Source organism: Ruminococcus sp. SR1/5, assembly GCF_000209835.1.
GTDB classification, from domain to species: domain Bacteria; phylum Bacillota; class Clostridia; order Lachnospirales; family Lachnospiraceae; genus Blautia_A; species Blautia_A fusiformis.
This window is the reverse complement of sequence record NC_021014.1, coordinates 2104367-2162037: the sequence shown is the minus strand read 5'-3', so window position 1 is coordinate 2162037 and position 57671 is coordinate 2104367. Positions and strand designations below refer to the sequence as shown.

General features: G+C 46.1%; 47 protein-coding genes and 2 pseudogenes (1 of these 49 cut by a window edge). 43 read left to right on the top strand and 6 right to left on the bottom strand.

Annotation, left to right across the window (positions count from 1 at the left end):
- The 6 genes and pseudogenes from CK1_RS10840 to CK1_RS10815 all read left to right on the top strand — a co-directional run.
- Positions 1-911: the 3' portion of a sensor histidine kinase gene (locus tag CK1_RS10840; protein ID WP_015526282.1), read on the top strand. Its footprint begins 745 nt before the window's first position; 911 of the gene's 1656 nt are visible here — the last part of the coding sequence; the start codon falls outside the window, past its left edge; it ends in the stop codon at positions 909-911.
- Positions 912-1170: 259 nt separating this feature from the next.
- Positions 1171-2499: a hemolysin family protein gene (locus CK1_RS10835; protein ID WP_173761006.1), complete on the top strand. Its 1329-nt coding sequence runs from the start codon at positions 1171-1173 to the stop codon at positions 2497-2499.
- A gap of 155 nt (positions 2500-2654) precedes the next feature.
- Positions 2655-3215: a TetR/AcrR family transcriptional regulator C-terminal domain-containing protein gene (locus tag CK1_RS10830; RefSeq protein ID WP_015526280.1), complete on the top strand. Its 561-nt coding sequence runs from the start codon at positions 2655-2657 to the stop codon at positions 3213-3215.
- Between the two features lie 200 nt (positions 3216-3415).
- The gene (locus tag CK1_RS10825) at positions 3416-3970 is read left to right on the top strand and encodes an HdeD family acid-resistance protein (protein ID WP_015526279.1); all 555 of its coding nucleotides are present in this window, start codon (positions 3416-3418) and stop codon (positions 3968-3970) included.
- 56 nt (positions 3971-4026) lie between these two features.
- A complete protein-coding gene (locus CK1_RS10820) occupies positions 4027-5412 on the top strand; it encodes a radical SAM/SPASM domain-containing protein (protein WP_015526278.1) in 1386 nt (461 codons plus the stop codon).
- A gap of 194 nt (positions 5413-5606) precedes the next feature.
- Positions 5607-7056, top strand: a pseudogene (locus tag CK1_RS10815) (uracil-xanthine permease family protein).
- 380 nt (positions 7057-7436) lie between these two features.
- On the opposite strand, the gene CK1_RS10810 reads toward CK1_RS10815, so the two are convergent.
- Both CK1_RS10810 and CK1_RS10805 read right to left on the bottom strand, forming a co-directional pair.
- Positions 7437-7625: a hypothetical protein gene (locus tag CK1_RS10810; protein WP_015526276.1), complete on the bottom strand. Its 189-nt coding sequence runs from the start codon at positions 7623-7625 to the stop codon at positions 7437-7439.
- A 509-nt stretch (positions 7626-8134) separates the two neighbouring features.
- Positions 8135-8998, bottom strand: a complete 864-nt coding sequence (locus CK1_RS10805; protein ID WP_173722447.1) for a class I SAM-dependent methyltransferase — start codon at positions 8996-8998, stop codon at positions 8135-8137.
- Positions 8999-9391: 393 nt separating this feature from the next.
- Between CK1_RS10805 and CK1_RS10800 the strand changes: the two genes are divergently transcribed.
- The 5 genes from CK1_RS10800 to CK1_RS10780 all read left to right on the top strand — a co-directional run bounded on the left by CK1_RS10800 (position 9392) and on the right by CK1_RS10780 (position 15458).
- Positions 9392-10675, top strand: coding sequence for an aspartate aminotransferase type Ic (locus CK1_RS10800; RefSeq protein ID WP_015526273.1), 1284 nt, complete (start codon positions 9392-9394; stop codon positions 10673-10675).
- A gap of 72 nt (positions 10676-10747) precedes the next feature.
- Positions 10748-12148, top strand: a complete 1401-nt coding sequence (locus CK1_RS10795; RefSeq protein ID WP_015526272.1) for a L,D-transpeptidase family protein — start codon at positions 10748-10750, stop codon at positions 12146-12148.
- Entirely contained in the window at positions 12141-13256 is a 1116-nt protein-coding gene (locus CK1_RS10790; protein ID WP_015526271.1) for a D-alanine--D-alanine ligase family protein, read from the top strand. Before CK1_RS10795 ends, CK1_RS10790 begins: the two co-directional genes overlap by 8 nt.
- 64 nt (positions 13257-13320) lie before the next feature.
- The gene (locus tag CK1_RS10785; protein WP_015526270.1) at positions 13321-14709 is read left to right on the top strand and encodes a UDP-N-acetylmuramoyl-tripeptide--D-alanyl-D-alanine ligase; all 1389 of its coding nucleotides are present in this window, start codon (positions 13321-13323) and stop codon (positions 14707-14709) included.
- Positions 14710-14858: 149 nt separating this feature from the next.
- Positions 14859-15458: a hypothetical protein gene (locus tag CK1_RS10780; protein WP_015526269.1), complete on the top strand. Its 600-nt coding sequence runs from the start codon at positions 14859-14861 to the stop codon at positions 15456-15458.
- Positions 15459-15628: 170 nt separating this feature from the next.
- Here the strand turns inward: CK1_RS10780 and CK1_RS10775 are convergent, their stop codons facing one another.
- Positions 15629-15829, bottom strand: a complete 201-nt coding sequence (locus CK1_RS10775; RefSeq protein WP_015526268.1) for a hypothetical protein — start codon at positions 15827-15829, stop codon at positions 15629-15631.
- 32 nt (positions 15830-15861) lie between these two features.
- Positions 15862-16128, bottom strand: coding sequence for a hypothetical protein (locus CK1_RS10770; RefSeq protein WP_015526267.1), 267 nt, complete (start codon positions 16126-16128; stop codon positions 15862-15864).
- A gap of 227 nt (positions 16129-16355) precedes the next feature.
- On the opposite strand from CK1_RS10770, the gene CK1_RS10765 reads away from it, so the two are divergent.
- From CK1_RS10765 to CK1_RS10700, 14 genes are all read left to right on the top strand, one after another.
- Positions 16356-18614 carry a hydratase gene (locus tag CK1_RS10765; RefSeq protein WP_015526266.1) on the top strand — a complete coding sequence of 753 codons (2259 nt, stop codon included), beginning with the start codon at positions 16356-16358 and terminating at the stop codon, positions 18612-18614.
- 2281 nt (positions 18615-20895) lie between these two features.
- A complete protein-coding gene (locus CK1_RS10760) occupies positions 20896-21633 on the top strand; it encodes an RluA family pseudouridine synthase (RefSeq protein WP_015526263.1) in 738 nt (245 codons plus the stop codon).
- 111 nt (positions 21634-21744) lie between these two features.
- Positions 21745-22842 carry a substrate-binding domain-containing protein gene (locus CK1_RS10755; RefSeq protein ID WP_015526262.1) on the top strand — a complete coding sequence of 366 codons (1098 nt, stop codon included), beginning with the start codon at positions 21745-21747 and terminating at the stop codon, positions 22840-22842.
- A gap of 313 nt (positions 22843-23155) precedes the next feature.
- Positions 23156-23464, top strand: a complete 309-nt coding sequence (locus CK1_RS10750; RefSeq protein WP_015526261.1) for a V-type ATPase subunit subunit G family protein — start codon at positions 23156-23158, stop codon at positions 23462-23464.
- A 16-nt stretch (positions 23465-23480) separates the two neighbouring features.
- The gene (locus CK1_RS10745) at positions 23481-25487 is read left to right on the top strand and encodes a V-type ATP synthase subunit I (RefSeq protein ID WP_015526260.1); all 2007 of its coding nucleotides are present in this window, start codon (positions 23481-23483) and stop codon (positions 25485-25487) included.
- Between the two features lie 4 nt (positions 25488-25491).
- Positions 25492-25962, top strand: coding sequence for a V-type ATP synthase subunit K (locus CK1_RS10740; protein WP_015526259.1), 471 nt, complete (start codon positions 25492-25494; stop codon positions 25960-25962).
- 19 nt (positions 25963-25981) lie between these two features.
- A complete protein-coding gene (locus CK1_RS10735; RefSeq protein ID WP_015526258.1) occupies positions 25982-26575 on the top strand; it encodes a V-type ATP synthase subunit E in 594 nt (197 codons plus the stop codon).
- A 27-nt stretch (positions 26576-26602) separates the two neighbouring features.
- Positions 26603-27577: a V-type ATPase subunit gene (locus CK1_RS10730; RefSeq protein WP_330385182.1), complete on the top strand. Its 975-nt coding sequence runs from the start codon at positions 26603-26605 to the stop codon at positions 27575-27577.
- Positions 27570-27890, top strand: coding sequence for a V-type ATP synthase subunit F (locus CK1_RS10725; protein ID WP_015526256.1), 321 nt, complete (start codon positions 27570-27572; stop codon positions 27888-27890). The genes CK1_RS10730 and CK1_RS10725 overlap by 8 nt, the downstream gene beginning before the upstream one ends.
- 24 nt (positions 27891-27914) lie before the next feature.
- The gene (locus CK1_RS10720; RefSeq protein WP_015526255.1) at positions 27915-29684 is read left to right on the top strand and encodes a V-type ATP synthase subunit A; all 1770 of its coding nucleotides are present in this window, start codon (positions 27915-27917) and stop codon (positions 29682-29684) included.
- Position 29685: 1 nt separating this feature from the next.
- On the top strand, positions 29686-31059 hold the full coding sequence (locus CK1_RS10715; protein WP_015526254.1) for a V-type ATP synthase subunit B: 1374 nt from the start codon (positions 29686-29688) through the stop codon (positions 31057-31059).
- Positions 31060-31073: 14 nt separating this feature from the next.
- Positions 31074-31748, top strand: coding sequence for a V-type ATP synthase subunit D (locus CK1_RS10710; RefSeq protein ID WP_022427340.1), 675 nt, complete (start codon positions 31074-31076; stop codon positions 31746-31748).
- A 354-nt stretch (positions 31749-32102) separates the two neighbouring features.
- The gene (locus CK1_RS10705; RefSeq protein WP_015526252.1) at positions 32103-32657 is read left to right on the top strand and encodes a phosphatase PAP2 family protein; all 555 of its coding nucleotides are present in this window, start codon (positions 32103-32105) and stop codon (positions 32655-32657) included.
- 156 nt (positions 32658-32813) lie between these two features.
- Positions 32814-34004: a pyridoxal phosphate-dependent aminotransferase gene (locus tag CK1_RS10700; RefSeq protein ID WP_015526251.1), complete on the top strand. Its 1191-nt coding sequence runs from the start codon at positions 32814-32816 to the stop codon at positions 34002-34004.
- A gap of 155 nt (positions 34005-34159) precedes the next feature.
- Here CK1_RS10700 and adhE read toward each other — a convergent pair whose 3' ends face one another.
- Entirely contained in the window at positions 34160-36796 is a 2637-nt protein-coding gene (gene adhE, locus CK1_RS10695) for a bifunctional acetaldehyde-CoA/alcohol dehydrogenase (protein WP_015526250.1), read from the bottom strand.
- Between the two features lie 796 nt (positions 36797-37592).
- Positions 37593-39425 carry a translational GTPase TypA gene (gene typA, locus CK1_RS10690; protein WP_044962244.1) on the bottom strand — a complete coding sequence of 611 codons (1833 nt, stop codon included), beginning with the start codon at positions 39423-39425 and terminating at the stop codon, positions 37593-37595.
- Between the two features lie 201 nt (positions 39426-39626).
- Here typA and CK1_RS10685 point away from each other — a divergent pair, with 201 nt between their 5' ends.
- The 18 genes and pseudogenes from CK1_RS10685 (at position 39627) to CK1_RS10600 (ending at position 56771) form a co-directional block, all read left to right on the top strand.
- Positions 39627-40253, top strand: coding sequence for a single-stranded DNA-binding protein (locus CK1_RS10685; protein WP_015526248.1), 627 nt, complete (start codon positions 39627-39629; stop codon positions 40251-40253).
- A 131-nt stretch (positions 40254-40384) separates the two neighbouring features.
- Positions 40385-40891 (top strand): cob(I)yrinic acid a,c-diamide adenosyltransferase, encoded by a 507-nt coding sequence (locus CK1_RS10680; protein ID WP_015526247.1) that lies wholly within the window; start codon positions 40385-40387, stop codon positions 40889-40891.
- Positions 40892-40926: 35 nt separating this feature from the next.
- Positions 40927-41823, top strand: a complete 897-nt coding sequence (gene dapA / locus CK1_RS10675) for a 4-hydroxy-tetrahydrodipicolinate synthase (RefSeq protein WP_015526246.1) — start codon at positions 40927-40929, stop codon at positions 41821-41823.
- A gap of 35 nt (positions 41824-41858) precedes the next feature.
- Complete coding sequence (gene dapB, locus CK1_RS10670; protein WP_015526245.1) at positions 41859-42614, top strand: 4-hydroxy-tetrahydrodipicolinate reductase; 756 nt, start codon at positions 41859-41861, stop codon at positions 42612-42614.
- Between the two features lie 179 nt (positions 42615-42793).
- Entirely contained in the window at positions 42794-43252 is a 459-nt protein-coding gene (locus CK1_RS10665; protein ID WP_015526244.1) for a hypothetical protein, read from the top strand.
- Positions 43253-43332: 80 nt separating this feature from the next.
- Positions 43333-44103 (top strand): phosphoribosylformimino-5-aminoimidazole carboxamide ribotide isomerase, encoded by a 771-nt coding sequence (gene hisA, locus CK1_RS10660; protein ID WP_015526243.1) that lies wholly within the window; start codon positions 43333-43335, stop codon positions 44101-44103.
- Between the two features lie 247 nt (positions 44104-44350).
- Positions 44351-44878 (top strand): ribosome hibernation-promoting factor, HPF/YfiA family, encoded by a 528-nt coding sequence (gene hpf / locus CK1_RS10655; RefSeq protein ID WP_015526242.1) that lies wholly within the window; start codon positions 44351-44353, stop codon positions 44876-44878.
- Between the two features lie 142 nt (positions 44879-45020).
- Positions 45021-45590 (top strand): hypothetical protein, encoded by a 570-nt coding sequence (locus CK1_RS10650; RefSeq protein ID WP_015526241.1) that lies wholly within the window; start codon positions 45021-45023, stop codon positions 45588-45590.
- Positions 45591-45697: 107 nt separating this feature from the next.
- Positions 45698-45913 (top strand): hypothetical protein, encoded by a 216-nt coding sequence (locus CK1_RS10645; RefSeq protein ID WP_173758938.1) that lies wholly within the window; start codon positions 45698-45700, stop codon positions 45911-45913.
- 70 nt (positions 45914-45983) lie between these two features.
- The gene (locus CK1_RS10640) at positions 45984-46661 is read left to right on the top strand and encodes a hypothetical protein (RefSeq protein ID WP_015526240.1); all 678 of its coding nucleotides are present in this window, start codon (positions 45984-45986) and stop codon (positions 46659-46661) included.
- Positions 46631-47722: a fibronectin type III domain-containing protein gene (locus tag CK1_RS10635; protein ID WP_306288873.1), complete on the top strand. Its 1092-nt coding sequence runs from the start codon at positions 46631-46633 to the stop codon at positions 47720-47722. The genes CK1_RS10640 and CK1_RS10635 overlap by 31 nt, the downstream gene beginning before the upstream one ends.
- A 232-nt stretch (positions 47723-47954) precedes the next feature.
- Positions 47955-50534 carry a preprotein translocase subunit SecA gene (gene secA / locus CK1_RS10630; protein WP_015526239.1) on the top strand — a complete coding sequence of 860 codons (2580 nt, stop codon included), beginning with the start codon at positions 47955-47957 and terminating at the stop codon, positions 50532-50534.
- A 254-nt stretch (positions 50535-50788) separates the two neighbouring features.
- On the top strand, positions 50789-51574 hold the full coding sequence (locus CK1_RS10625) for a carbon-nitrogen hydrolase family protein (protein WP_015526238.1): 786 nt from the start codon (positions 50789-50791) through the stop codon (positions 51572-51574).
- Positions 51575-51694: 120 nt separating this feature from the next.
- Positions 51695-52814, top strand: a protein-coding gene (gene prfB, locus CK1_RS10620) for a peptide chain release factor 2 (protein WP_110104007.1) whose coding sequence is annotated in 2 segments (ribosomal slippage) — positions 51695-51769 and positions 51771-52814 — 1119 coding nt in all. Because the reading frame shifts where the segments join, the coding sequence is not laid out codon by codon here.
- 221 nt (positions 52815-53035) lie between these two features.
- Positions 53036-53437: an ACT domain-containing protein gene (locus CK1_RS10615; RefSeq protein WP_306288872.1), complete on the top strand. Its 402-nt coding sequence runs from the start codon at positions 53036-53038 to the stop codon at positions 53435-53437.
- Between the two features lie 4 nt (positions 53438-53441).
- Positions 53442-54652 (top strand): annotated as a pseudogene (locus CK1_RS10610) (homoserine dehydrogenase).
- 21 nt (positions 54653-54673) lie between these two features.
- Entirely contained in the window at positions 54674-55882 is a 1209-nt protein-coding gene (locus CK1_RS10605) for an aspartate kinase (RefSeq protein WP_015526234.1), read from the top strand.
- 100 nt (positions 55883-55982) lie between these two features.
- Positions 55983-56771, top strand: coding sequence for a DUF975 family protein (locus CK1_RS10600; RefSeq protein ID WP_015526233.1), 789 nt, complete (start codon positions 55983-55985; stop codon positions 56769-56771).
- The last annotated feature ends 900 nt before the right edge of the window (positions 56772-57671 follow it).

Sequence of the window (57671 nt, the reverse complement as noted above, 5' to 3'; positions counted from 1 at the left end):
AGGAGATCAAAACAGGAGAAAGTGTATATCTTCTGAACCGCTCGGAGGAGTTTCGAGGTGTCGTTGGGCAGGTCCTTGAAGGAAAGCATGAGAACAAGATCCTTCGTCTGGATGGCAGTGAGATTCAGGTGATCGCCAATCCTGTCACAAGAGAAAATAAGACAGAGGGTGCTGTGATCCTTCTGGTGGATGTGACCGAAAAAGTAGAAAGGGAACAGCTGCGAAGAGAATTTTCCGCCAATGTTTCCCATGAACTGAAAACGCCGCTGACTTCCATTTCCGGATTTGCTGAGATCATGCAGGACGGATTTGTGAAGGATGAGGATGTGAAGGTTTTTGCAGGACGCATCTATAAGGAAGCGCAGAGACTGATCCGTCTGGTTGGGGATGTGATCCGGATCTCCCGTCTGGATGAGGGCGGATTGCCGTATCAGTGGGAAAAACTGGATCTTTACAGTCTGACTCATGATATTTTTTCTACCTTACATGAAGCTGCCGAAAAGCAGGAAGTGCATATGTATATGGAAGGCGGAAGTACAGTGCTGGATACAGTGCCGACGATCATGGAAGAGGTTCTCTATAATGTCTGCGATAATGCTGTCAAATATAACCGCCGGGGTGGAGAGGTCTTTGTGAGACTGAAGGATGGCGAGGATGCAGTTCGCGTGAATGTGCGGGATACAGGGATCGGTATTCCGAAGGAAGATCAGGAACGCATTTTTGAACGCTTTTATCGGGTGGACAAAAGCCATTCCAAGGAAATCGGCGGAACCGGTCTTGGCCTTTCTATTGTGAAGCACGGGGTAAAAACTCTGAACGGCAGGCTGTGGCTTAACAGTGAACCGGGACAGGGAACCGAGATCCTTATGGAATTTCCGAAACATCATATGGAAAAGGAAGCAGCAGAGTGAACATAGGTCGTGCAGCGATGATGTTCATAGGCATGCAGCAGAGTGGAAGATGAAAGGCCGTTCTGTTGTATGTATCTGCTGCTTTTTATATCATAGTATATTGCTGGTTGGAGGTTGATGGTTTGACAGACCGGAAGGGTTATGCTATCTTATGTAATAATAATCAGAATAAGCAACAGGAAAGCGGATGATAACGGTCCGCTTTCTGTATTATAATTGGTTCGGAATAATTCCGGACGATACTGAGGGGAATAAAAATATGATACAGGCAATTGTTTTACTGGTGTTCCTGATCCTTCTGAATTCTGTTTTCGCAGGTGCGGAAATGGCGATTCTGTCCATGAATGAAGCAAAGATGAGGGCGCTGGCGGAAGAGGGAGATCACCGGGCGCAGATTTTGATAAAGTTTACAGAACAGCCGGCACATTTTATGACAGCGATCCGTGTAACGGTAACTACGGCAGGATTTCTGCAGAGCGCTTTTGCGGCAGAATATTTTGCACAGCCGATGACAGAGGCACTGATAAGGTCAGGGATAGATGTACCACAGAATGTTCTGAAGATCGTATGCATGATCATTGTGACCATACTGCTTTCCTATGTAAGTCTTCTGTTCGGAGAACTGGTGCCAAGACGTCTGGGAATGAAAAATCCGGATGAGCTGTCTCTGCGTCTGGCAGGACTTCTTAAGATCGCGATGATCGCAGTCTGGCCGGCTACTGCACTTCTGACAGTAACTGCCAATGGTGTGCTGTATCTGATGGGAATCAAACCGGAAGAAAAAGAGGAGCAGGCCACAGAGGAAGAGATCCGTATGCTGCTTACAGAGGGAAATGAACAGGGCAGCATCCAGCAGGAAGAAAGCGAGATGATCCAGAATGTTTTTGACCTGGATGATACTGCGGCAGATGAGATCTGTACACACAGAAGAGATGTGGTTGTCCTCTATATGGAAGACTCCGATGAGGAATGGGAACGGATCATCAGAGAGAACCGTCACACCTTTTATCCGGTATGCGGGGAAGATCAGGATGATATTATCCATATTCTGGACACCAGAGATTATTTCCGCCTGGATGACAGATCCAGAGAAGCTGTTCTGCAGCATGCCTGTTATTCACCGTTTTTTGTACCGGAATCCATGCGTGCCAACCTGATCTTCCGGGAAATGAGGGAAAAACGGGATTATTTTGCAGTAGTGCTGGATGAATACGGCTGCTTTGTGGGAATTGTCACTCTGCATGATCTTGTGGAGACGCTGGTGGGAGATATTGACGACAGGACAGATCTGCCGAAGCCGGATGATATTGAGAAGACAGGAGAACATATCTGGAAAATACAGGGAGGAGCGATCCTGGATGATGTGGCAGAGGTCATAAATGTGGAGCTTCCTGTAGAAAAATATGATACTTTCAGCGGCTTTGTCTGCGGAGTTCTGGAACGTGTACCGGAGGACGGAGAACAGTTCCGATGCAGCTGGAAAAACCTGGATATTGTGGTAAATCAGGTCAGAAACCATACCGTTGTGGAGGGAATCGTTCATGTTCAGCCAGAGAAAAAAGTGCAGGAACAGAAAGAAGAGATCTGACAAAACCTTGTTCAGCCAGGTCATGGGACAGTTATCGGGAGAAAGATCTCCGGGGATTTATGGACATTTTCGAACATGTTGTTGCTTGAAAGTATGTTATTTTTATGACATAATAAGGAAATAACCCGAGGAAAGCTTGTGATGGGGGAGAAAAAATGCCAGGTTTTACAAGACAGATCATACTGCATACACTGACGGAACTTATGAACGAAAAACCATTGTCCAAGATCACGGTAAAGGACATCGTGGAACGCTGTGGAGTAAACAGGAATACATTTTACTACCATTTCAGGGATATTCCGGATGCAGTGGAAGCAATGGTAAAGGAAGAGCTGAATGACATTCTGAAGGATCAGAAAGTACCGGAATCAGTCAGCGACTGTATGGAAATCCTTGTCAATGCAGTTCAGAAGAACAAAAAAGCCATGATACATCTGTACCGCTCGATCCAGAGGGATGTATTTGCCGATTATCTGGATCATGCCGCAGAGCGTGTGGTGGAGGAGCTGATCAACAGGGCGGTCGGAGACTTCGAAATGGATCAGGAAGATAGGCATCTTATAAGCCGGTATTATAAATGCGTATTTGTGGGAGTGATCCTGGACTGGCTGCGGCATGATATGGATTATGATATCCTGTCAGATATGCATAAGCTGGAGTATATTTACGAGAAGAGCCTTGAGAGTCAGTACAAAAATCTGAAAGAAAAGCTATGATTTCAACTAAATGAAGATTAAAAATATCCATTTAGTGTAAAACAGGAATGTCCTCGAATATTATTAAGGTATAGAAACGGTTAATTTTGAGCTGGTGTCTGAAATTTAGGCACTGGCTCTTTTTTGTCTGTTTTTTTAAACGACACAGGGATGTATAATTCAGTACAATAAATGAGAAAAAATTATCAAGGAGGGAACGTATGGATGACCTGAAACAGCTGAAGCTTGTAAAAAACATCTACATCGTCATGTCATTACTGTTCTGTGTGCTGGGTATTTTTCTGATGGCAAGGCCCAAAAGCTCTGTAAAAATGCTGTGCGTGCTCATGGGAATCATGCTGATTCTGTACGGAGCTATTAAGATCAGCGGATATTTCACGAGAGATGCTTTCTGTCTGGCATTTCAGTTTGATCTGGCTTTCGGGATCCTGCTGATGGCAGTGGGAGTGATCCTGATAGCCAGAAAAAATTTCGCAGTGGATCTTATTTTTTCCGTGTTCGGAATCCTGATCCTGGCAGATGCCCTGTTTAAGATCCAGATGTCTGTAGATGCGAAGAGATTCGGTCTGGCGTTGTGGTGGCAGATCCTGCTGATCGCACTGGTCACCGGAGTGATCGGAGTTCTGGTTTTTATCAGACCATTTGAAGCAGCAGCTATGATGATGGTGTTGGTAGGATTTTCCATTTTACTGGAAGGGATCCTCAATCTATGGGTCGGGATCCTGACGATCAAGATCATCAAGAGTCGGCTTTAAACATAAACATAAAAATAACCAATCACTTTAGATAATAACATAGGAGGAAATAGAGTATGGGAATCGTAGACAAAGCAAAACAGGCAGCGATCGCAGCTACCGTAACAAAAGCACTGGATTATCTTGAGAAGGATCCGGAGACAAACATACCGAAGATCATGGAAATGGTTGATAAAGTAACACCGGATGGCTGGTATGCAGGACAGAGAAATGCGATCCGTCACTCCATCGAGGCAAAGGACAACTGGTATCAGCTGATCCTTCGTATGTATCAGCTGGATGCCGGCGTACGCCAGACATTTTTCCGCAACTTTATTGTAAATGCCAGTCTTAAGGGAAGCGCAACGCAGGAAAAGGTATCAGAAGAGAATGACTGCAATGTACCGTGGGCAATTCTTCTTGATCCTACCAGCGCATGTAACCTTCATTGCACAGGATGCTGGGCAGCAGAGTATGGCCACAAGCTGAACCTGGATCTTGAGACCATCGATTCTATCGTAAAACAGGGTAAAGAACTGGGAACCTATATGTACATCTACACAGGCGGTGAGCCACTGGTCCGCAAAAAGGATCTCATTAAGATCTGTGAGATGAATCCGGACTGCGAGTTCCTTTCCTTCACAAACGGAACTCTTATTGACGAAGAATTTTGTCAGGAAATGCTCCGTGTGAAAAACTTCGTTCCGGCTATCAGCCTTGAGGGAACAGAGGCAACTACAGACGGACGTCGTGGTGATGGTGTATATCAGAAGGTTATGCACGCCATGGAGCTTCTGAAGAGCCACGGCCTTCCGTTCGGTGTTTCCACATGCTACACATCCGCAAACGTAGATGCAGTAAGCAGTGAGGAGTATTTTGATCATCTGATCGAGTGCGGAGCTTATTTTGCATGGTTCTTCCACTATATGCCGGTTGGAAATGATGCAGCAGCAGATCTCCTCCCCACACCGGAGCAGAGAATCAAAATGTATGACAGCGTCCGCAGATTCCGTGCCACAAAATCTCTCTTCACTATGGACTTCCAGAACGATGCAGAGTATGTAGGCGGATGTATCGCAGGTGGCCGTCGTTACCTCCATATCAATGCAAACGGGGATGTGGATCCTTGTGTATTCATTCATTTCTCCAATGCGAACATTAAAGAATGTACACTCCTTGAGGCGCTGAAGAGCCCGATCTTTATGGAGTATCACAAGGGTCAGCCGTTCAACAAAAACATGCTTCGTCCATGCCCGATGCTTGAAAATCCTGAGCTTCTCCGCAAGATGGTTGAACGTGCAGGAGCGAAATCTACAGATCTTCAGTCTCCGGAAACAGCGGAGCATCTCTGTGCAAAGTGTGATCACTATGCAGAGGTATGGAAAAAACAGGCCGATGAGCTCTGGAGTGAGAGCCAGGCAAAAAAGCTGCAAAAAATCAACAACTTGTTAATTAACACTTGATATAGATGTTGGGATACTGTATAATGAACCCGTTTTTCAGGAGTCTGAAATAACAGTTCAGATAAGAGTGTCGAAACAGAAGAGACACGATACGTGTACTGACAGATAACAGGGCGGTTATATTCAGCAGTGGGTATAACTGCCTTCTTTTTATGTTATCGTCAGGACATAGGGAAAGAAAGGATGGATTCATTATGGAAAAACAGGAGAAAAACACAGCCAGCCCTTATGAGCTGGACGGACGCCCACCTCTTAAGGTGGCAATTCCCCTTGGACTGCAGCACGTGCTTGCCATGTTTGTGGGTAATCTTACCCCGCTTCTGATCATCACAGCTGCCTGCGGGATCGAAGCAGGAGGGGATCTTCAGGTTGCATTACTTCAGAATGCAATGCTGATCGCAGGAATTGTTACACTTGTACAGGTCTTTACGATCGGACCGGTCGGTGGCAAGCTTCCTATCGTTATGGGAACAAGTTCAGGCTTCATCGGCGTATGTCAGAGCGTTGCCGGAGTCATGGGAAATGGTATCGTTGCCTATGGTTCAATCATGGCAGCCTGCTTTATCGGCGGTCTTTTTGAGACTGTTCTGGGAAGCTTTCTGAAGCCCTTGAGAAAATTTTTTCCCATCTGTTGTAACAGGTACGGTTGTACTTTCAATCGGTCTTTCACTGATCGGTGTGGGAATCAGCTCTTTCGGTGGCGGAAGCTCCGCAAAGGATTACGGTTCTCTTGAAAACCTTTTCGTAGGCTTTGTAGTTCTGATCGTGATCATTGTACTGAAGCATGGAACAAAAGGCTTCACAAGCTTTTCTTCAATCCTCATCGGTATTATCGTGGGATACATTCTGGTAAGTATCATGGCTATGGTACTTCCTACAACATTTACATATGTAGATGACACAGGTGCTACTGTGGAGGCTACAAAGGCCTGGGTTCTCAACTGGGACAAGGTTGCTCAGGCAAAATGGTTTGCGGTACCGGCACTGATGCCTGTAAAATGGGTGTTTGACGCACGTGCGATCGTGCCGATCCTGATCATGTTTATTGTAACTGCAGTTGAAACAGTTGGTGATATTTCCGGAATCACAGAGGGTGGTCTTGGAAGAGAGGCTACAGACAAAGAGCTTTCCGGTGGTGTTATGTGTGACGGACTTGGATCTTCCTTCGCAGCACTGTTCGGTGTGCTTCCGAACACATCCTTCAGCCAGAACGTTGGTCTGGTTGCAATGAATAAGGTTGTAAACCGTTTCTGTATCGCTACAGGAGGAATCTTCCTGATCGCATGCGGACTGTTCCCGAAGCTTGCTGCACTGATCTCCATCATGCCGCAGAGTGTTCTTGGCGGCGCTGCTGTTATGATGTTCTCATCTATTGTTGTCAGCGGTATCCAGTTAATCACCAAGTGGCCGATCGGACCGAGAAATGTTACGATCGTTTCCGTAGCACTTGGTCTTGGTTATGGACTTGGCTCCAATACAGCGATCCTGGTGCATCTGCCACAGGCGATCAGCCTGATCTTCGGCGGTTCCGGTATTGTTCCGGCAGCGGTATTTGCGATTATTCTTAATATTGTTCTTCCGAAGGATGAGAAGAGTGAGATTGAGAGAGCTGAGGAGATGCTTGAAAAAGTTAAGAATAAATAAAAAAGTGTAAGAATAAAAAGATTTTTTTCTTTTTTGAGACTGTTGGACTTTATTGGTCTGACGGTCTCTTTTTTTATATGTTTTTATTTTTTTATTTTTTATTTTTAGGATAAAGGTTCGGCCTTTTGGAAGGCGGTAATTTGCGAGAAGGGGAAGCACTCGGAGTTGCGAAGGCCGTCTCCCCTTCTCGCGCTCTTCCCCTCCTGGCCACGCCGCTGTTCGGCGTTGTGGTGGGCGTGAATGTTCTGACAGGGTGCGGAATTCGGGGGTGTCGAGGAGGGGAGGCTGTGTCGATCTGTTGGGTGGTGGATAATAATAAAAAGGATCTGTAAAAGGCGAGATTTTACAAATAGTTCTGCCTTTTTCAGATCCTTTTTTGGTTAGTAATTGTAGGCTCCCTCATAAGCATTGCATCGTTCCTTCCGATGTCCCTGCTCTACACAGGAGCTGCACCGGTCACAAAATTCCTGTTCATAGCAGGTAGAACAGACACATCCCTTACAGGCATCCCGGTCATAAGCCGGCGTGCAGGTAAAAGGAAGAGTATCCTTCGTAGTTTCCGTACTCATAAAGATCACGCTCCTTTTTTCTATATTATAGACCTATCAAAAAAGCGTTTCAATACAAATAATCAGAAAATACAAAAAGATACCTGATAAAAAGTTACTGTTCACTCCGTTTTCAGTAATACGCTTTGTGATGCACAGAATTTATACTGATCGTATAAATTCGCGCGGTATGTCTCGGGCTTTCTGTGACCTTCGCTCATAAAAAACACCTCGCGGAATATTACCATTGAATAGTAAGGATAAAAATCGGCACAACGCTTCACATCCAACACAGTAGAATCCATCATCCCGCCAATACAGAATCACATTTCACAACGCAGAACAGCGGCGTGGCCAGGAGGGGAAGAGCGCGAGAAGGGGAGACGGCCTTCGCTAACTCCGAGTGCTTCCCCTTCTCGCAACCCTGCCCACGCTAAAGTGTCCCCCTGAAAGGAAAAATCTTCATTTACAGCAGTTTGCAACAGCAGAAAAAAAGTGCCAGCTAATAAGGATGCCACAACATCCTTATCCTACCGGGAGGAGCTCCACCGTCCGGAAGCTCCGCAAGGAAGAACCAGACCACTTTCTGTTACAGGAAGTCCGATCTCCTGTGACTCCACATTACCCTTCCAGGGTTTTAGCTCCGTGGCAAGCATATAAGTCAGAACAGCCGGAGCAAGACCTGTAGTATAGGAATTTACCAGGAAAAACAGCGGATCATCGCTGAGGATCTTCGTACAAAGCTTGATCAGCGGATGGATTGCATCCTCGATCTTCCAGATCTCGCCCTTAGGTCCGCGGCCGTAAGAAGGTGGGTCCATAATGATCGCATCATAATGATTTCCTCTGCGGATCTCACGCTCTACGAACTTCACGCAGTCATCCACAAGCCAGCGGATCGGCGCACCGGAAAGTCCGGAAGCAGCAGCATTCTCTTTTGCCCAGTTCACCATACCCTTGGAAGCGTCCACGTGAGTAACGGAAGCACCGGCTGCAGCTGCAGCCAGAGTAGCGCCGCCGGTATAGGCAAAAAGATTTAAGACCTTGATCGGGCGTCCTGCATTGCGGATCTTTTCACCGAACCAGTCCCAGTTCACAGCCTGCTCCGGGAAAAGTCCTGTATGCTTGAAGCTGAAAGGCTTCAGATTAAAAGTAAGGTTCTTGTAATGAAGCTCCCACTGATGAGGCAGATCAAAGAACTCCCACTCACCGCCGCCACGGCTGCTTCTGTGATAATGTCCGTTCATATGCTTCCAGCCACGGTTTTTGCGGGGAGTATCCCAGATTACCTGCGGGTCCGGACGAACCAGAAGATAATCCCCCCAGCGCTCCAGCTTTTCTCCTTTTGATGTATCAATAACTTCATATTCTTTCCATCCATCTGCAATCCACATGATGATCAATACCTCTTTCATAATAGTAAATTTATAAGATATATATAGCATTTTTATATAGCATTTCCGGAGATTACTGTACCAGATCCGGCTGACCGGGACATGAATCCATAAAAACGCCATAATAATGTTTTTTCCAGTATAGAGGAAAAATGGATGCTGTGCAAGAGAAGTGCAGGATTTTTCACGAAAGATTTGACAACAGCGCTTTTACATACTAAAATGTACGCAGAGATTTTCTGCCGGGGCAGAGGCTTCCCGCTTCCGTGAAACTGTGGCTGTTTTTTGCGGAAGAGATTTTGCAGAGAATTCCTGACAGACAGAAATCGTTAACAGAAGAAACACAGCAACCGCAGATATGAAACTGTGCACAAAAAGAGGAGAAGCAAACTTATGAAAAAATATTGTGAGATGAGCAGGGAAGAGCTACTCGATTTAAAGAAAGAACTCGACCGTGAGTTCGACGAGATCAAAGCCGAAGGTCTGGCACTGGATATGTCCCGTGGTAAACCTGCACCGGATCAGCTTGATCTTTCCATGAAAATGATGGAAGTACTTGCAGGGGATGCAGATCTGAAATGTGAGACCGGTGTGGACTGCCGTAACTATGGAGTCATCGACGGAATCCCGGAAGCCAAGAGACTTCTCGGTGAGATGTCAGAGGTAGAGCCAGAGAACATCATCATCTATGGGAACTCCAGTCTGAACGTAATGTTCGATACCATTGCACGTTCCTATTCCCACGGAGTAATGGGAAATACACCATGGTGCAAGCTTGACAAGGTGAAATTCCTTTGTCCTGTACCAGGATACGACCGTCATTTCCGTATCACAGAATTTTTCGGCATTGAGATGATCAACATTCCGATGACTCCGGAAGGCCCGGATATGGACATGGTTGAGAAATATGTCAATGAAGATCCGGCAGTAAAAGGAATCTGGTGTGTTCCGAAATATTCCAATCCGCAGGGCTACACCTATTCCGAAGAAACAGTTAAGCGTTTTGCGCATCTGAAGCCGGCTGCACCGGACTTCCGTATTTACTGGGATAACGCTTACAGCATCCATCATCTCTATGATGACAATCAGGATTTCCTTCTTGAGATTCTTGATGAGTGTGCGAAAGCAGGAAATCCGGACATTGTTTATAAATTTACTTCTACCTCCAAGGTAAGCTTCCCTGGTTCCGGTATCGCAGCAGTTGCTGCATCCAAGGCGAACCTGGATGACTTCCGCAAATACATGACTGTACAGACCATCGGACACGACAAACTGAACCAGCTTCGTCACGTTCGTTTCTTCAAAGATATCAACGGACTGCATGAGCATATGAAGAAACACGCAGACATCCTTCGTCCGAAATTCGAGCTTGTTCTCGCAACACTGGATAAAGAGCTTAACGGACTTGGAATCGGTGAGTGGACCAAACCTCACGGCGGATATTTCATTTCCTTTGATTCTATGGAAGGCTGTGCGAAAGCCATCGTTGCCAAAGCAAAAGAAGCAGGCGTTGTTATGACTGGAGCGGGCGCAACCTATCCATATGGAAAGGACCCGAAAGACAGCAATATCCGTATTGCACCAAGCTACCCGAGCGTTGAGGAGCTTGGCAAGGCAGCAGAGGTATTTGTTCTCTGTGTGAAGCTTGTAAGTGTGGAAAAACTTCTGGAGAAATAAATCGATCACATCAGACTGCCCGGTATTTCAGCATGCGTAATACCGGGCAGTCATAACTATTGGAGAGAGCTCATGGATGAGGAAAAAGAAAAAATGAAAACAGGCAAAAAGTTGGTCATTGCACTGATCATGATCCTGCTGATCCTTACAGCAGGGGCTTATGGATATGGTGTACACTATTTTACAGATCATTTTTTGCCGGGATCTCAGGTGAATGGTTTTAACTGCTCCTATAAAACTGCAGATGAAACAGAAAAGCTTCTTGCAAAGGAAGTGCAGGCATATGTTCTTACCGTTGATACAAGAAACAACGGAAAAGAGAGCATTACCGCAAAAGAAGCCGGACTGGTCTACAAGCCGGGTGGCGGAGCCAAAAAGCTGATCAAGAAACAGGCCCGGTACAAATGGTTCCTTGCTTTTAATCAGAAGAAAAAATATACACTGGCAACGGATACTGCTTATGAAGATCAGAACAAGCTGACAGAGGCTGTGAAGAATCTGAAATGCATGCAGAAGGACAATATGGAAAAGCCTGCAGACGCATGCATTAAGGATAATGGCGAAACCTACGAGATCCAGCCGGAAAAAGAAGGAACGACCCTGGATACAAAAAAGGTTCAGAAGGTGATCCGTGCAGCTGTTTCCGCAGGAGACAAAACAGTTAGTCTGGAAAAGAAAAACTGCTACAAAAAACCATCGATATATAAAGACGATGAAGCTCTGAAAAAAGATTGTGACCAGATGAACAAGCTTACCAGCTGCGTGATCACCTATGATTTTTCGGACCGGTCGGAACAGCTTGACCGAAATACCATCAAAGACTGGCTGGTCAGGGACGCAAACGGAGATTATATAGTAAATAAAGATCAGGTTGCAGCTTATGTGAACAGCCTGGGATATAAATATGATACCTTTGGTTGCACGAGGACATTTACCACCTACGATGGCCGCCAGAAAACCATTAAAGGCGGTGATTACGGATGGGCTATCGATCAGACCGCAGAGACTGAATGGCTTTATAATGCCATTCTTGCAGGAACTACAGAAGTGAGACAGCCGGCGTATGCTTACAGCGGACTTTGCAGAGATACCAATGATATCGGAAATACATATGTAGAGATTGACCTGACCAACCAGAGAATGGTATTCTATAAAGACGGACAGCTTCTGGTAGATACACCGGTAGTTACCGGCTGTGTCCGAAAGGGCCATTCCACACCGACCGGATGCTTTGCACTGGATGCCATGCGTTCACCGGCAGTTTTGAAGGGACCTGGATATGCATCACCGGTTACATACTGGATGCCGTTTTCCGGAGGAGTCGGAATCCATGACGCAAGCTGGCGTTCACAGTATGGCGGGCAGATCTATATCACAAATGGTTCTCATGGCTGTGTAAACACCCCGAAGGATAAGGCGGCAATCATTTATAATAATATTAGTGTAGGAGTACCAATCGTAGTTTATGAATAAGAGATTAAAAGAAATATTAAAACAATACGAAAAAAGAAAACACAAGATCATCAAGGGAGATGAAAGTATGAATATCGTTGTATTGGCAGGCGGAACCAGTACAGAAAGAGAGATCTCCATCGTAACAGGAACCGGTGTCTGCAAGGCACTTCGTAAAAAAGGCCATAATGCCATTCTTGTAGATATTTTCTGCGGACTGGAGCCGGTGGACTGGGATGAGCCCTTTGGAGATAAAGATTATGAGGTAGATTCTGCGGCAGAGTATATGAGAAGCTTCGATGATGATATCGAAGAGATCAAACGAACAAGAAGAAGCTTTTTCGGACCGAATGTACTGGAATTGTGTCAGGCAGCAGACATTGTATTTATGGGACTTCACGGTTCCAACGGAGAGGATGGAAAGGTTCAGGCAACCTTCGATCTTCTGGGGATCCGTTACACAGGAACCGGATATTTAAGCAGTGCCCTTGCTATGGATAAGGGTCTCACCAAGAAGATCTTTCTCATGGATCAGGTACCGACACCGAAGGGCGTCTCCATGCTGAAAGAAAACTGTACAAGAAACATCCATGATCTTGGTATGGAATTTCCTGTTGTTGTAAAAACATGCTGCGGTGGTTCCAGCGTAGGTGTTTATATTGTAAACAACCAGAAAGAATATGAGGATGCCATTGATGGTGCTTATTCTTATGAAGATGAGGTAGTTGTTGAAGAGTATATCAGGGGCCGTGAGTTTTCCGTTGCAGTTGTAGACGGAAAGGCTTATCCGATCATCGAGATCGCACCGAAGCAGGGCTTTTATGATTACAAGAACAAATATCAGGCAGGCTCCACAGTAGAAACCTGTCCGGCTGAGATCTCACCGGAACTGACCGAGAAAATGCAGCATTATGCGGAAGCTGGCGCAAAGGCTCTCTGCATTGAGGGCTATGCACGTTTTGACTTCATGATGAAAGAAAACGGTGATATGTACTGCCTGGAGGCAAACACACTTCCGGGAATGACACCCACCAGTCTGATCCCTCAGGAAGCAAAGGTCCTGGGAATTGACTATCCGGACCTCTGTGAGGAACTGATCCGCATTTCTTTTAAGAAATACAGCAAATAAAATATCTGACCGTAACTCCTCCTGTTGACAGGAGGAGTTTCTGGCAAAAGAAAGGATTTTATTCATGAAAAATCTTACATTGGAAAATATCACAAAAGTCTGCAATGGTATTTACCACGGCCCGCAGGAAAAACTTCAGGAGGAAGTGACTGCGATCACAACGGACAGCCGTAAGGTGGAAAAAGGAGGTCTTTTTGTACCGGTAGTAGGAGAGCGTGTGGATGCTCACCGTTTTATCCCGCAGGTAATGGAAGCAGGTGCACTCGCGACCTTATCCGAGAGAACTCTTGAAGGGGCGGATCATCCGTATATCCAGGTAGGCTCCTCCCTTCAGGCAGTAAAAGACATTGCGGAGTTTTATCTGGAGCAGCTTGATATTCCGGTTGTGGGAATCACAGGAAGCGTTGGAAAGACCAGCACAAAAGAGGTGATCGCCTCTGTGCTGAAGGAAAAATACCGTACACTGAAAACCCAGGGGAATTTCAACAATGAGCTGGGACTTCCACTGACAGTATTCCGCCTTCGTGATGAAGATGAGATCGCAGTTCTGGAAATGGGAATCAGTGATTTCGGTGAGATGACCCGTCTTGCAAAGATCGCAAAACCGGACACCTGCGTGATCACAAACATCGGAACCTGCCATCTGGAAAACCTTGGGGACAGAGACGGCGTCCTGAAGGCAAAAACAGAGATTTTTCAGTATGTGAAGAGAAATATCGTACTTAACGGTGATGATGATAAGCTCTCCACAGTAAAGGAATACAACAGCATGCAGCCGGTATTTTTCGGAAACGGAGAAAATGCTTCTGTTACCTGTGAAAATGTGGAAAGCCGTGGCCTGAAGGGAATGAGCTGTGACATCTGTCTGAAGGGAAAAATGGCAGAGAACGGAGAGTTCCAGACATTTCATGTAGATATTCCAATGCCGGGACGTCATATGGTATCCAATGCACTGGCAGCAGCAGCTGTGGGCAGACTTTACGGACTGAATGCAGAGCAGATCAAAAATGGCATCGAAAGCCTGGAACCGGTCAGCGGAAGATTCAATATGATCGAGACCGATAAATTCATGATCGTAGATGACTGCTACAACGCAAATCCCATGTCCATGAAGGCGTCCCTGGATGTTCTTCAGGACGGACTTGGAAGAAAGGTTGCCATCCTTGGCGATATGGGTGAGCTTGGAACGGATGAAGCTGCACTTCATGAAGGTGTAGGCGTTCATGCAGGTCAGTGCAGGATCGATGCATGCATCTGCGTAGGACCACTTGCAGCCCATATCGCGGAAAAAGCATCTCAGACCAATCCGGACTTGACAGTCATCCGGGAAAAAGATCTGGAAAGCCTTCTTAAGAACCTGAACACATATGTGAAACCTGGAGATACCATCCTCGTAAAGGCTTCTCACTTCATGAAATTTGAAAATGTAGTCAAAGCACTGCAGGAAATGTAAAAAGACCGAAAACAGGGGCAGCATTTGACGAACGAAAATTCTTTCCAGTTAAGTTATATAGAAGTATAATATTCCTAAGGCGATGAGCAGTGCGGCTAAAGAACAAAAGCACGCTCAGGCACTGTGCGGCAGTGAAAAAGGGAGGGCTTATGCTGGAGATGATCATGAAGCTGAACATCCCGCTTTACGTCATGACATCCATGGGATGTATCGGCGGTCTGGGGATGCTGGCAACAAACCTTACCTACCGAAGAATGATCCGAAATACGCAGCGATTACAGAATCTCAAAGAAAAATGGCTGAACCTGTGGAAATCAAGGGACAGGCTCTGGCATCGGATGAACCGATTTGTGTGGTATCCGTCACTGTTTTGTACATTTCTTTTTGGAATGTCTGTTTTTCTCAACAGCAGACTGGGATACAGGGAAGGATTGTCTATGCTTTATCTTTATATAGGGGCGGCAGTGCCGGTAGTACTGCTTCTTCTTCGTCAGGCATTGGACTTTTCTTATAAGGAAGAGCTTGTGATGGCTTCTCTTGCAGATTATGTGGAACAGGTCCGTACCTGGGTGGAGGAAGTACCGGTCGCAGAAAAGCCGGATCCTGTTCTGCAGGAAGAAATCGTAGATAAGATCACCAGAAGTATCCGTCAGACGGCTGCTACCGGAAGTCACTTCAGCAAGATGCTTTCTCCGGAGGAGGAAGAGATCATGCGGGAGATCATACGGGAGTTTATGAATGCAGAGTAAAAACATATCCCGGTATATTTGAGAAAATACAGAAATGTACACAAAGATATTCCGGAATAAGGGAACCGGATGCAAAAAAACTCTCCGGCAGATACGATTCTCTGTATCCGCCGGAGAGCTTTTTTATGTATGCAGTTGTGTAAGATAAGGAATTTATCAGCTATACCTTATCACCCCATGGAGATCGGGCCGCCACGGAGCTTGCCGGCTGTGGTGATCCTCTTGATCGCAACCATGTAAGCTGCCATACGGAGCGTTACGTTTTTCTCCTGGCTGAGAGCATAAACTTCATTAAAAGCAGTAAGCGTGATCTTCTGAAATATACCTCCCAGATTGGGGATTTCTGAAAAAAGAGAACGCAGGATAAGCATTCGTGGCTTTCCTGCGTCCTTTTATATGTTACTCAGTCTTCCTCGATCACCTGGATCTCCAGGTAGTCGAATTCAATATGTTCAATGAAATTATCCTGATAAAAGCGGGCCTTATCATGCTTTTTGAAATCCCGCACTGTGGCATCCAGCCAGATAGGATTTCCCAGATCCATCTGATAACAGATTTCCTCAAGTCCGTGAAAGATCTTGTGGGTTCTGGTATCATCGCTGTCATCACAGACAACGGTGTCCTGAAGCATGCGATTGTCTTTCCATATTTTTCCCCATAAACGAAACATAAACAGTACCTCCGTATTGAAACTGCCACAGCCGGCAGAATATGAATATCCGTCCGATATGGTCTTCAGTATAGCGGATTTTGCAGGGAAAGTAAAGCACAGGGCAATAACGCTTGTACGCAAAACAATGCACCAGGTGTGTTCACTTTTATTGACTAATGTGTAAAAATCCTCTATAATAAACGAAATTATGAAAAAAAGAATCATTACAGATTGGAGGAAACGAAATGAAACTTTACGATACCGGCGTTTATTTTCAGAACGGACAGGAAATCATTCCCGAGAACCAGGCTGATCTGCCTGTAGCGAAAGAAGAGGCTGCTAAGAATACCATCGCATATTCTATTCTCAAGGCTCATAATAAATCCGATAACATGGAGAAACTTCAGATCAAATTCGATAAACTGACTTCCCATGATATCACATTTGTGGGAATCATCCAGACTGCAAGAGCTTCAGGACTTGAGAAGTTCCCGGTACCATATGTACTGACCAACTGCCATAACTCCCTCTGTGCAGTAGGCGGAACCATCAATGAAGATGACCACATGTTTGGTCTCACCTGTGCCAAAAAGTACGGCGGAGTTTATGTACCGCCTCATCAGGCAGTTATCCATCAGTTTGCAAGAGAAATGCTTGCAGGCGGCGGAAAGATGATCCTCGGTTCCGACAGTCATACAAGATACGGAGCACTTGGAACCATGGCTATGGGAGAGGGCGGACCGGAGCTTGTAAAACAGCTTCTCTGCCAGACATACGATATTAATATGCCAGGAGTAGTTGCTATTTATCTGAAAGGTGCTCCACGTCCGGGTGTAGGACCGCAGGATGTAGCGCTTGCCATCATCGGCGAGGTTTTTGCCAACGGCTATGTGAAGAATAAGGTTATGGAGTTCGTTGGACCAGGCGTTGCCAGCTTAAGCGCAGATTTCCGTATCGGTGTTGATGTTATGACAACAGAAACCACATGTCTTTCCTCCATCTGGCAGACAGATGCGAAGATCGAGGAATTCTATGCGATCCACGGAAGACCGGAGGATTACAAAGAACTGAAACCGGGCAACGTTGCATACTATGACGGCTGTGTAGAGATCGACCTCAGTGAGATCAAACCAATGATCGCAATGCCGTTCCACCCAAGTAACACCTACACCATCGATGAGCTGAAGGCAAACCTTGACGATATCCTTGCAGATGTGGAGAAGAGAGCACAGGTAAGCCTTGACGGAAAGATTCCGTTCACATTGAGAGACAAGGTAGTTGATGGCAAGCTTTATGTTGAGCAGGGCATCATCGCCGGCTGTGCAGGCGGTGGATTCGAGAATATCTGCGCTGCAGCAGATATCCTCAAGGGCAAAAATATCGGCCATGATGCCTTCACCTTAAGTGTATACCCGGCAAGTACTCCAATCTACATGGAACTGGCTAAGAATGGTGTTCTTGCAGAACTGATCGGAACAGGCGCAGTTGTGAAAACTGCATTCTGCGGACCGTGCTTCGGTGCCGGAGATACACCTGCAAACAATGCATTCAGTATCCGTCATACAACCAGAAACTTCCCGAACCGTGAAGGCTCCAAGATCCAGAACGGTCAAATCTCTTCGGTTGCACTTATGGATGCACGTTCCATTGCAGCTACAGCAGCAAACAAGGGATTCCTTACCTCAGCAGAGGAGTTCGACGGAAGCTATTCCGAGCATAAATACTACTTCGATAAGTCTATCTACGAGAACCGTGTATTTGACAGCAAGGGCGTGGCAGATCCAAGCGTAGAAATCCAGTTTGGACCGAATATCAAAGACTGGCCGGAGATGGCTGCACTTGCAGACAACCTGATCCTGAAGGTTGTTTCCGAGATCCACGATCCGGTTACTACCACTGACGAGCTGATCCCGTCCGGTGAGACATCCTCCTATCGTTCCAATCCGCTTGGACTTGCAGAGTTCACACTGTCCAGAAAGGATCCGGCTTATGTTGGCCGTGCAAAAGAGATCCAGGCAGCACAGAAGGCGATCCAGGCAGGTAACTGCCCGGCAGAGGCTGTTCCGGAACTGAAACCGGTTATTAAAACCATCAACAAGACTTATCCGGATGTAGATAAGACCAACCTTGGCGTAGGAAGTACTATCTTTGCAGTGAAACCGGGCGATGGCTCTGCCAGAGAGCAGGCTGCATCCTGCCAGAAGGTACTTGGCGGCTGGGCAAACATTGCCAATGAGTATGCAACCAAGAGGTATCGTTCCAATCTGATCAATTGGGGTATGCTTCCATTCCTGATCCCGTCCGGAAATCTTCCGTTCAAGAACGGTGATTATCTGTTCTTCCCGGGAATCCGCAAGGCGGTTGAGGAAAAAGCAGACGTGATCAAGGGATATACTGTTGAAGGTGATTCTTTGAAGGAGTTCGATGTAACTCTGGGTGAGCTGACAGATGATGAGAGAGAGATCATCCTTAAGGGTTGTCTGATCAATTATAATCGTAAATAGATGCAGGGATTGAACATATGTAGAGCGTGAAGGCGTTGGAGCTGTGTTCATGAATATGCTGCAGAGCGGAATATAGTAATTTAAGAATTTCCGTGTTGTTTTGCAGACTGGTGACCGTTTTAATCGAGGTTGCCGGTCTGCTTTTTTACTTTTAAGGTTATGGATACTTATTTATGGGATGTGGATGATGCGGACGCGTGAGGTGTCCTGTGGGGAGCAGAGGCTGTCGTTTCGCCTGGTCATACTAAGCGTCTGAGGCAACCTGTGAAAAGGCCGGCCCATAACTCGCCATGTACGCTGATGCGTACCTGGCTCAGACAGATGGGCCTTATTCTGCGGCCTGTATCCGCAGAATACCTTTCCACAGGTCACCTCAGCCGCCAAGTATGACCAAAGGCTCACTCCGAATCCCCTGCTCCCCACAGGACACCTCACGCTGACATTCCCAGAGACAAATCCCAGCCCCGGTAAAAATATCAAGAAAAGCTTAACAAATGATGACCGTCTCAACACTCTTCGTTATTTAATTTTCTTCCTCTTCGTTCTTTCGAATAAAGTTTATCTCAATCCCCTGCAAATATTGCAAAGTACAAACATTGCAATGTTTGCAGGGCCAATACAGTCACACAGAAACTTTTCTAACTAACTTTCCATGTTCGAAAGTCAGGCCGGGAAGGACGGGAGGGGCGGGTGACTCTGCAGGAGTCGTAGTACTTCTTAGGCCGCGGGGAGGCTGCGTTGCTGGAAAAATCCCAGCTGTTTGAGCGTTAGCGAGTTCTGGGATTTTTTCAGCGGTTTTAGCAGAATTCCCGCAGCCTTAGAAGCACTAGATCTCCGAAGCCTCACCCGCCCCTCCCGTCCTTCCCGGCCGTCCGTTCGCAACATACCCTCCCGTTCTTCACAACTTCACAACAGCATAAATTAACAGAAAATAATAAAAAATACAAACAAATTATAAAATATAAACACATAATAAAACAAATAAATAAAAATAATAGCATAAAAACACAAAAATGTATTGACAAATACTCGCAACGATGTTATTATAAGACCATCAAAAACAACAAGAGAAAAACAAAAAGAAAATCATTCAATTCATAGCATAGATGCACATGAAGGATGAAGAAAGGAAAAGGTGATTCCAGTGGGAACATAAACAAACACCATCATCAATATGAGAGTGACAGGAACCGAATTTCCTGCAAGAAAGACCTGATACAGATCACATATGATACACCTTAAGAAAACAGAAGTTTCTTTTATGAAATATAAATAAGATCCTCTTAAATCTTACTTATATTTTAAGAAATCAGAAACAAAAGGAAATCAGTATTTCAGGTAATATAGAATCGGTAACTCATATTGAACAACTGTCACACACCTGATACAAAGATTTCAGGAAATATGTAAAGAAATATTTCCCGAAAGAGTAAAACCCTCAACTCACCGGTTCGTTGGAAAGAAGAGATTCCAAGAACAAACGTGAAGATGAGAACGATACTTTGAAATGCATATCAGAACCATTAGGATATGGATTGAAGCTTTGCATCAGAAGAATATCTGAGAGGATATTAAAACAGAAGAATCGGGCAGGAACTTTTTTCCAGGATACTTTAAAGAACTGCAGAGGAGAAAATCCCAATAGGTCGATTTGAATCAGCAGATCGCAAAGTACAGAGATGACAAATGGTTTTGAATTTAAGAAGTTAAGTCCAGAATTGTTTAGTGAACAGGAAAAAGTATAACCACCGAAATTCTTCAGATAAACAGGAAATCAAACATCGTAAAAAATGATTTCTGATCTATAAAACTTTCTAAATAATCGAAGAGATATACTTACATATATCAGTCGTTTATGAGCAGGAAATAAAAAAGAAGAGAGAATCTGAAAAAGAAAAATTTCAAAATTGAATAAAGAGAATCGAAATTATTTTATAAAGTATATAAAATCAAAGATTTCGATTGATAAGTATAATAAGTATAACAAGAAAACTTTATTCGAAAGAACGAAGAGGAAGAAAAATTGAATAACGAAGAGTGTTGAGACGGTCATCATTTTTGGAAACTGTAAAAGTAAAAAAAGTGATGACCGTCTCGTTGTGTATATAAGATTGCATATATTAAGTATATAACCGTTCCGAAAAGCCCTGGATAAAATAATATGATCCGAGCAGAGAGCAAAATTTTCGATCAGAGATTTTCCGAACAGTTATATTTATCAGTTGCCATCAAAAACATCATCAGTTATACTTCTGTGAGAAAGGAAGTAAGATGAGAAAATATGTGGAATTATCAGATTGAAGAAAATATTTTATATGAAGACAAAGAGATCCTTGTGTGCAGAAAAACAGCAGGAATGCCGGTGCAGGCAGCAAAAATAGGAACAATGGATATGGAAAGTGCCCTGAAAAATTATCTGGCACAAAAAACACCGGGAAAGATCCCATATCTGGGAGTAGTACATCGCCTTGATCAGCCAGTAGAAGGCATTCTTGTATTTGCGAAAACATCCGAAGCAGCAGGAAATTTGAGTAAACAGATGATGGCAGGAGGCGCCGGAAAATATTACCTGGCAGTAACAGAGGGAAAAGCAAAGAGCTCAGAAGGGACTCTTACAGACTATCTGAAAAAAAATGGAAAAGCCAACATGTCTCAGGTGGTGTCTGCCAATACACCGGGAGCAAAAAAAGCGATCCTTCACTATAAAGTTCTGGATCAGCAGGAGATAAACGGAAAATCCCGGACACTTCTTAAGATCAGGCTGGAAACAGGTCGGCATCATCAGATTCGTGTGCAGCTTTCTCATGAGGGACTGCCCATTCTAGGAGACCGGAAATATAATCCTTCGGGAGAAAAAGGTACATCACTGGGACTTTGTTCCAGTTGTCTGGAATTCAAACACCCCAGAACAGGAAAAATGATGAAGTTTGAAACAGAGCCACAGGGAAGCGCATTTTTTGGATTTTGTGAAAAAAGTGTAAAAACTCTGGACGGAAATACGAAAAAGTGTATAATGTAAAAAGCAAGTAACCAAATGTAAGATTTTTGTAAAGTATAAGTTACTGTGGATGGACAAGGCAGACGATAAAGAACATAGAGAACAGTAACCAGCGAGGAAGAGGAGATTACAATGAAAAGAGCTGCAGTAGCGTCAGCAGCCTTGTTGGCTGTGGCAACCCTGCTGACAGGCTGTCAGAAAGAAGAAGTAGAAAAGCTTGTTGCACCGATTGTAGCAGATGTCCAGGAAACCCCTGAAGCAACCGAAGTGGAAGAAGAAAAAAGCCCGCTGATCCCTGAGATCGATGACACTCTTTCTATTGAAGAAGGTGCCAGAATAGCTGTTGTCAGCAAAAGCAAAAAAGGCGAGTTCTGGAATAAAGTAAAAGAAGGAATGGAAGCTGCTGTCAAGGATGTAAATGAGGCGTATGGTTTCAAAAAAGACAAGCAGATCACGATGACCTTTGAGGGTCCGGATGATGAAGAGGACGTAGAAAGTCAGATCAATACTCTTGATGCAGTAATCGCTGAGAATCCATCTGTAGTGTGTCTTTCTGCCGGAGATGTGGATTCCTGTCAGGCACAGCTGGAAGCAGCGAAAGAGAACGGAATTCCGGTGGTCGCATTTGATTCCAATGTCAGTGATACGAAGCTGGTCAGAGCTTTCCGTGGAACAGACAATACACAGATCGGCAAATATGCAGCATATAAGCTTGGCAGCGCCATTGGAAAAATGGGAAATGTGGCTGTTTTTTCCGCACAGGAGAAAACACAGAGCGCGCAGGAGCGTGTAAAAGGATTTCTGGATAATATTGCAAATTATACGGATATTAAAGTGGTGGAAACCGTATATTCTGACCAGGTTGATGATATGAAGGAAGCCATGAAGGAAGTTCTGGATAAATATCCGGCATTGGATGGTGTTTTCTGCACCAATGCCGAGGTTTCTGAAATGTTTCTGGAGGTAAATAAGGACACAGGAGAAAATAAAGTTGCTATGGTAGGCGTAGATGCAACCAGCAAACAGCAGGAAGCGATCCAGAAAGGGGAAGAACTGGGAGTGCTTTCACAGAATCCTTATGCGATGGGATATCAGACCATGTGGGCGGCTATTCAGTCTACTGCACCGAAGAAGGAAACAAAGATTGATAAGAAGGTTTTACTTGATCCGATATGGATTGATGCTGAGAATATCAAAAGCGAAGACATTGCAAATTACCTGTACAATTAACAAATAGAACAGATAGCCACTGTAGGTCGGGTGAATAGGTTAGTCCGCATTCACCGTCTGTTCATAATTGAAAGCCATCAGTCTGATGAAGATGTAAAAAACATTTTCATCGGGCTGATGGCTTTTTTGAATAAAAATAAAAAATATGAATAGAATAAACAAATAAAAAGTGTGCGAAAAAATGGCAAAAATATAACATATATGACGACTTTTTGACACAATACAAATAAATTTATCGTTAAATTGCATAACAAACATTGTTTTGAAAAAGCGATTGTGGTACAATTTGGATATGCAGAGAGGCGGTGATCAGATGATCCAAGAAACGATCAAGGCAGTGAAAGAGGCGGAGGCAAAAGCACAGCAGAAGATAAAGGATGCATCCGTCCGTGCACAGAGTATCATCAGCGAAGCTGAGAAAGAGGCAGAGAATATTATCAGAAAGGCGGAAACAGCCGCCGGCGAACAGGCGGCATCTGATATGAAAGTAGCCGAAGAACGTGCACACAGTACAGAGAACACTGTCGTTGGACAGGCGGAGGAAGAGCTTGCAGCTTTGAAAAAGAAAGCGGAGTCGAAGCACGAGCAGGCAATCCAGACAGTAATGGACAGTTTGTTCTGAGAGGGGGAGTGCGAAAATGGCAGTATTGCAGATGCAGCGAATCAGTATCTGCGCAATGAAAAAGAACCGTAAGGCCATATTGGAAGAACTGCAGTCACTTGGAGTATTGGAGATCGATGCAGCGGAATTGGATCCGGAGCTTAAGACGATGGATACTATGAATGCCCGGCTGATCTTTGAGAAGAACGCATCCCTTTGTGATCAGGCAATCGAAATACTGGATGAATTTTCGAAGGAAAAGCAATCCATGCTGGCATCCCTGGCAGGGAAACCGCTGATCGGAAGGAAGCAGGAGGAAGAAGCTATCCGGGATCAGGAAGAGATCCTGAGAACAGCCAGAGAAATTCAGGGATACCGGAAGAAGCTTACAGAGAACAGTGCGGCGGCAGTTAAGCTAGAACAGCAGGAAGCAGCTCTTGCTCCATGGCTGAAGCTGGATATTCCGATGAACTTCGGCGGTACAGCGAAAGCAGCGGTACTTGTGGGAAGTATTGATGGAAATATAACTCTGGATCAGGTATACAGTCAGCTGGCAGCGGATGCACCACAGCTTGAAGCCTTTGACATTCGGGAAATCTCAAATGATGCCGGTAAGCTGAGCCTGGTGGTTGTCTGCCTGAAAGCACAGGCACAGGAACTGGAAGAAGCGCTTCGGATGCAGGGATTTGCAAGACCGGCACAGCTGGTATCAGAGGTTCCGGCACAGGAGCTGGAGAACCTTAAGAATGAAGTGGTACGCATTCAGGAAGAGTCCGAACAGATCCGGGAACAGATACGCGCTCTTCACGACAGGAAGAGCTCTCTTCAGCTTTTGTCCGATTATTTCCGGATCCGTGCACAGAAATATGAGGTATTAGGACAGCTCCGCCAGTCGGAGAGCACTTTTTTTGTGACAGGATATCTTCCGAAGAAACAGGTTTCTGCAATGGAGAAACGGCTTACGGAGAAGTACGATATTGTTTTTGAAGCAGAAGATGCTGAGGGAGAAAATGTTCCGGTTGCCCTTCAGAACGGCAAATTCGGAGCAGCAGGAGAGGGAGTTCTGGCAGCATTTGGTCTTCCCGGAAAGGGAGAGATCGATCCTTCCACGATCATGACAGCCTGCTATGTATTTCTTTTCGGACTGATGCTGTCAGACGCAGCATATGGACTGATCGTCTTTGCAGTCTGTCTGGGAGTACTTCTGAAGTTCCCCAGGATGGAGAGCGGAATGCAGAAATCCATCCGGCTTTTTATGTACTGTGGATTGTCCACTTTGTTCTGGGGCGTGATGTTTGGCGGATATTTCGGAGATTTTATCGATGTATTTTCGAAGGTATATCTGCACAGGCCGGTCACGGTGAAGCCGGTATGGTTTGCACCGTTAAATGAGCCAATGCGACTTCTGGTGTTCTCCATGCTGTTTGGCCTGATTCATATGTTTCTGGGAATGGGTCTTAAGGGCTACATGCTGTTACGTGACAAAAAATATCTCGACTTTTTCTGTGACGTAGTACTCTGGTTCCTGCTTCTTATGGGACTGATCCTGATCTTTATCCCAAGCAGCATGTTCCGTTCTATTTCTCAGATGGATCTGAACCTTTCACCGGCAATGATACAGGTCGGAAAATGGATGGCGATCATCGGTGCGGTGGGAATTCTCTTCATGTCAGGAAGAGATAAGAAGAATCCATTCCTGAGGCTGGCGCTTGGAGCCTATGATCTTTACAATATCACGGGATGGGTCAGTGATATCCTTTCCTATTCCAGACTTCTGGCCCTGGGGCTTGCCACCGGAGTTATCGCATCAGTTATGAACCAGATGGGAAGTATGCTGGGAGACAGTATTCTGGGATGGATCGTATTTATCCTTGTATTTGTGATTGGTCATATCTTTAACCTTCTGATCAATCTTCTGGGTGCATACGTGCACACCTGCCGATTACAGTACGTAGAGTTTTTCGGCAAATTCTTTGAGGGCGGAGGAAAAGAGTTCCACCCCTTCCGCGAAAATACAAAATATGTAGATATTAAGGAGGATTAATATTATGAGTGGTATCGTTTGGGCATTATTGGGAGCAGCAATTTCCGTAGCTCTTGCAGGTATAGGTTCCGCCATCGGTGTTGGTACAGCCGGCCGTGCAGCAGCAGGCGTTGTAACAGAAGACCCGGACAAATTTGCCAAGGTTCTGCTTCTTCAGCTTCTTCCCGGTACGCAGGGTATTTACGGACTGCTGGTAGCATTCCTTGCACTTTCCAAGGTTGGTATCCTGGGCGGCGGTGTTGCTGATATTTCCCTGGAAACCGGTCTTATGATCTTTGTGGCTTGTCTTCCGATCGCTATCGCAGGTCTTCTTTCTGCGATCCATCAGGGAAAAACTTCCGTAGCTTCCATCGGTATTGTAGCCAAGAAACCGGAGCAGTTCGGTAAAGCCATGCTTTTCCCTGCAATGGTTGAGACATATGCGATTCTGGCTCTTCTGATCTCCATTCTTGCAGTCAGCGGAATTCAGGTTTGATTCATCAGGAGGGCAGAGCATGACAGGATTAGAGAAGATGGTAAGCCAGATTCTTGAAGAGGCCGATGCTTCTGCAGCCGTTACGATCAGTGATGCGGAGAAAAAAGCCGCAGAGATCCTCAGGGAAGCCGGAGAAAAGGCAGATAAGATCCGGCAGCAGAGAGAAGAACAGTCCAGGGCAAAGGTGAAAAGCTATGAAGAGCGGACAGCTTCCGCTGCAGATATGAAGAAGCGTACCGCAGTTCTTGCAGCCAAGCAGGAGCTGATCGGAAATGTGATCGCAGATGCCTGTGACCGTGTGAAGAATCTGGATGAAGAAAAATATTTTGGGATCCTTAAGAATATGGCTGAGAAATATCTTCTTCCAAGAGAAGGAGAGATCTGTTTTTCAAAAAAGGATCTGGAACGTATGCCGGCAGGTTTCCGTGAGGAAATAAAGAGCCTGGCACAGAAAAAGGGTGGTGTGCTGGAAATTTCCGGTGAAACCCGAAACATAGACGGAGGTTTTATCCTGATATACGGCGGCATTGAGGAAAACTGTTCCATTGATGCCATGTTCGCAGAGAAGCGGGATGAGCTTCTGGATCAGGTAAGAAAGATTTTGTTTGCGTAAAACACCATCGCAAAAAGGAGGGCGTGAATGATGTTTGGTGAAGATTATGCCTATGCGGTGGCGCGGATACGTGTTCTGGAGACCGGACTTCTGAATCAGGCAGCGATCGAGCAGCTTCTGGCATGTCAGGATGAGCAGCAGTGCCTTCAGATCCTTACAGAGAAGGGCTGGGGAAATGGTGATCCTGCAGCCGGTGCGGATGCCATTCTTTCTCGGGAGAGAGAAAAGATCTGGGAGATCATGGATTCGCTGGTAGCGGACCGATCTGTGTTTTCTGTTCTTTCCTATCAGGATCTTTTCCATAACCTGAAAGCGGCTGTGAAGGCAAGCATCCTGCAAGGGGCAGCGCCGAATATTTTTTTCAGCGACTGTTCCATTGACGGAGAGGATATGGTGAAATTCCTGAAGGATAAGGAATATGATCGTTTTCCTGAGGATATGCGGGAAGCGGCAAGAGAAGCCTATGAGACCTTTTTGCACACAAGAGACGGACAGCTTGCGGATATTATCGTAGACAGGGCAGCACTGGATGCCATAAAAAAAGCTGGAGAACGGTCAAAAGAAGAGATCGTCCGGCAGTATGCGGAATCCACGGTAGCGGTAGCAGATATCCGGATCGCAGTCCGTGCCTGCAAAACAGGAAAAAGTTCGGACTTTATGAAAAAAGCCATGGCAGAATGTGACACACTGGATAAGGAGAGACTGATCCACGCGGCAGTAAGCGGAATGGATCAGATCATGGGTTATCTGGCAGAAACGAAATATGGGGACGGAGCTCTGGCACTGGCGGAATCAGCTTCCGCTTTTGAGAGATGGTGTGATAACCAGATCATGGAGACCATCCGCCCTCAGCTGTACAATTCATTTTCACTGGGACCGCTGGTAGCCTATGTGCTTGCCCGTGAAAATGAGATCAAGACGGTGCGGATCATTCTCACCGGAAAGCGCAGCGGCCTTCCGGAAGAGTTTATCCGGGAAAGGGCAAGGGAAATGTATGTATAAGATCGCAGTTTTAGGTGATTATAACAGCATTTACGGGTTTGCGGCTCTTGGCCTTGATACTTTTCCGGTGGAGGATCCTGCAGATGGTAAAGAGAAGCTTAACCGTCTGGCAGCCGGTGAATATGCGGTTATTTATATTACGGAACAGCTGGCGGCCCAGCTTTCCGCAGAGATCAGTAAATACAGTGAGGAGCTGATGCCTGCGATCATTCAGATTCCCGGAATTTCCGGAAATACAGGTGCAGGTATCGAAAATGTAAAGAAATCCGTGGAGACGGCAGTTGGCTCCGATATTCTTTTCAGTAATGAGTGACAAGAAAGCAGGTGATTGGTTCAGATGAGCAGAGGAACCATTAAGAAGGTGGCAGGACCGCTGGTAATTGCCAAGGGTATGCGGGATGCAAATATGTATGACGTGGTTCGTGTAAGCAGCCAGCGTCTGATCGGTGAGATCATTGAGATGCATGAAGATGAGGCTTCCATACAGGTATATGAGGAGACTTCAGGACTTCGTCCGGGAGAACCGGTAGAGTCCATGGAGGTGCCCCTTTCCGTGGAGCTTGGTCCTGGCCTTATTACAAGCATTTACGATGGAATCCAGCGTCCGCTGGATGACATCATGAAGGTAGCAGGCAGCAACAACCTGAAACGAGGCGTTGAGGTTCCTGCCCTGAAGCGGGACAAAAAATGGAATTTCATTCCGGTTGCGAAGGTGGGAGATCCGCTGGAGGGCGGCGATGTTCTTGGAACCGTTCAGGAGACTATCGTTGTTACACAGAAGATCATGGTACCTCCCAATATGAAAGGTACTCTGAAGGAAATTAAATCCGGCGAGTTTACCGTGGATGAGACCGTTGCAGTTCTTTCCACAGCAGACGGCGATAAAGAGCTGACCCTGATGCAGCACTGGCCGGTACGACGTGGCCGTCCGTATAGGAAGAAACTTCCGCCAGCCAAACCTCTGGTAACAGGACAGCGTGTTATTGATACTATGTTCCCTATTGCCAAGGGTGGTGTGGCAGCAGTTCCCGGCCCGTTCGGAAGCGGCAAGACGGTTATCCAGCATCAGCTTGCAAAATGGGCTGAGGCAGATATCGTGGTCTATATCGGCTGCGGTGAGCGTGGAAATGAGATGACAGACGTTCTGAACGAGTTCCCGGAGCTGAAGGATCCAAAAACAGGACAGTCTCTGATGGAGCGTACGGTTCTGATCGCCAATACCTCAGATATGCCGGTTGCAGCTCGTGAGGCGTCGATCTATACAGGTATTACAATTGCGGAGTATTTCCGTGATATGGGATATTCCGTAGCACTGATGGCAGATTCTACTTCCAGATGGGCTGAGGCTCTCCGTGAGATGTCCGGACGACTGGAGGAGATGCCAGGCGAGGAAGGTTATCCTGCATATCTTGGTTCCCGTCTTGCACAGTTCTATGAGCGTGCCGGACATGTGATCTGCAGTGGAAAAGACGGAAGAGAGGGTGCCCTGACAGCGATCGGCGCCGTATCTCCTCCAGGTGGTGATATCTCCGAGCCGGTTTCCCAGGCGACACTTCGAATCGTAAAGGTATTCTGGGGACTGGACGCAAACCTTGCATACAAACGTCATTTCCCGGCAATCAACTGGCTGACCAGCTATTCTCTGTATCTGGACAGCGTTGGCGGATGGTTTGACGAAAATGTAGCGAATGACTGGATGAAGCTCCGTCAGAGAATGATGACCCTTCTTCAGGAAGAGGCAGAGCTGGAAGAAATCGTAAAGATGGTAGGTATGGATGCGCTTTCTCCGGGTGACCGACTGAAAATGGAAGCAGCCCGTTCCATCCGAGAGGATTTCCTCCACCAGAACTCTTTCCACGAGATCGATACCTACACATCTCTGGAAAAACAGCACAATATGATGCGTCTGGTACTTGCATTTTATGATGCGGGTCTGGATGTGCTGAAACAGGGCGCAGATATCAATGATATCGTAAAGCTTCCGGTACGTGAGCAGATCGGCCGTTATAAATATACAAAAGAAGATCAGCTGGCAGCAGAGTATGAGAAAGTAACCCGCCAGCTGGCAGCAGAGACTGCAGAACTTCTGGGAAAGGAGGGCCTGTAAAATGCCAAAAGAATATAGGACCATACAGGAAGTTGCCGGCCCTTTGATGCTGGTACGGGGCGTTGAAGATGTAGCATTTGACGAGCTTGGTGAGATCGAGCTTGCCGATGGCGAAACAAGAAGATGCCGTGTTCTGGAGATCGACGGAAGCAATGCACTGGTGCAGCTGTTTGAGAGCTCCACAGGTATCAATCTTTCCAACAGCAAGGTACGTTTCTTGGGACGGAGCATGGAGCTTGGTGTATCCGGCGATATGCTGGGTCGTGTTTTTGACGGACTGGGACGTCCCATTGATGACGGCCCTGAGATCCTTCCGGAGGAAAGAAGAGATATCAACGGACTTCCCATGAATCCGGCTGCCAGAAGCTATCCGGAGGAGTTTATCCAGACGGGTGTATCTGCGATTGACGGCCTGAACACCCTGGTACGCGGACAGAAGCTTCCGATCTTCTCCGCATCCGGTCTTCCCCATGCACAGCTTGCGGCACAGATCGCAAGACAGGCGAAGGTTCGCGGAAAAGATGAGCAGTTTGCCGTTGTATTTGCAGCCATGGGTATCACTTTCGAGGAGTCAAACTTCTTTGTAGAGAGCTTTAAGGAAACCGGAGCTATAGATCGTACTGTTCTGTTTGTGAACCTGGCAAATGACCCGGCTGTTGAGCGTATTGCTACTCCGCGAATGGCACTGACAGCGGCTGAATATCTTGCCTTCGAAAAAGACATGCACGTATTGGTAATCCTTACGGATATCACAAACTATGCGGATGCGCTCCGTGAGGTTTCCGCGGCTCGTAAGGAGGTTCCGGGACGTCGTGGATATCCCGGATATATGTACACAGATCTTGCTTCTCTTTATGAGCGTGCAGGCCGTCAGAAAGGAAAATCAGGAAGTATCACCATGGTTCCGATCCTGACTATGCCTGAGGATGATAAGACCCATCCGATCCCGGACCTTACCGGTTACATCACAGAGGGACAGATCATCCTGAGCCGTGAGCTTTACCGTAAGGGAATCACACCGCCCATCGATGTTCTTCCGTCTCTGTCACGACTGAAGGATAAGGGTATCGGTGAAGGCAAGACAAGAGCAGACCATGCTAACACCATGAACCAGCTGTTTGCCGCATATGCCCGTGGTAAAGAGGCCAAAGAGCTGATGACCATTCTTGGTGAGGCAGCTCTCTCCGATATTGACCTGATCTATGCAAAATTTGCGGATGCTTTCGAGAAGGAATATGTTTCCCAGGGCTATCAGGCTAACCGTGATATTGAGGAAACACTGGCCATCGGCTGGAAGCTGCTTTCCATTCTTCCGAGAAGCGAGCTGAAACGTATCGATGACAAATTCCTTGATCAGTATTACGGAAAAGTATAAAGGGGGGATGATTTGTGGCATCAACACAGGTGAATCCTACCCGTATGGAGCTTACGAAGCAGAAAAAGAAGCTGGTGACTGCAGTACGTGGCCATAAGCTTCTGAAGGATAAGCGGGACGAGCTGATGAGACAGTTCCTGGATCTGGTACGGGAGAATATGGAGCTGCGAAAAAAAGTAGAAGCCGGTATCCGAAGCGCCAACACCAATTTTGTCATTGCAAAAGCAGGAATGTCGGAGGAGACGCTGAATACGGCACTGATGGCTCCCAAGCAGGAAGTTTATCTGGAAACCGGAAAAAAGAATGTCATGAGTGTGGATATTCCTGTTTTTGAATACAAAACAAGAACACCGGATGCCAACGATATTTATTCCTATGGCTTTGCTTTTACATCCAGTGATCTGGACGGAGCGGTAAAATCCCTGGCAGACATCCTGCCGGATATGCTTCGTCTGGCAGAAGTGGAAAAGGCCTGTCAGCTTATGGCTTCCGAGATCGAAAAAACAAGGCGTCGTGTAAATGCTCTGGAGCATGTCATCATACCGGAAGCCCGGGCAAACATTAAATACATCACCATGAAGCTGGATGAGAACGAGAGAAGTACTCAGATCCGACTGATGAAGGTGAAAGATATGATGCTGGAGGAGGCACATCATTATAAGGAGCGGGAGGCAGAGCGCGGAGCGTAAAGCGCAGCCATCCTGAAAGAAAAAGAAAAGTTTATATAGAAAGTTTTAAGTAACGGAAAGGAGATGTCCCTGTACTGTGTGAAATTTCGGCAGTGCAGGGGCGTTTTATTTATAAAATATTTAGCTTTTGTTATTAGAAAATCAAGAAAAATACAGTATAATAGATAATAAGTAAATCAGACAGCTGCAGATGCAGAAATATAAAAGAAAGCTGCTCTGTCTGCTGAAAAATAAAGAAATAAAAAATAAAGAAAGAGGAGAAAGCTGATCTGACCAGGTAAACTGCCGGGCAGCTGCATGGCTATGAACAGCTGGCAAAGCAGATTGCGGTAGCGTCTGATCAGTAAGAGGTATATGAATATTTTACAGTCAATACAACAGCTGGACGGAGAAATCCTTCTCCTGATCCAGCGATATTTAAGAACGGATATGCTGACACCATTTATGAAATCTGTTACATTTCTGGGAAACGGAGGATGGTTCTGGATCCTCTGTGCAGTTGTTCTTCTTGCTGTTCCAAAGACAAGAAAAACAGGCTATGCGGCAGCCTTATCCCTGATCTTCGGGGCGATCGTTACCAACCTGCTTCTCAAAAATATAGTGGCAAGACCAAGGCCTTTTGCGGAAATCGAAGCTCTCATCCCTATGATCACCAAACCGAAGGATTTCTCTTTTCCGTCAGGTCACACCACAGCATCCTTTGCCGTTGCTCTGGTAATGCTTCGGATGCTTCCGAAGAAATTCGGAATCCCGGCAGTAGTCCTGGCAGCACTGGTGGCATTTTCCAGACTGTATCTTGGTGTCCATTATCCGACAGATGTTCTGACCGGATTCGTGATCGCGCTGGTGGGAAGCATGTTGTCAGTATGGATCGTGCGAACGAAACCGGAAGACAAACAGGTACACTAGCATTGTCCATAGGAAATATGAAGCACTTTACCTGGACAAAGTATTGACACGCTGAAGCAAGACGGGGTAAAATTGTAGACAGTACAACAGATTCTGACTATGGTAGAAATAAGGATATGAAACCCTGTAAAATCGGATAAAAGGAGAGAGCACAAAATGATATCAGAAAAAATGAAACCCTACGTAAAAAATAATTCCGCCATCCGTATGATGTTTGAGGAAGGAAACCGCCTCCGTGCGAAATACGGCGCAGACAAGGTTTTTGATTTCAGTCTCGGAAATCCAAGTGTACCGGCACCGGACAGCGTCCGCGAAGCAATTATCGAGCTTGTAAACACTACGGATCCGACAGTTCTTCACGGATATATGAGCAACGCAGGCTTTGAGGATGTACGCCAGACCATCGCAGAATCCCTCAACAGACGTTTCGATACGAAATTTTCCGCAAAGAATCTGATCATGACCGTCGGTGCTGCAAGCGGACTGAATGTGATCCTGAAAACAATCCTGAATCCCGGAGAAGAGGTGATCGTTTTTGCACCATATTTTCTGGAATACGGTGCATATGTCCGCAATTATGATGGTGTCCTTGTGGAAATCTCTCCGGATACCACAATCTTCCAGCCAAATCTCGCTGAGTTTGAACAGAAGATCACACCGAAGACAAGAGCAGTTATCGTAAATACCCCGCACAATCCTACCGGAGTTGTATATTCAGAAGAAACGATCAAGAAACTTTCCGCAATCCTGGAAGCAAAACAGAAAGAGTTCGGAACTGTGATCTACCTGATCTCCGATGAGCCATACCGTGAGCTGGCTTATGATGGCGTGGAGGTCCCATACCTGACGAAATATTATAACAATACTGTTGTAGGCTATTCCTACAGCAAATCTCTTTCCCTTCCGGGTGAACGTATCGGATATCTGGTGATCCCTGATGAGGCAGACGGAAGCGAAGAGCTGATCTCTGCAGCAACCATTGCAAACCGTACACTTGGCTGTGTAAATGCACCGTCCCTGATCCAGAAGGTAGTTGCAAAATGTGTAGACGCCAAGACGGATCTTGCAGCTTATGATAAAAATCGGCAGGCACTTTATAATGGCCTGAAAGAATGCGGATTTGAGTGCATCAAACCACAGGGTGCATTCTATCTCTTTGTAAAATCTCCGGTTGAAGACGAAAAAGCCTTCTGTGAAGCCGGTAAGAAATATAACATCCTTATGGTACCGGGAAGCTCCTTCGCATGCCCCGGTTATGTGAGACTTGCATATTGTGTATCCTATGAGACAATTGTGAATTCTCTTCCTGAATTTAAAAAACTTGCAGCAGAGTATGGCTTGAAATAAACGATCATTACCAAGCAGTTGAATAAAAGATCCCCGGTACAGTCTGTTCATGCAGCCCTGTATCGGGGATCTTTTGCAAGAGGGAATAAGCAAATGAAACGTAGTCGGGAGTGAATAGACTCCCGACTGTGTTTCATTAAAAGGATGTTCCACATTTATTTGGCTTTTTTCTTTTCTTTATTTGGCATTTCACCGTAGTAAGCTTTCAGATAGATATCTTTCAGCTCGGATACAAGCGGATATCTCGGGTTGGCACCGGTACACTGGTCATTGAAGGCCTGCTCGGACATCTCATCCAGAGTTTCCAGGAAATACTTCTCATCTACGCCGTAATCACGGATCGTCGGCAGGATCTCGATAGTTCTCATAAGCTCATCCAGTTTAGCAAGAAGTTTTTCGAATACTTCTGCATCGTTCTTGCCTGTAAGACCTACAGAACGTCCGATCTCAGCGTAGCGTGCAAGTGTTTTCGGATACTGATACTGTGGGAAGGTACCCATCTTAGTCGGAACCTCAGCACTGTTGTAACGCATAACATCCAGAAGAACAACTGCGTTTGCGATACCGTGTGGCAGGTGATGGAAAGCACCGAGCTTGTGAGCGAGAGAGTGGTTAACGCCGAGGAATGCATTGGCGAATGCAAGACCTGCCATGCAGGAAGCGTTAGCCATATGATCTCTGGCCTCTACGTCATTGCCATCTTTATATGCACGCGGCAAATACTCAAATACAAGCTTGATCGCTTTCAGTGCAAGACCATCGGTGTAATCGGAAGCCATCATGGAAACATAAGCCTCAATGGCATGTGTCATAACATCGATACCGGAAGCACGGGTAAGTCCCTTCGGTGCGCTCATCATGTTATTGGTATCTACGATCGCCATATCCGGGAGAAGCTCGTAATCAGCCAGTGGCCATTTAACGCCGGTATCCTGATCTGTGATGATGGCGAAAGGAGTAACCTCGGAGCCTGTACCGGAAGAGGTCGGGATCGCTACGAAGTAAGCTTTTTTACCCATCTTCGGGAAGGTATAAACTCTCTTACGGATATCCATGAAGTCCATGGACATATCGGAGAAGTCAGCGTCCGGATTCTCATAAAGCATCCACATAACCTTGCCGGCATCCATTGCGGAACCGCCGCCAAGAGCGATGATGCAGTCTGGCTCAAAGGCGGTCATAGCCTTGGCACCGGCTTTGGCGGAAGCGAGAGACGGGTCAGGAGCTACATCAGAGAAGCATGTATGAACGATGCCCATCTGATCCAGTTTATCTTCAATCGGTTTGGTGTAGCCATTCTTGTAGAGGAAGGAGTCTGTTACGATGAAGCAGCGTTTCTTGCCCATAACAGTACCGAGCTCATCAAGAGCAACCGGCATACAGCCCTTCTTAAAGTAAACCTTTTCCGGTGTTCTCATCCAGAGCATATTCTCTCTCCTTTCAGCAACAGTCTTGGTATTGAGAAGGTGTTTGACACCAACGTTCTCGGATACGGAGTTACCGCCCCAGGAACCGCAGCCAAGAGTAAGGGATGGAGCAAGCTTGAAGTTATAAAGGTCACCGATACCACCCTGGGAAGAAGGGGTATTGATAAGGATACGGCAGGTTTTCATAGTTGCTTCGAATTTATCCATCTTCTCTGTTTCATTTACGTTGATGTAGAGGGAAGAGGTATGACCATAGCCGCCGTCTGCAACGAGCTGCGCAGCCTTTGCAACAGCATCGTCAAAATTCTTGGCCTTGTACATGGCAAGTACAGGGGAAAGCTTCTCGTGTGCGAATTCTTCGCTGATATCAACGGACTCAACCTCACCGATCAGGATCTTGGTCTCAGCCGGTACAGTAACGCCTGCCATTTCAGCGATAGTAGCAGCCTTCTGTCCTACGATCTTGGCATTCAGTGCACCGTTGATAAGGATGGTCTTTCTGACTTTCTCGATCTCGTCTTTTTTAAGGAAGTAGCATCCTCTGTAAAGGAACTCTTCCTTCACTTCTTTATAAATGCTCTCCAGAACAGTTACGGACTGCTCGGAAGCACAGATCATACCATTGTCAAAGGTCTTGGAGTGGATGATGGAGTTAACTGCAAGACGGATATCTGCGCTGTCATCAATAATGGCAGGTGTATTTCCGGGTCCTACACCAACAGCCGGTTTACCGGAGGAGTAAGCTGCTTTGACCATTCCGGGACCACCGGTGGCAAGGATGATATCTGCGTTCTGCATTACCATGTTGGTAAGGTCAAGGCTTGGGATATCGATCCATCCGATGATTCCTTCCGGCGCACCTGCGGCAACAGCTGCTTCCAGAACAACTTTTGCAGCTTCAATAGTGGATTTCTTAGCACGCGGATGCGGGCTGATGATGATCGCATTACGGGTTTTCAGGGAAATAAGAGATTTATAGATTGCTGTGGAGGTCGGGTTGGTTGTAGGGATAACTGCGGCGATCAGTCCTACAGGTTCCAGGATCTTCTTGAGTCCGTATGCCTTGTCTTCTTCTACAACACCACATGTCTGAGTGTTCTTATATGCATTGTAAACATACTCTGCTGCGTAATGGTTCTTGATAACCTTGTCTTCCATGATACCCATGCCTGTTTCCTCAACAGCCATTTTGGCAAGTGGGATACGCATCTTGTCAGCAGCAGTAGCAGCTGCCTTAAAGATCTTGTCGACCTGCTCCTGTGTGTAGGTAGCAAAGATCTTCTGTGCCTCTTTCATTGCAGCCATTTTCGCGGTCAGGGCTTCTGGAGTGTCGATGATGGTAGGGATAGTTTCTTTCTTTGCCATGTGGAATCCTCCTGTTTTCATATGATAATGGTCTGTGGTCCTGCGGGCTTATCCTTTTTTCGCCGGCAGGTGCTGCAGAGTTTTGTAAGTCCCCGCGCTGCGTTTCGTTGTTGATTCAATCTGATTGAATTTTCTGCTTTGATACTGATATAGTATCAAAATTCTGAAAAAAACGCAAATTCTGAATTTTGCCACTATGTGCAAAATGACGAACAGAAAATTCGGGGAAAATACTGTAAATTTTACTTTGCAGAACGCTGAATTATTGGAAAAATCTTAAAAAAATTTTCGAAATTCAGCACTGTGCACAAAAAACATGTTAAAAAATTGTCAGCACTGACAAAAAACATGCACACATATGAAGGGTGGGCAAAAGATAAAACGCAACATGCGGTTAAAACATTAACGTTAAACTTTTGTCAAACGATCATGTGCACATTATAATTCAAGTGATTCCAGACGTCAATAGCGGATTCGATAAATAATTAACAAAAATAAAGAAAGATTTTGATAAATAATTAACAAAAATATCGCGCCATGGTAAAGTATAGAATCATAAGAAATAAAAAACTTGAAACTGTTCAAATTTTCAGAACAATTAAGCGAAAAGTATCCGGATTTTACGACAGAAAACGGATTTTCCGGCAAAAAAAACTGCCATACGGGAAATTCTTCCCATATGGCAGTTTATATAAATATAGGTCAGGCGGATAAAAGCATCCGCATTCACTATGCGGCTTTGCGCCGAATTACTGTAAAAGGTTTCTGCTCAACAGTAAATGATAGCCAGGTTCGATCAGCTCTTGCGGAATGCGGCACGTTTTCTGTCTCTGGAGTCCAGAATACGTTTACGGATACGAAGGCTTGTCGGTGTTACCTCAAGAAGCTCATCCTGGTCGATGAACTCAATGGCCTGCTCAAGACTTAAGATCTTTGGCGGAACAAGCTTCAGTGCATCGTCAGCGGAAGAGGAACGAGTATTGGTAAGGTGCTTGGTCTTGCAGACATTCAGTTCGATATCCTCGGCCTTTCCGTTCTGTCCGATGACCATACCGCTGTAAACCTTCTCGCCAGGTCCGACAAAGAGAGTACCACGCTCCTGAGCAGAGAAAAGACCGTAGGTAACAGTTTCGCCTGCCTCGAATGCGATGAGGGAACCCTGTTTACGGTACGGGAAGTCTCCCTTGTATGGTGCATATCCGTCAAACATGGTATTCAGGATACCGGTACCCTTGGTGGAGGTAAGGAATTCGTTACGGAATCCGATCAGTCCACGGGAGGGGATGGAGAACTCGAGACGTACAGTTCCGTCGCTTGCTGTGCTCATACCCTGAAGCTCACCTTTACGCTCGCTGAGTTTCTGGATGATAGTACCGGAAAATTCTTCCGGAACGTCAACGTATGCGATTTCGATCGGCTCCAGTTTACGTCCACGCTCGTCTGTGTGATAGAGAACCTCCGGTTTGCTGACTGCAAACTCGTATCCCTCACGGCGCATGTTCTCAATAAGAACGGAGAGGTGAAGCTCACCACGGCCGGAAACCTTGAAGCACTCGGTTGTATCGGTGTCTTCTACACGAAGGCTGACGTCTGTGTTCAGCTCACGGTAGAGACGGTCACGAAGGTGACGGGAAGTGATGTATTTACCTTCCTGTCCTGCAAGAGGACTGTCGTTTACAAGGAAGTTCATGGAGATTGTTGGCTCGGAAATCTTCTGGAACGGAATGGACTCCGGGTTGTCTCCTGCACAGAGGGTATCTCCAATGTGGATATCCGCGATACCGGAGATTGCAACAATAGCTCCGATGGTAGCGCTTTTAACTTCAACTTTGTTCAGCCCGTCAAATTCGTAGAGTTTGCTGATCTTTACGCGCTCGTGTTTGTCAGGGTCATGATGGTTCAGAAGCATCAGCTCCTGGTTCACGGAAATGGTTCCGCGCTCAACCTTACCGACACCGATACGGCCTACATACTCATTGTAGTCGATGGTGCTGATAAGAACCTGCGTATCTCCGTCCGGATCTCCCTCCGGAGCAGGAATCGCATCAAGGATGGTCTCAAAAAGCGGAGCCATATTCTCAGGTTTGTCCTCAAGGTTACGAACTGCATAGCCGGCTTTTGCGGAGGCATACAGGAACGGGCAGTCCAGCTGTTCGTCAGATGCGTCCAGATCCATGAGAAGCTCCAGAACCTCGTCGACAACCTCCTCCGGACGTGCTTCCGGACGGTCGATCTTATTGATGCAGACAATAACATGCAGGTTCAGTTCGAGAGCTTTACGAAGTACAAATTTAGTCTGAGGCATGGCACCCTCGAAGGCGTCCACAAGAAGAATAACGCCGTCTACCATCTTCAGCACACGCTCTACCTCGCCGCCGAAGTCCGCATGACCTGGAGTATCGATGATATTGATTTTTACATCCTTATAATGAACTGCGGTGTTTTTGGAGAGAATCGTAATGCCGCGCTCACGCTCAATATCGTTGGAGTCCATGACACGTTCCTGGACTTCCTGGTTCTCACGGAAAACACCGCTCTGTTTCAAAAGCTCGTCAACAAGTGTTGTTTTACCGTGATCGACATGGGCGATAATGGCCACGTTACGAACATCTTCACGCTTGGTCTTCATATAATCCAAATCCTTTCTTTCCATATATAAGTAATCTTTTTTGTTAAAAATGATGTCCAAATTTATAGTCTATCACATTTTTGTGAGATTACAAGACATAAAAAAATATTTTTGGTTTTTCATTTTTCAGGCATATTATACCGTAAATACACATAGATTGATATAGACGAAATACACGAAGAGGAAGGAGAGCTACTTATTATGGCAGATAAAATTATTGAAAACAATCAGGTATCCGTTATGGGACGGATCGCTACGGGGTTTACTTTCAGCCATCAGGTCTTTGGAGAAGGATTTTACATGATGGATATCCTGGTAAAACGTCTCAGCGATTCGGAGGACAGGATCCCGGTGATGGTGTCTGAGCGGCTGATCGATATCACACAGGATTATGTGGGAGAATATATCGAGATCCACGGACAGTTCCGATCCTATAACCGTCATGAAGAAAAGAGAAACCGGCTTGTGCTTTCAGTCTTTGCCCGGGAAGTGAAGTTTGTGGGGGAGGAAGAAGAAACTGTGCCGGTCAATCAGATCTTTCTGGACGGATATATCTGTAAACCGCCTGTATACAGAAAAACACCGTTGGGAAGAGAGATCGCAGATCTTCTGATGGCAGTTAATCGACCTTACGGAAAATCCGATTACATACCATGTATATGCTGGGGAAGAAATGCCAGATATGCTTCTGCTTTTGAAGTAGGCGGGCATGTACTGATCTGGGGCAGGATCCAGAGCAGGGAGTACATGAAACGGATTAGTGAAAACGAAACAGAAAAAAGGATTGCCTATGAAGTTTCGGTGAGTAAATTGGAATATGTTGAGTAACATTGGATATATTTTGGAATAGTGGTGAGAACATTAAGGTAACACTTGCATTTCCAGCCAATCTGCGGTAATATTAAAAAAATCAGAAAAATGGGGAATTACCGGTTTCACTAACAGTAAGAGGAAAAATCATGGAAAGAGAAATAACAGAGGTTTATTGCGGGAACGGGAAAGGAAAGACAACTCTGGCTGTAGGCCGGGGGCTGCGCTTTGCTACACAGGGAAAAAGTGTGATCATCATACAGTTCCTCAAGGGCAGGGAACGCAGAGAACTGGATTTCCTTGAGGAACTGGATAATTTTGATTTCAAGATTTTCCGTTTCGAAAAAATGGACACCTGCTATAATGACCTAAGTGAGCAGGAAAAGGCAGAAGAGAGAACTAATATTCTCAATGGCCTTAATTTCGCACGGAAGGTAATTGCTACCAGAGAGTGTGATTTTCTGCTACTGGATGAGATCCTCGGGCTTATGGATAAAGGAATCGCTCCAGTTGAGACGATCATCGATATGCTTAAGCAGAAGGATGAAAGTATGCATATAATTATGACCGGACGCTGGCTTCCGGATGCTTTGAAGCCCTATGTGGATAGTATTACCACGATAACAACAGAGCTGACTGACCAGGAACGGGAATAAGCAATATTTCACAGAAGAAAGAAGGAGGAAGACAAATGGCAATTTTTAAAGGAACAGGCGTTGCAATCGTAACACCTATGCATGAAGACGGTAAAGTGAATTTTGAGAAACTTGAGGAGATCCTTGAGGATCAGATCGCGAACAGCACAGACGCCATCGTTATCTGTGGAACAACAGGAGAATCTTCTACTCTGACACACGGAGAGCATCTTCAGACAATTAAGTTCACAATTGATAAAGTTAACAAACGTGTGCCTGTTATCGCAGGAACAGGTTCCAATTGTACAGAGACAGCGATCATGATGTCCAAGGAAGCAGCTTCCTATGGCGCAGACGCTCTTCTTATTGTAACACCTTACTATAACAAGGCTACACAGAAGGGTCTTATCGCTCACTACACAGCAATTGCCAATGCAGTTCCGGAAACTCCGCTCATCATGTACAACGTACCGAGCCGTACAGGCTGCAACATCCAGCCGGCTACAGCAGCTTACCTTGCGAAGAATGTAAAGAACATTGTCGGAATCAAGGAAGCAACAGGAGATCTTTCCCAGATCGCCAAGATGATGTCTCTGGCAGACGGACAGCTTGAGCTTTACTCCGGAAATGATGATCAGGTACTTCCGATTCTTTCTCTTGGCGGACTTGGAGTTATTTCCGTACTTTCCAACGTTGCACCGAAGTTTACACATGACATGGTCATGAAATATTTCGACGGCGACACCAAGGGAGCAACAGAGGATCAGCTGAAAGCTCTTCCGCTGATCAATGCGCTGTTCAGCGAAGTAAACCCGATTCCTGTTAAGACAGCTATGAATCTTATGGGAATGAACGTAGGGCCGCTTCGTATGCCGCTCTGCGAGATGGAAGAGGACACAAAGGCAGCTCTTGCAAAAGAGATCGAGAAATTCGGCCTTAAGCTTGCTAAGTGATCTGACTGTAAGCGAAAGGTAAAGGAGAATATACTATGGTAAAAATCATCATGCACGGCTGCAACGGACATATGGGCCAGGTCATCAGCGGCATTGTGGAGAAAGATCCGGATGCTGAGATCGTAGCAGGTATTGATATTGCAGATCAGGGAAAAAACAGCTATCCGGTATTTACCGATATTGACGCATGTCAGGTAGAGGCAGATGCGATCATTGATTTTTCTTCCGCAAAGGCAACAGACAAGCTTCTTGAGTACAGCGCGGCACGCCAGATCCCGGTTGTTCTGTGCAGTACCGGTTTAAGCCAGGAGCAGCTTGCAAAAGTGGAAGAAACATCCCGAAAGGTAGCAGTGCTGAAATCCGCAAACATGTCTCTTGGCATCAACACACTTCTGAAGCTGGTTCAGGACGCAGCTAAGGTTCTTGCAGCTGCAGGCTTTGATATGGAGATCGTAGAGAAGCATCACCGCCTGAAATTAGACGCACCAAGTGGTACTGCACTTGCGCTGGCAGACAGCATTAATGAAGCTATGGATAATCAGTATCATTATGTATATGACCGCAGCCAGAAACGTGAAAAACGCGATGATAAGGAGATCGGTATCTCCGCAGTTCGCGGCGGAACTATCGTAGGTGAGCATGAGATAATTTTTGCAGGTCAGGACGAAGTGATCGAGTTCAAGCATACTGCATATTCCAAGGCTATTTTTGGAAAAGGTGCTGTAGAAGCAGCCAAATTCCTTGCAGGCAAACCGGCAGGACGTTATGATATGAGTGACGTGATCGGCTGATCCTGACAGATTGAGCCGCAACAGAATAAAATTACAGGTAATACAGACGGGGTTCGTGTAAGATCGGACCCCGTCTTTTTTGGATGAAATTGCGGTTTTTGAAATTTTTTCCAGAATAGGATAGCGGAAAAAGTGCCATATTAGGAATACAGAATTTTTTAGAAAAAGGAGAAGATCATATGAAAAAATGGAAGGCGATTCTTTTTGGTACTTTGCTTACCCTGTCTCTGTGTACATTTACAGCCTGCGGCACAGAGGTAAATAATGCGGATGAAACAGTGGGTGAAAAAGATAAAAACACGAAGGATAAGGAAAAAGATACAAACGAAAATACTGCCGCAGAAGATGAAACTATGGAAGAAAAAGCAGACAATGACGGTGTGAAGGACAATGGAGAGAGCATTAAGGATTCCGGCACGGATAACAATGAGATATCCGATGGAAATATTACCGTGACGCCTGCAGGAAATGGAAATAACGGGACAGCAGCACCCGGAGCTGCGGATGCTGACAGAAACGAAAATGACGGAACTGTATCCGGTGAGCTGGGTGACAGTGTAAAGGACCTTGGCGACGGCGTAGGTAATGCAGTGGATGATATCGGAAACGCAGTGGGAAATGCGGTAGAAGGAAGATAACAGATATTTTACCACAGCATTGCATAAAACTGTTTCAGATGCTATTATCAGTGCATGGAAAGAAAATGGAGGACAGGATTATGAAATTCAGACCATGCATTGATATACATAACGGAAAGGTAAAACAGATCGTAGGAGGAAGCCTGAAGGATCAGGGGGATCAGGCGGCAGAAAATTTTGTGTCAGAGCAGGATGCGGCATTCTATGCAGAGCTTTATAAGAAGGCAGGATTAAAGGGCGGTCATGTGATCCTTCTGAACGGAAAGGATTCCCCGAACTATGAAGCAACGAAAGCCCAGGCACTTCAGGCTCTGGGAAAATATCCCGGAGGGCTTCAGATCGGAGGCGGCATCTGCCCGGAGAATGCGGCAGAATATCTGGAGGCTGGCGCCAGCCACGTGATCGTAACCTCCTATGTGTTTAAAAACGGAGTGATCTCCTGGGAAAATCTGGAGAAGATCCGTGATGCTGCAGGGAAAGAACATCTTGTACTTGACCTGAGCTGCCGCAAAAAAGATGGCAAATATTATATTGTCACAGACCGATGGCAGAAATTTACAGAAGAGATCGTGACACCGGAGCTGATGGAAAGGCTTGGAAGCTTCTGCGACGAATTTCTGGTCCATGCAGTGGATGTGGAAGGAAAGGCCCGAGGTGTGGAAACAGAGCTTGCAAAGCTTCTGGGACAGTATACAGCCCATCCGGTGACCTATGCAGGCGGTGTGGGTTCTATGGCAGATATTGAAGAGCTTCGAAAAGCAGGTCAGGGCAGACTGGATGTGACTGTTGGCAGTGCTTTGGATATTTTTGGCGGAAGTATACCCTTTGAAGCTCTGGCTAAAATGAAATAGTATATACAAATAGTGAAGCAGATGCTTTTGTCCCATCAATCTTCTGGCACTGGTGTGCAGATATACATTTGTAATGAATTAATTAGATGAAATACTCTAATAGTTGCGCATTCACGACAAAAAAAACATTTTGAAGGAATATATCGAATAAATTTGGAAAAAATTTATGAAATTTTTGAAAAGTGATGTTAAAATTCAATTTAATATGTTATAATAGCAACATAAAACAGCAAAGGGGATGGAAGTCATGAAATTTATTATTAGTGGAAAGAATATAGCAGTAACCGAAGGACTTAAAACAGCTGTTGAGGACAAGCTTGGTAAACTTGAAAGGTATTTCACTCCTGAAACTGAGATTTCAGTAACCTTAAGCGTTGAGAAGGATCGCCAGAAGATCGAGGTAACGATCCCTGTGAAAGGTAACATTATCCGTTCCGAGCAGGTAAGCAATGATATGTATGTATCCATCGATCTGGTTGAAGAGGTAATTGAGCGTCAGCTTCGTAAATACAAGAACAAGATCGTTGACAAGCAGCAGGAATCCACAAACTTCCAGAAGGCATACCTTGATAAGGATTATGAAGAGGATGAGGAAGTTAAGATCATCCGTACCAAGAAATTCGGGATCAAACCAATGTATCCGGAAGATGCATGCGTACAGATGGAGCTTCTCGGACATAATTTCTTTGTATTCTTTAATGCTGAGACAGAGCAGGTTAACGTAGTTTATAAACGTAAAGGAAATACTTACGGACTGATCGAACCAGAGTTTTGATAGGGAATTTTATTATCACAACTGAATATTGAATGGAAGGCTCCGGGAATCTGTGTGAGAAATCGGCAGGTTTCCGGAGCCTTTTATGTCACAGCAAAATCAGGCTTCTTTTCTGTTGCAAGCAATAGGGGAGAATTATATAATGAAGACATATGCGAAAGGAGAAAGGAAAAAGAAGCTTCCTGTGGTGATCTTAAGTGTAGCTCTTGGTATGACCATGATACCGGCTACCTGTATGGCAGCGGAATTTAACAGTGGTGACACCATAAAAGAACAGACTGTGGAGGACCTGGAACTGAGTTCCGGAGAAAACAATACAAAGGATTCCCAAAAGTCAGAAATACAATGGACAGGATTTAAATGGGACAGCTATTCCCAGGCAGAGATAACGCTTACGTCAGCCGTTAACGGCGTCTGCTATTATAAATGGGCAGAGCGGGGGGAAGACGGAAATCCCCAGGTGCCTCAGATCGAGACCGGAAATACCGTGAATGATGAGGTTTTGATCAGTGAGGATGAAGAGTTCGAGATCACACTTGCAGATCTGGATACAGACCAGGCAGTTGATCTGTATATCCAGATTGAGGATGAGAATGGGAAATTAAGTGATCTGAAGCGGATGGAGCTGGATCAGGACAGCCGCCCGGCGAAAAAAACAGATTCTGAAAAAAACATAAAGCATCCAAACCAAAGGCAGAGGACAGTACGGTAGAGGGGCTGGATTCTCCTCTGGAATTCTACCCGGATACATTTTATGATTTTAAGGTTATCGGTGCAGGTACCGATAATGAGGATCCGGAAAACGGAGACATTAAGTGGGTGCCTGTTTACTGGAGCACATCTGCGAATCCGAATTCCAACCGGATCCGGAGCACCTGGAAGATCGGTTCCAAGGAAGGAATCGACCAGGAGGGAACTTTTAATCTGTATGTTTTCTTCCGCAAATATACCTGCAAGGATTCCAAATGGCAGTCTACGGATAAGATACAGTCTGTACAGTACAAGTTTCAGTCAGCCCCACTTTCTGAAAAATAATACTGTGTGGAGTGCGAATATCTCCTTGACATAACAAATATGTAACTCACGGAGAAAAGGAGGAAGGTAAATGAAGAAAAAAGTTCTGGCACTTTTTTTAAGTGCCGCGCTTTGTGTGACGGTGTTTCCGGCAACCGGTGTGGCTGCAGAGTTTGGCAGCGGTGATGCAGAAATCACAGAAAATGCTGGGGACAGCCAGGAGCTGTTTTCCGCAGAGGAAACTACAGAGCCTATGGGAGAGACTGAGCAGCCTGCAGAAGACAGTGAGGATATTTCTGAGGAAATGGTGGATAACTCTTCCGATGCAACCATGGAAGATGTGGAAAACGCAGAAAATGCGGAGAACAGCGAGGATGCTTTCGGCGGAGCTGAGGAAAGAGTTTCAGAAGAAATCTCCAGTGAGGATGATCCGGAAGTATTATTGACAGAACTGATACCTGAAGAAGCAGGAGACAGTATGGAAGAAGAAAACGCAGAAGCTATGTCAGCGTCAGCTCCAGAGCTGACAGTGACACCGACAGCGGATCCTGAACTGACAGTGACACCAACACCGGTGCCAAAAATAAACGTAAAATGGACCGGAGAAAAATGGGTAAGCCGCAGTTCTGTAAATGTGACACTTAAAGTTGATGCAAACGGAGCCTGCTACTACAAAGCTGTAGCGAGAAAAAGGACGGAACATCTGATGTTCCGAGGGTCGATACGGGAAACTCTCGTGTGGCGGTTACTGCAAACAGAAGCTTTGTGATATATCTTAAGAATCTGGATACAGAGAAAGAATTTGATCTGTATCTTAAGGTATTGGGTTCAGACGGAAGAACCAGCAACCTGAAAAAATTAAAGTTGAATTACAGGGGAACCCGCCCGAAATATGATGTGACGCCGACGCCAGCCTATACACCTTATATACCGGATGTTAAAGATAGTTTTGTAAGAGGTTTGGATTCTCCGCTGAAATTTACTCCGAATAAATATTATAATTTTACCGTGACCGGTGCGGGAACTACAAATTTAAATCCCGGGCCTGGAGATGTGAAGTGGGTGCCGGTTTACTGGAGTACTTCACCAAATCCAACCGATAACAGGAAGAATACTACATGGCGGATCGGATCTGCCAAAGGAATAAACAAAGCCGCAACTTATAACATGTATATCTTTTTCCAGAAGTATGTTTATCAGAAATCTGAATGGAAAAAGACTGATGAAGTACAGTCAGCTGTATACCAGTTCCGGTCCGCGGCCCTTACAACGGTAAAGCTTACCACGCCCGGGTTATCCGGCACTTCCAACAGCCCTGCCGGCATCGTCTTCAAATGGAAAAAAGCTGCAAATGCTTCCGGCTATAAGATTTATCGAAGGACCGGAAACAGCAGCAAGTGGGTCAATATCGCTACCGTAAGCGGAAGCAATACGCTGGTCTATACAGACGGATCAGTAAAATCAGGAACCATGTATACCTATACAGTCCGCGCATACAAGGGCTCTGCTTTAAGTGCTTATAACAAAAACGGCAGCCGGATCGTCCGTCTGACAGCTCCGGTGCAGTACAAACCGTCCAGCAAGGCTTCCGGGAAGCTGACTGTCCGCTGGAAAAAAGCAGCTGGCGCTTCCGGCTATCAGATCCAGTATGCGGCCTCAAGGTCCATGAGAGGGGCCAGAACAGTGTCCACCAGTGCACTGACCCGAACACTTTCCGGTTTGAAAAAGGGAAGCACTTATTATGTTCGTATCCGTGCATACAAAAAAGTGAGCGGAAAGACATATTACGGTGCCTGGAGCAGTGTGAAAAATGCAAAAGTAAGGAAATAAGATCTGTAATATCCCGCGGGATCCTCGAAAACAGGATCCTATGCGGGATATTTTCTGTTGTTCCTGACATGATTTGTTAAATAATTGTTCATTGTTTTTATAACAGGAAAGTGGTAGAATATATACCATATGTGATCCAGTATAACGGATATCAACAGAGAACTGGAATGATCCAAAATTGGACAGATCAGAGACAGCAGTCTTATTTGAATAAAATGATTGGAGCAGAAACATGAATGTTTTTTCAAAAGTATTTGGAACCCGCAGCCAGCGTGAGGTAAAACGTATTATGCCGCTGGTTGAAAAAACCGAGAGCTATCAGTCTCAGATGCAGCAGCTTACGGATGAGCAGTTACGAGACAAGACAAGAGAATATAAGAAACGTCTTGCAGAAGGTGCAACACTGGATGATCTTCTTCCAGAGGCATTTGCCACCGTACGTGAGGCAGCCAAGCGTGTACTTGGAATGGAGCATTACCGTGTACAGATCATCGGTGGTATCATCCTTCACCAGGGCCGTATCGCCGAGATGAAAACAGGTGAAGGTAAAACTCTTGTTTCCACACTTCCTGCATATCTGAATGCCCTTGAGGGAAAAGGTGTCCACATCGTAACCGTCAACGACTACCTGGCAAAACGAGATGCTGAGTGGATGGGTAAGGTTCACGAGTTCCTTGGCCTGACTGTAGGCGTGGTACTTAACGACATGAAGCCGGAAGAGCGTCGTGCGGCATATGGATGTGACATCACATACGTAACAAACAACGAACTTGGATTTGATTATCTTCGTGACAACATGGTTATCTATAAAGAACAGCTTGTTCAGAGAGATCTTCACTACTGTATCATCGATGAGATCGACTCTGTCCTGATCGATGAGGCACGTACACCTCTGATTATTTCCGGACAGAGCGGCAAGTCCACCAAGCTTTATGAGGTGTGTGATATCCTTGCACAGCAGCTGGAGCGTGGTGAGGCCAGCCATGAGATGACCAAGATGGCAGCCATCATGGGTGAGGAGGTTATCGAGACCGGTGACTTCGTTGTAAATGAGAAAGATAAGATCGTCAACCTTACCGAGCAGGGTATCAAGAAGGTTGAGAAATTCTTTAATATCGAGAACCTGGCAGATCCGGAAAACCTGGAGATCCAGCACAACATCATCCTTGCACTTCGTGCACATAATCTGATGCACAAGGATCAGGATTATGTTGTAAAAGATGACGAGATCCTGATCGTTGATGAGTTTACCGGTCGTATCATGCCGGGCCGTCGTTACTCCGATGGTCTTCATCAGGCGATCGAGGCGAAAGAGCATGTGAAGGTTAAGAGAGAGAGCAAGACTCTCGCAACTATTACCTTCCAGAACTTTTTCAACAAATATGATAAAAAAGGCGGTATGACAGGTACAGCCCTTACCGAAGAAAAAGAGTTCCGTGATATTTACGGCATGGACGTTGTAGAGATCCCGACCAACCGTGTAGTACAGCGTAAAGACCTTGATGATGCTGTTTACATGACAAAGAAAGAGAAATTCAACGCCGTTGTAGAGGCAGTTAAGGAAGCTCACGCAAAACATCAGCCGGTACTGGTTGGTACGATCACCATCGAGACTTCCGAGCTTCTCAGCAGAATGCTGAAGAGAGAGGGAATCCCCCACAATGTATTGAATGCCAAGTTCCATGAGCTTGAGGCTGAGATCGTAGCTCAGGCAGGACAGGCAGATGCCGTTACCATCGCGACCAACATGGCAGGCCGTGGTACCGATATCAAGCTTGACGATGTGGCAAGAGAGGCCGGCGGTCTGAAGATCATCGGTACCGAGCGTCATGAGTCAAGACGTATCGATAACCAGCTCCGTGGACGTTCCGGACGACAGGGAGATCCGGGTGAATCCCGTTTCTACATTTCCCTTGAGGATGACCTGATGCGTCTGTTCGGTTCCGAGAGACTGATGAAGGTGTTCACATCCCTTGGTGTTGAGGAGAATGAGCAGATCGAGCACAAGATGCTTTCCAATGCTATCGAGAAAGCCCAGGAGAAGATCGAGTTCAACAACTTCGGTATCCGTAAAAACCTTCTCGACTATGACCAGGTTAACAATGAGCAGAGAGAGATCATCTATGAGGAGCGCCGCCAGGTACTTGACGGTGAGAATATGCGTGATGCCATCTATAAGATGATCACAGATATCGTAGACAGCATGACAGACATGTGCTTCTCCGATGACATGGATTCTTCTGAGTGGGATCTTGATGAGTTCAACACTGCGATCACTCCGATCATCCCGATCCACCCGCTGACCGCAGAGAAGGTAAAAGGCCATAAGAAAGACGAGATCAAGCACATTGTGAAGGAAGAGGCTGTGAAGCTTTATGAAGCAAAAGAGGCTGAGTTCCCGGAACCGGAACAGCTTCGTGAGCTTGAGCGAGTTGTCCTTCTGAAATGCATCGACAGCAAATGGATGGATCACATCGATGATATGGAAATGCTCCGTCAGGGTATCGGTCTGATGGCATACGGCCAGAGAGATCCGGTTGTTGAGTACAAGATGAACGCATTCGAGATGTTTAACAGCATGATCAGCTCCATTCAGGAAGACACTGTACGTATGCTGTATCATGTTCATGTGGAGCAGAAGATCGAGCGTGAGCAGGTTGCTAAGGTAACCGGCACAAACAAAGATGACAGCGCAGGCCCGAAGAAACCGGTTCAGCGAAAAGAAGATAAAGTATACCCGAATGATCCATGCCCATGCGGAAGCGGCAAGAAATACAAACAGTGCTGCGGACGTAAGGCTGCCAGGATCTGAGAAGGAAGATAAAAATAGTCTCACCCGGATGATGCGGTGGGGCTATTTTTTCTGGAATTTCTGTTACACAGGAACAGAGTACAGCGAATATTAAATAACCGTCATATAGACTTGTCTGATTTTTCATATGCTGCGTTGTTGTCAATCGCCGTAGCCACCGCTACGCTTCATTCCCCCGCTCTGCATATGAGAAAGTCATCCGCGTCAATATAACAGATACTTAATTTTCGCTGTAAGAGAAGGGGTATGATAATATGGCAATTATAAAAACTGCAATTCTTCAGACACATGTATATACTGATAAATTTCGCAATATCACCCAGGCAGCAGAACTTCTTGCCAGCCCGGAGCTTCAGGGGATCGATCTGGCAGCCCTGCCCGAAATGTTCTGCTGCCCCTACGAAAATAAATACTTTCCGGAATATGCCGAAATTGAGGGCGGAGATACCTGGGAAAAATGTTCCCGACTGGCGGCAGAACACGGAATTTATCTCGTAGCAGGAAGTATGCCGGAGAGAGATGAAGCCGGCAATATTTATAACACTTCCTATGTCTTTGACAGAAATGGTCATCAGATCGGTAAGCACCGGAAGATGCATCTTTTTGACATTGATGTAAAAGGCGGTCAGTATTTTAAAGAGTCCGATACCCTGACACCGGGAGACCAGGTGACGGTTTTTGATACAGAATTTGGAAAGATGGGCCTTTGCATCTGCTACGACTTCCGTTTTCCGGAGCTTGCCAGGCTGATGGTGGACGAAGGCGCCCAGGTGATCATCGTGCCGGCTGCTTTTAACATGACAACAGGGCCCCTTCACTGGGAGCTGATGTTCCGCCAGAGAGCCGTGGATAACCAGGTATACACCATCGGAGCTGCCCCCGCCAGAGACCTGAACGCCGGGTATCATTCCTGGGGCCACTCCATTGCCGCAGACCCCTGGGGAAAAGTCCTCATGGAGATGGAAGAGAAGCCGGCTGTGAAGGTTGTGGAACTGGAACTGGACGAGGTAAAAAAGTCCGTGAGCAGCTGCCGCTTCTGAAGCACAGGAGAGGGGATATTTACGCCCTGACCACGTTTTCGTTGTAATTTCCATGCCCATATGGTATTGTATAAGACAGGCAGGAAATCCTGTATCAATATATAGAAAGAAGGTGAAGCTGTGGTTGAGTTAGATCAGTTCAAGAGTATTCTTGCAACATACACAGAGCCATTAGTGGAAGTGAGGGATTCACTTTGACCTCGCTAACAAAGAGCAGAAGGTCGAAGAATTAGAGCGCGAGATGGAGGCGCCTGATTTCTGGGATAATGCGGAAGCATCCCAGATGAAGATGAAACAGTTAAAGAGTCTCAAGGACGATATTGAGACATACCATAATCTGGAAACACAGATGGAAGATATGGAAACCATGATCGAGATGGGATATGAGGAGAATGATCCTGAGATCGTCCCTGAGATCCAGGAAATGCTGGACGAGTTCCAGGCAAGCTTTGACAGCATCCGTGTGAAGACACTCCTTTCCGGAGAGTACGACGGAGAGAATGCTATCATCAAGCTGAACGCAGGAGCCGGCGGTACAGAAGCCTGCGACTGGTGCGGAATGCTTTACCGTATGTACAGCAGATGGGCGGAGAAGAAGGGCTTTGCGCTGGAGGTCCTGGATTACCTTGACGGTGATGAGGCCGGTGTGAAATCCGTAACCTTCCAGGTAAACGGAGAGAACGCCTACGGTTATCTGAAATCCGAGAAGGGTGTTCATCGTCTTGTACGTATTTCTCCGTTTAATGCAGCAGGAAAGAGACAGACCTCTTTTGTATCCTGCGATGTTATGCCGGATATCAAGAAGGATCTGGACGTAGAGATCAATGACGATGATATCCGTATCGATACCTACCGAAGCAGTGGTGCCGGTGGACAGCATATCAACAAGACATCCTCTGCGATCCGTATCACCCATTTCCCAACAGGAATCGTGGTACAGTGCCAGAATGAACGTTCTCAGCACATGAACAAGGACAAGGCCATGCAGATGCTGAAGGCCAAGCTGTATCTGCTGAAACAGCAGGAAGCCGAGGAGAAGCTTTCCGGCATTCGAGGCGAAGTGACAGATATCGGCTGGGGAAACCAGATCCGTTCCTATGTCCTGCAGCCATACACCATGGTAAAAGACCATAGAACCAATGAAGAAACCGGTAATGTTGACGCAGTTCTGGACGGCGGTATTGACATTTTTATCAATGCATACCTGAAATGGATTGCGCTGGCGAAAAAGAAAGAATAACATTACTGTCACGGAACCCCATAAAGACAGAGAAAAGGACTCCGCAGGCAAAAAAGCGCTTGTGGAGTTTCTTTTATTATGATAATATATCTCTTGTACAAAAACAGTTGTCTTTATGAAACGGACAGAAGGCTGCTGGCCGCAATGTGAACAGCAGTCAGAGAGGTTGCTATGCAGAAACAGGTTGAAAAGAAAAATACTATGTAGTAAGAGAACGGGCAGTGCCGGAGGTACTTCTCAAGGTGGTTGAGGCCAAGAGATTGCTGGAATCCAAACGGGTGGCTACTGTTCAGGAAGCTGCTGAAAGGACCGGGATTAGCCGCAGTTCTTTTTACAAATATAAGGACGATATTTTTCCTTTCCACGAGGAGACCAAGGGAAAGACCATCACCTTTATCATTCAGATGGACGATGAGCCGGGGCTTTTATCAATGGTGCTGCAGACGATTGCCCGTTTTCACGGTAATATCCTGACCATACATCAGAGTATTCCCATTAACGGAGTCGCAACACTGACGCTGAGCGTTGACATCCTTCCGGGAGAAGGCGACGCAGAGGCTATGGTGGAGGATATTGAGCAGAGAGACGGTATACACTATTTGAAAATTTTAGGCAGGGAGTAAGCATATGATAAACATAGCAGTATTAGGCTACGGTACAGTAGGAAGCGGAGTTGTTGAAGTCATCAACACCAATCATGAGAGCATTAACAAGAGAGCTGGAGATGAGATTAACATCAAGTACGTTCTTGATTTAAGAGATTTTCCGGGAGATCCGGTTGAGAAAGTTCTGGTTCATGATTATGAAGTGATCGTAAACGATCCGGAGGTAGATATTGTTGTTGAGGTTATGGGCGGGATCGAGCCGGCTTATACCTTTGTAAAAAGAGCGCTTCAGGCAGGAAAGAGCGTAAGCACATCCAATAAGGCTCTGGTAGCCAAGCATGGTTCCGAGCTCATGGAGATCGCAAAAGAAAAAATATCAACTTCCTTTTTGAGGCAAGCTGCGGCGGCGGTATCCCGATCATCCGCGCACTGAATTCTTCACTGACAGCAGATGAGATCGATGAGATCACAGGAATCCTTAACGGAACCACCAACTACATGCTTTACAAGATGAGCACAGAGAACTGTGATTTTGATACGGTTCTGAAGGAAGCTCAGGCAAAGGGCTATGCAGAGGCAGATCCGACTGCAGACGTAGGAGGCGCTGACGCATGCCGTAAGATCGCCATCCTTTCTTCACTTGCATACGGAAAATTCCTGAATTACGAGGATATTTATACAGAAGGAATCACAAAGATCACACCGGCAGATATGGAATATGCAAAAGAGCTTGGCATGACCATCAAGCTTCTTGCCACAAGCCGCAGGATCGGAGATTCTTTCTATGCAATGGTAGCGCCGTTCCTGGTAGGCCAGAGTAGCCCGCTTTACAGTGTAAATGATGTGTTTAATGCAGTATTTGTGCACGGAAATGTTCTTGGAGATGCCATGTTCTACGGAAGCGGAGCAGGTAAGCTTCCGACTGCAAGTGCAGTAGTTGCAGATGTTGTGGATGAAGCAAAGCATCTCCACAGAAATATCATGACAAACTGGAGCAGCTATGCCCTGAAGCTTATGGATATGGATGAAGTTGAGGGACGTTTCTTCGTACGTGTGTCTGATACTACTATGGATGAAGTGGAAAAAGCTTTTGGTGATGTACAGACCATCGAGCCGGATGACCTTCCGGACGAATTCGGATTTATCACACCGGTGATGAAGCAGGCTGAATATTATGAGAAGATCAGCAAGCTCACCGGAAAAGTACTGGCAATGATCCGTGTAAAGGATTGATGCCGAAGGGAAGAAAAGAACATGTTGATTGTAAAAAAATTCGGCGGTACTTCTGTGGCAAACAAAGAGCGTATCTTTAATGTTGCCAGAAGATGTATCGAAGATTACAAAAAAGGAAACGACGTGGTGATCGTGCTTTCTGCAATGGGTAAGTATACCGATGAGCTGATCACCATGGCAAAGGATATCAATGACAAACCTCCGAAACGTGAGATGGATATGCTTTTTACCATCGGAGAGCAGATGTCAGTGGCACTGATGTCCATGGCTATGGACAGTCTGGGAGTACCGGCTGTTTCTCTGAATGCCTTTCAGGTAGCTATGCACACAACAAGTGCACATAGCAGCGCACGCCTGAAAAAGATCGATGCGGCACGTATCCGCAGAGAGCTGGATAACCGCAGGATCGTTGTGGTCACAGGCTTCCAGGGCATTGATAAATATAATGACTATACCACACTTGGACGTGGCGGTTCTGATACCACAGCCGTAGCTCTTGCGGCAGCGCTTCATGCAGATGCCTGTGAGATCTATACCGATGTGGACGGTGTTTATACCGCTGACCCGCGTAAGGTTCCGAATGCCCGCAAGCTCAAGGAGATCACTTACGATGAGATGCTGGATCTGGCAACTCTGGGTGCGGGAGTGCTTCATAACCGTTCTGTGGAGATGGCAAAGAAATACGGCGTGCCGCTGGTGGTACGTTCCAGTCTCAACAACAGCGAAGGAACTGTGGTAAAGGAGGAAGTAACAGTGGAGAGAATGCTGATCAGCGGTGTTGCTCTGGATACAGATGCAGTACGTATTGCTGTGATCGGACTTAAAGATTCACCAGGAGTGGCATTTAAGCTTTTTGATACCCTGGCTAAGAAAAATATCAATGTGGATATGATCCTTCAGTCTATCGGCCGTGCCGGAACCAAGGACATTTCCTTTACTGTTGATAAAAATGATCTGGACGATGCAATGGGTGTTCTGGAAGCTAACCAGGCACGCATCGCCTATTCTGAGCTTCATGCGGAGAAAAACATTGCCAAGCTTTCTATTGTAGGAGCAGGTATGATGAGCAATCCGGGTGTTGCTGCAAAAATGTTCGAAAGCCTTTACAATGAGGGTGTGAACATCAATATGATCGCAACATCTGAGATCCGTGTGACGGTTCTCATTAACGAGAAAGATGGCGTACGTGCCATGAATGCGGTACATGATGCGTTTAATCTTGCAGACTAAACAGATGTGAAATATGAGAATATGATATATCTGAAGTAAAAAATGACGGGGCGGAGGCTTGGATGAGTCTCCGCCTTCTATAACGAAGGGATACAGAATTATGAGAAAAAATCTGAAGGGCTGTAAGAAGCTGGCAGGGGAAACTCTGGCCGGTAATTTTACGGTCCCTGTGATCGGGAGTATTGCGGTTGCGGCGATGAGCGCAGTTTCAAGCTATATTTCCACAGCACTTTTTCCGGGAGATTCCCTGTATGCGATCATTGGAGGAGAGATATTCAGCTTTGTCCTTTCTCTGGTGATCTGTATTTTTTCCGCAGGACTTTACCGGATCTATCTGAATATTTCCAGAAGGGAAGCCTACTCTTTCGGAGACCTTCTGTACTTTTTCAGCCATCAGCCGGATCATGTGATCGTGGCATCCTTTGTGTTGGCATTGATCAATCTGGTGACATCACTTCCACTGGCGTGGTTTTCTTTTACAAGCAATATGGGAAATACAACGGAGGAGCAGATGAACTGGGCAGTAACTTACATGCTGCTCACACTTCTCGGGTTTGCGCTGAACCTGCTGGCAGCTATGCCGTTCACCATGAGCTATTACATCCTGTCCGATAATTCGGACATAAAAGGAGTGCAGGCACTGAAAGCCAGTGCAAAGCTTATGAAGGGACATTACTGGGAATATATGAAAATGCTCTTAAGTTTTGTTCCGTGGATCATTTTTTCCATATTTACATTGTATCTGGCACTGATCTGGCTGGTGCCTTATATAGAAACCTGTATGGCGGTTTTCTATCGGAATATTTCCGGAGAGTTTGATGAACCTCCGGTGGATACTTATCCTCCGGTAACTCCGATCCCGCAGTTCCACGATGAAACCGAAGCCTGATCGCCTTCCGGAGGATGTTTTCCCTTTCCGGGAGGATGCATGAAACGCAGGTGATGCCCTTTCCGGGGGGATGCTTGAAACGCAGGTGATGCCCTTTCCGGGGGGATGCTTGAAACACAGGTACTTTCCCTTTCAGGGGGACCATTTTGGCATGGGCAGGTACGAGGGGGAAAGCACTCAAAGTTGCGAAGCCCGCTTTTCCCCCTCGAGCTCCCCCTTTCCGGGCACGCAGCTATTGTAGGTTGTAGAAATATGTGAAGATATTGGAGGGGCGATGGATTCTACTACGTTGGCTGTGGAAGGTTGAGCCGATTTATGCTGACGTAAATATATTGGCGAAGCCTGTTCCTGAATAACAGCGATACACCACAATCCAGAGAACAAGCCCGCTACGCAGTCCACTTTCCCATTCAGCCAGAAGCGATAAACAGTGAAGAAGCAATAATCAGCGCCGAAGCAACAATCGGCTCAGCCTGCTACTGTCGGTACAGCAGAATACAGTGCCGAAGCAATAATCGGCTCAGCCTGCTACTGCCAGTGCAGCAGAATACATGGCCGAAGCAATAATCGGCTCAGCCTGCTACTGCCAGTGCAGCAGAATACAAGACAGAATCAATAATCGGCTTAGCCTGCTACTGCCAGTGCAGCAGAATGCAAGGCCGAATCAATAATCGGCTCAGCCTGTCACTGCCGATACAGCAGAATACAGGACTGAGCCGATACACTTACACATTCCACAACGCATCACAGTGGCGTGGCCAGGAGGGGAAGAGCGCGAGAAGGGGAGACGGCCTTCGCAACTATGAGTGCTTCCCCTTCTCGCAAATTACCCACTTTCAAAAAGTGAAAACTATAATCCAAAAAAATCAAACCATCCAATTTCCTCTCACTTTCAAAAAG

Bases quoted from the DNA above. Each gene is read 5' to 3' on its own strand.
- CK1_RS10730 (WP_330385182.1), top strand. From the start codon at position 26,603: ATGATGTTTGGTGAAGATTATGCCTATGCGGTGGCGCGGATACGTGTT.
- CK1_RS10745 (WP_015526260.1), top strand. From the start codon at position 23,481: ATGGCAGTATTGCAGATGCAGCGAATCAGTATCTGCGCAATGAAAAAG.
- CK1_RS10680 (WP_015526247.1), top strand. From the start codon at position 40,385: ATGGAAAGAGAAATAACAGAGGTTTATTGCGGGAACGGGAAAGGAAAG.
- CK1_RS10775 (WP_015526268.1), bottom strand. From the start codon at position 15,829: ATGCTTATCCTGCGTTCTCTTTTTTCAGAAATCCCCAATCTGGGAGGT.
- CK1_RS10735 (WP_015526258.1), top strand. From the start codon at position 25,982: ATGACAGGATTAGAGAAGATGGTAAGCCAGATTCTTGAAGAGGCCGAT.
- CK1_RS10640 (WP_015526240.1), top strand. From the start codon at position 45,984: ATGAAGAAAAAAGTTCTGGCACTTTTTTTAAGTGCCGCGCTTTGTGTG.
- CK1_RS10600 (WP_015526233.1), top strand. From the start codon at position 55,983: ATGAGAAAAAATCTGAAGGGCTGTAAGAAGCTGGCAGGGGAAACTCTG.
- CK1_RS10715 (WP_015526254.1), top strand. From the start codon at position 29,686: ATGCCAAAAGAATATAGGACCATACAGGAAGTTGCCGGCCCTTTGATG.
- CK1_RS10750 (WP_015526261.1), top strand. From the start codon at position 23,156: ATGATCCAAGAAACGATCAAGGCAGTGAAAGAGGCGGAGGCAAAAGCA.
- CK1_RS10765 (WP_015526266.1), top strand. From the start codon at position 16,356: ATGAAACTTTACGATACCGGCGTTTATTTTCAGAACGGACAGGAAATC.
- CK1_RS10650 (WP_015526241.1), top strand. From the start codon at position 45,021: ATGAAGACATATGCGAAAGGAGAAAGGAAAAAGAAGCTTCCTGTGGTG.
- CK1_RS10605 (WP_015526234.1), top strand. From the start codon at position 54,674: ATGTTGATTGTAAAAAAATTCGGCGGTACTTCTGTGGCAAACAAAGAG.
- typA (WP_044962244.1), bottom strand. From the start codon at position 39,425: ATGAAGACCAAGCGTGAAGATGTTCGTAACGTGGCCATTATCGCCCAT.
- CK1_RS10805 (WP_173722447.1), bottom strand. From the start codon at position 8,998: ATGTGGATTGCAGATGGATGGAAAGAATATGAAGTTATTGATACATCA.
- CK1_RS10835 (WP_173761006.1), top strand. From the start codon at position 1,171: ATGATACAGGCAATTGTTTTACTGGTGTTCCTGATCCTTCTGAATTCT.
- CK1_RS10755 (WP_015526262.1), top strand. From the start codon at position 21,745: ATGAAAAGAGCTGCAGTAGCGTCAGCAGCCTTGTTGGCTGTGGCAACC.
- CK1_RS10810 (WP_015526276.1), bottom strand. From the start codon at position 7,625: ATGAGTACGGAAACTACGAAGGATACTCTTCCTTTTACCTGCACGCCG.
- adhE (WP_015526250.1), bottom strand. From the start codon at position 36,796: ATGGCAAAGAAAGAAACTATCCCTACCATCATCGACACTCCAGAAGCC.
- CK1_RS10790 (WP_015526271.1), top strand. From the start codon at position 12,141: ATGAATAAGAGATTAAAAGAAATATTAAAACAATACGAAAAAAGAAAA.
- dapB (WP_015526245.1), top strand. From the start codon at position 41,859: ATGGTAAAAATCATCATGCACGGCTGCAACGGACATATGGGCCAGGTC.
- CK1_RS10625 (WP_015526238.1), top strand. From the start codon at position 50,789: ATGGCAATTATAAAAACTGCAATTCTTCAGACACATGTATATACTGAT.
- hpf (WP_015526242.1), top strand. From the start codon at position 44,351: ATGAAATTTATTATTAGTGGAAAGAATATAGCAGTAACCGAAGGACTT.
- CK1_RS10760 (WP_015526263.1), top strand. From the start codon at position 20,896: ATGTGGAATTATCAGATTGAAGAAAATATTTTATATGAAGACAAAGAG.
- CK1_RS10825 (WP_015526279.1), top strand. From the start codon at position 3,416: ATGGATGACCTGAAACAGCTGAAGCTTGTAAAAAACATCTACATCGTC.
- CK1_RS10665 (WP_015526244.1), top strand. From the start codon at position 42,794: ATGAAAAAATGGAAGGCGATTCTTTTTGGTACTTTGCTTACCCTGTCT.
- CK1_RS10820 (WP_015526278.1), top strand. From the start codon at position 4,027: ATGGGAATCGTAGACAAAGCAAAACAGGCAGCGATCGCAGCTACCGTA.
- CK1_RS10800 (WP_015526273.1), top strand. From the start codon at position 9,392: ATGAAAAAATATTGTGAGATGAGCAGGGAAGAGCTACTCGATTTAAAG.
- CK1_RS10705 (WP_015526252.1), top strand. From the start codon at position 32,103: ATGAATATTTTACAGTCAATACAACAGCTGGACGGAGAAATCCTTCTC.
- CK1_RS10725 (WP_015526256.1), top strand. From the start codon at position 27,570: ATGTATAAGATCGCAGTTTTAGGTGATTATAACAGCATTTACGGGTTT.
- hisA (WP_015526243.1), top strand. From the start codon at position 43,333: ATGAAATTCAGACCATGCATTGATATACATAACGGAAAGGTAAAACAG.
- CK1_RS10720 (WP_015526255.1), top strand. From the start codon at position 27,915: ATGAGCAGAGGAACCATTAAGAAGGTGGCAGGACCGCTGGTAATTGCC.
- dapA (WP_015526246.1), top strand. From the start codon at position 40,927: ATGGCAATTTTTAAAGGAACAGGCGTTGCAATCGTAACACCTATGCAT.
- CK1_RS10785 (WP_015526270.1), top strand. From the start codon at position 13,321: ATGAAAAATCTTACATTGGAAAATATCACAAAAGTCTGCAATGGTATT.
- CK1_RS10830 (WP_015526280.1), top strand. From the start codon at position 2,655: ATGCCAGGTTTTACAAGACAGATCATACTGCATACACTGACGGAACTT.
- CK1_RS10795 (WP_015526272.1), top strand. From the start codon at position 10,748: ATGGATGAGGAAAAAGAAAAAATGAAAACAGGCAAAAAGTTGGTCATT.
- CK1_RS10685 (WP_015526248.1), top strand. From the start codon at position 39,627: ATGGCAGATAAAATTATTGAAAACAATCAGGTATCCGTTATGGGACGG.
- CK1_RS10740 (WP_015526259.1), top strand. From the start codon at position 25,492: ATGAGTGGTATCGTTTGGGCATTATTGGGAGCAGCAATTTCCGTAGCT.
- secA (WP_015526239.1), top strand. From the start codon at position 47,955: ATGAATGTTTTTTCAAAAGTATTTGGAACCCGCAGCCAGCGTGAGGTA.
- CK1_RS10770 (WP_015526267.1), bottom strand. From the start codon at position 16,128: ATGTTTCGTTTATGGGGAAAAATATGGAAAGACAATCGCATGCTTCAG.
- CK1_RS10780 (WP_015526269.1), top strand. From the start codon at position 14,859: ATGCTGGAGATGATCATGAAGCTGAACATCCCGCTTTACGTCATGACA.
- CK1_RS10700 (WP_015526251.1), top strand. From the start codon at position 32,814: ATGATATCAGAAAAAATGAAACCCTACGTAAAAAATAATTCCGCCATC.